The sequence below is a fragment of the Candidatus Zixiibacteriota bacterium genome (genome assembly GCA_035574315.1).
Lineage (GTDB): Bacteria > Desulfobacterota > Binatia > UBA9968 > UBA9968 > DATLYW01.
In genome coordinates this window covers 1-57,671 of record DATLYW010000028.1, presented here as the reverse complement: position 1 = coordinate 57,671, position 57,671 = coordinate 1, and the positions used below count along the sequence as shown (strand labels likewise).

Below are 57,671 nucleotides of genomic sequence, written 5' to 3'. Positions count from 1 at the left end.
GCATTCGCGCCAGCCTGCTGCGCACGCCGAAGGGCTCGATGCTGGTCGTACCGAACGGCAAGCTGATCTCCGAGCGGGTGATCAACTGGTCGCTGGCCAACCCGCGCCACGGCATCGAGCTGCCGGTGGCGGTCGCGTGCGGGACGGATCCGAAGCGGGTGATCTCGCTGCTCGAAGAGACCGCCGCGGCGCACCCCGCGATCGCCGCCGACCCGCCGCCCCAGGCGCTGGTGGTGAAGCTCGGGCCGGACGCCATCGGCATGGAGCTGCGCGCGTGGACCGACCGTCTCGACGACTGGATGCGCGTGCGCAGCGAGCTGGCGATCCGCGTGAGCGAGGCCCTGGCGGCGGCAGGGATCGCGCTGCGCTGAGGATCCCGGCCGGGCGGTTTCGGTTTTTAAAAATCCCGCGGATGTAGTAAGTGTAGCGGTACAGGCCGCGTTCGGGGGAAGCCGATGTTTAGCGTCGACAAGCTCTTGCAGCTGGGGCTCTTCAACCAGGTGATTCCGATGTGGCAGGTCTTCTTCTACATCGGGGTGCTGGTTCCCTTTCTGCTCTGCCGTCGCATCAAGACCTGTCTCTTCCTGACCTATCTTTTTACCTTCTATCTCGGCTTCCTGGTTCAGTGGGGCGATTATCTCGCTCAAGCCGGCGCCCTGCTGCCCTTCGCTCTGTATGCCCTGAGCGGCATCTTCGTCTCACTCGTCTTCATCATTCTGGTCTTCAAGGAAGAAGGGTTCTCCGTCAGCTTCGGCTGGCGCCGCCGGCCGTCGCCGGGGCTCGAGAGGTTCGATCTCGACCAGAAGCCCTGAGCCAGCCCCACGAGCCCACGCCGACGGCTCTTGCCAATCCCGTGCTCCTAAAATAATATCCGGTTCTTGCCCCGCCGGGGAACCGTTCGGGAGGAGCGCGAAATGGCCGACAAAGCGATCGAGGTTCTGCTTCAGGAGAGGAGGAGCTTTTCGCCGCCCAAGCAGCTGAAGCGCAGCGCCAACGTGAAGTCCGCGGCCGTCTATACCGCGGCGGCCCGGAACCCGCAGGCGTTCTGGGCGCGCGCCGCCAGGGAGCTCGAGTGGTTCAAGCCGTGGAAAAAGGTGCTCGAGTGGAAGCTGCCGTGGGCCAAGTGGTTCGTCGGGGGAAAGCTCAACGCCTCGTACAACTGCCTGGACCGCCACGTCAAGACCGCGCGACGCAACAAGGCGGCGATCCTCTGGGAAGGGGAGCCCGGGGATGAGCGGGTCCTCACGTACCGCGACGTCTGGCGCGAGGTCAACAAGTTCGCGAACGTGCTCAAGCGCCTCGGGGTGCGGCGCGGCGACCGGGTGGCCATCTACATGGGCATGATCCCGGAGCTGGTCATTGCGATGCACGCCTGCAATCGCATCGGGGCGACGCACAGCGTGGTGTTCGGCGGCTTCAGCGCCGAATCGCTGCGCGACCGCATCAACGACGCCCGGGCCAAGGTCCTCGTCACCGCCGACGGCGGGTACCGCCGGGGCTCGGTGGTGCCGCTGAAGAAAAACGCGGACGAGGCGCTCGAGGACGCGCCTTCGGTCGAGAACGTCGTGGTGGTCGAGCGCGTCGGCAGGGAGTCCGGCGCCGCCATGAAGGGCGGGCGGGATCACCGGTGGGACGAGCTGATGGCGGATGCCCCGCTTTGGTGTGAGCCGGAAGCGATGGACAGCGAGGACATGCTCTTCATCCTCTACACCAGCGGCACCACCGGCAAGCCCAAGGGGATCGTCCACACCACGGGCGGCTATCTCACCGGCGTCTATCTCGCCAACAAATGGATCTTCGATCTGAAGGAGGACGACATTTTCTGGTGCGCGGCCGACATCGGCTGGGTCACCGGCCACACGCACATCGTCTACGGCCCGATGGCGAACGGCGCGACCCAGGTCCTGTACGAGGGCACGCCGGACTGGCCGGAGCGGGACCGCTTCTGGCGCATCGTCGAGAAGTACGGCGTCACCGTCTTCCACACCGCGCCGACGGCGATCCGCACCTTCATGCGCTGGGGCACCGAGTTTCCGGCCAGGCACGATCTCAGCTCGTTGCGGCTCCTCGGAACCGTCGGCGAGCCGATCAACCCCGAGGCGTGGGTCTGGTACCACAAATACATCGGCGGCGGGCGCTGTCCGGTCCTGGACACCTGGTGGCAGACCGAGACGGGGCACCCGTTGATCACGCCGCTGCCCGCGCTGACGACGCTCAAGCCCGGTTCCGCGACGCGGCCCTTTCCCGGGATCGAGGCGGATATCGTCGACGAGAACGGAAAATCGGTGCCCAGGGGGGCCGGCGGCTACCTCGTGCTCACGCGGCCCTGGCCGGCGATGATGCGGACGATTTACGGCGACCCGGACCGGTACGTGCAGAACTACTGGAGCCGTTTCCCGGGCAAATATTTCGCGGGCGACGGCGCGAAGCGGGACAAGGACGGATACTTCTGGCTGCTCGGGCGCGTCGACGACGTGATGAACGTCGCGGGCCACCGGATCAGCACGATGGAAGTCGAAAGCGCGCTCGTCGATCACAAGTCGGTCGCCGAGGCCGCGGTGATCGGCAAGGAGCACGAGATCAAGGGGCAGGCGATCTGCGCCTTCGTCTCGCTCAAGGCGGGGGTCGACGGAAACTCCTCGCTGGTCGATGAGCTCAAGAACCACGTCGTGAAGAAGATCGGCCCGATCGCCCGGCCGGACGAGATTCTTTTTGCAGCCGAGCTGCCGAAGACCCGCAGCGGCAAGATCATGCGCCGGCTGTTGCGCGACATCGCGGACGGCCGGACGCTGGGAGATACCACGACCCTGGCCGACCCGACCGTGGTCGCCAAGCTGAAGGAGCAGTACGGTGAGGAGTGAAGCGAACGGGAGAAGAGACATCGTGGGGAGGGCGGCGAAAACCGCGGTTGTGCTGGCGCTTGCGTGGCTTGTCGGAACGGGCGCGGCCGCCGCGCAGGGAGCGCGGGAGAAGATCCGGGTCGCGCTCGGGTCGATCTCGGTGAACTCCAGCGTGATTCCGATCGGCCATCAGGCGGGTATTTTCGCCAAGCACGGCGTCGACCTCGAGCCTATCTACATGGGAGGGGGGATGAATTCGCTGGCGGCGGTGACCTCGAACTCGGTGCAGTTTCTCGCCGCCGGTTCGACCGCGACCATCAGCGCGCGGCTCGGCGGAGTCGACATCACGATGCTTTCGGTGCAGTCGAACAAGCTCGACTACACCGTCTTTGCCGCGCCGGAGATCAGGTCTGTTCAGGATCTTCGGGGAAAGATCGTCACCGGGACCCGGCCGGGCGCGTCGGCGGACAGCGCGCTGCGACTCTGGCTGCGCCGCTCCGGCCTCACGCCCGACAAGGACGTGGTCTTCATCTCGGTCGCGGACAGCCAGCAGGGGCGCCTCAACGCGCTTCACCGGGGGTCGGTGGTGGCGACGGTGCTGGCGCCGCCTTTCAGCGGCATGGCGAAGCGGCTCGGCCTGCGGGAGCTGGCGGACCTCAGAAAGACCGACATCGAGTACTCCGGGACCTCGATCGCCGGCATGGCGAGCTACATCAGGAACCACCCGCAGCTCGTGGAGAATTTTCTGAAGGGATACATCGAGTCGCTCCATTACTTCCGGACCCAGCGGGAAAGAACGATCGCCGGGATCATGAGGTATCTCAAGATCACCGACCGGGCGCGCGCCGAGGAGGGATACGACTACTACGTCGACCTGATGCCGGAGATGCCGTACGCGAGCCCCAAGGCGGTGCGCGCGGTGCTGCAATTCCTGGCGGCCAACCAGCCCAAGGCTGCGACGGCCAACCCGGAAGATTTCTACGACATGAGCTTTCTCAAGAAGATCGAAGGCAGCGGATTCGCCAAATCGCTCGCCTCCGTTCGGTATTGAGCCGGCTAAAAACCGAATCGGGAGATCCGTCGATGACCAGGCGAAGCGCGGGAGTCTTGTTTCTGGCGGCGCTGCTGGCGTGGCCGGCGGCGCAGGCGGCGGGACAGGAAAAGGGGCTCAAGAAAATCCGCTGGGGGGTGACGTCGATCTCGGCGTCGAACTGGATCCCGTGGCTCGCCAAGGAAGCCGGGATCTACGAGAAGAACGGCCTCGAAGTCGAGCTCATTCTGCTCAAGGGCTCCGGGCAGACCTCGGCGGCGATCCTGGGCGGCAGCATCTTTGCGGCGCCGGTGACGCTCACGCAGGTGATGCTCGCCAATCTGAGCGGGGCGGACCTGGTCACGGTCGCGCATACGGTTCCCGGGGTCCAGAGCAAGCTCGTGGTCAAGCCGGAGATCCAGCGGCCGGAGCAGCTCAAGGGCAAGAAGATCGCGACCTCGAGCCTGGGGTCCCTCGGGGACTTCCTGAACCGCTATATCATGCGCAAGCACGGGCTCGATCCCAACCGCGACGTGACCTGGCTCATGGTGGGAACGCCTCCGGAGCGGCTCCAGGCGCTGGTTTCGGGTAACATCGACGCCGCCGATCTCTCGTATCCCACCGACGCGCAGGCGGAGCGCATGGGTTATCGGATCTTGTGGGACGCGAGGAAAGAGGTCGTTTATCCTTCGATGTCGGTGGTGACGCGGCGCAAGCACGTCCAGGAGGACCGCGACACGGTGATGCGCATGGTGCGCTCGCACGTCGAGGGCATCGCCTATCTCAAGAAGAACAAGGAGTTCAGCATCAAGGTGCTGAGCAAATATCTCAGGAACAACGACCGCAACCTGCTCGAGGGCTCCTACGAGATCTACCGCCAGGATTTCATTGCCGTGCCCTACCCGATCATGCACGGCCTGCAGGCGACCTACGACTACGTGGCGGAGCGCCGCCCGGAGATCCGCAACCGCAGGCCCGAAGAGTTCATGGATCCGAGCTTTATCTCGGAGCTGGACAAGAGCGGCTTCATCGCGCGCCTCTACGAGCGGAAATAGCCGCCGCCTCAAAAATAGGGAACCTTCGCGCGGGCATCGACGATCAGCCGCTCCGCGTCCTCGGGAAGGAGGTAGCGTTCCTCGACGAGCCGGCGGGCGGCCCGGGCGAACTCCCGGAGGTAGCGCTCGCGGCTGCCGTAGCGCTCCCGGAGGGAGGCGCGGGGATCGCCCGCCTGGAGCCTTTCTCTTCGAGTTCTTGCGAAGGGTATGAAAGAGCCGAGCAGCCCCGCCAGCTCGTCTTCCGCGAGGCGGCGGCTCTGGAGATTCCAGCCCGTATAAGTGCCGACGGGGACGCTCACCGCGGGCAGGCGAATGCCGGCGATGTCGTTCCCGTCGGCGTCGACCTTGGGCACCAGGATTCTGTAGGCGCCGTTGCCGATCGGCCGCGGCGGATGAAAGTCGATCCTCCCGCGGCGGAGATTCGGCCCGTAATCCAGGAAGAGCTGGCGGTTGTGGAGCCCGTGGTAGCGAACACCGGGAATCTCGGGGAAGCCGGTGCTTTTCCTGTCGGGCGGCACGAGCGTCCCGGCGCGGACGGTCGGATAGCGGCTCGGGGGCGGGGGAATGCCGCGGCTCACCCATGAGTCCATGGCGTCGATCAGCGCGCGCAGGACCTCGCCCGCCGGCAGCGGGTTGGTGCGCTGTCGGGTGTTCTCTCTCCCGGGCGCCGCACCCGCCGGGCTGTTGTGCTGCGCGCTGGCGATCAGGTAGATCCGCGCCTTTTCGGGAACCGCCGCGTCGCGTCCCCTCCCGTCCGTGTGGACGAGACAGCCGCGCTTTTGCCAGTACTCGGTCGAAGTCTGCGTGTGGATGACGTAGGGGTCGGTCGCCTGCCGCTTGAGGATACCGTCCTTCCGTCCGCTCTGCGGATCGCGCCCGATGCCGTAGGCGAAGGGAAACAGCTCGGGGTCGAGCTGGTCGGTGTGTTGCTGCGAGGAGGTGACGGGTCGCGCGAACTCGTAGTTGAGGAACAACCGGCCCCCGCCGGCCGCGTGCGGCGCGACCGCGTCGAACACCTTGCGGCCGGACTCGTCTCGATTGAAGCCATGGTAGACGAAGTCGCGGAGATAGCGTCCGCTCTGCGAACGCCCCCAGCCGTAGGCGTAGCGGACCGCTCCCGCGAGCGGATTGGCCCTCCCCGTCCGGTCGCGGACGCCGTAGCGCAGAAACGAAACGAAATCGCGCACGGCGGCAAATCCCAGCCCGAGAACCAGAGGGTTCTTCGCCGGATAAACGAGCTCGTAGATGAATCCGGGCCTGAAGCCGGAGCGGAGATAAAGATCGGCGGCGCTCGGTTGCACGGGCAGGCGGCGGCCGGCGTGCGCGGCGGCGAACTCCCATTGGGCGGGAGGCACGGCGACGCGCTCGCCGTAGGACTTTTTCCGGACCGTAAGCCGGCAGCGGCTCTTGTCGAAGGTCGCCGTCTCGTAGCTCCTCACGCGCTCGTCGCCGCTCAGGGGCCGGGAGAGAATCCCCGGCTCGGTGACCACGATCTCGGCGCGCACGGGGCGGACGATCGCCGAGCCGCCGTCGGTCGCGACTGGGACCTGGAGCGCGAGCACTCCCTTGCCGGGAACGAGGTCGCCCTGCCACCCGCACCAGACGATCGTGTAGCCGCGGCGCATCAAAAAGCCGTTGCCCGCGTCCGCGAGCTCCCGCGGATCGTCGGCCGCGCGGGCGTCGTTCAGGAACGTGAGCGCGCGCTTGGCGCCGCGGTTCGGCGCGTCGAAGAAAATCCGGCCGTTGCCGCGGGCCATGTCGAGCGGCTTCAGGATGCAGAAGTCGCTGGCGTACTCCACCCGACCGCGGCGGTTTCTCGGCGCCTTATCGAGGTTGACGATCACCCGGTCGAGCGGGCTTTCGGGGTCGACCTCTCCGTACGCCTTGCCCGCGAGCTTTTCGTAGGCTCCGGTAACACCGAACTCGTGGCCGCGGGCGAAGATCTCGCGGCGGGTAACGACAAAGCGGGTGATCATGGGAGCGACTCCTCGACGTGGCTCTAGCCGCCTCCGACCGAACAGTCAAGGACTCTCGTGCGAAGCCGCTTGCGGTTGATTCAGCGGCCGATCCTCTGTTATGAGTGCGAAGCTAAGCCAGGAACCCCGGGAGGACCCCCATGCGACGTCGAGTGTTGCAGCTCTGGGCTCTGATCGGCCTTTCTCTCGCCGGCCATGCGTTTGCGCAGGAACCGTTTTACAAGGGGAAGACCGTACGCATCATCGTCGGTTTCTCGGCCGGCGGCGGCTACGACACCTACTCGCGGGTGCTCGCACGCCACATGGGAAGGCACATTCCGGGAAACCCCGCGATCGCCGTCGAGAATATGCCGGGAGCCGCGAGCCTCATCGCCGCCAACCACGCTTACAAGGTCGCCCGTCCCGACGGGCTGACGATCGGTCATTTCATCGGCGGGCTGTTTCTCCAGGCGCTGCTCGGCAAGCCCGGAATCGAGTTCGACGCCCGCAAGTTCGAGTACCTCGGCGCCCCGGCCCAGGACAACCAGATGCTGGCCGTCTCGAAGAGAAGCGGCGTTACCGGGGTCGAGCAATGGATGGAGTCCAAGCAGGTAGTGAAGTTCGGCGGGGTGGGCGCCGGCTCCGCGACCGACGACATCACCAAGATCGCCAAGGCCACGCTCAACCTCCCGATTCAGCTCGTCTCGGGATACAAGGGCACCGCCGACATCCGCCTTGCCTTCAACGCCGGCGAGGTGGACGGGCTCACCAACTCGTGGGAGTCGTTCAAGGCGACGTGGCGGCGGGAGGTCGAGTCCGGCGAGGTGCGCATGATCCTCCAGGCGGTGGCAAGACCGAACCCCGAGGTGGGAAAGGTGCGGCGGGTCGTCGACTACGCGAAGAGCGAGCTCGACCGCAAGGTGATCCAGGTCGGAATCCATGACTACAACCCGACCGCGCGGCCTTACGTGCTGCCTCCGGGCACGCCCAAGGAGCGGGTGCAGCTCTTGCGGCGGGCTTTCATGGAGACTATGAAGGATCCCGAGTTTCTCGCCGACGCGCAGAAATCGAAGCTCGATCTCAGCCCGCTCAGCGGGGAAGAGCTCGAAAAAAGCGTACTCGGTATCGTCAACGCCGAGCCTGCCGTCGTGGCGCGCTTGAAGGAAATCCTCCTCAAGTAACGAAAACGGCCGGCCTCGAATACTAAGGGGAAGAAGCGATGAGAGGAAATCTTGGACCCGACAGGGGACCCGGTATTATCGCCGGCGCGGTTTTCGCGACGGCGCTTTTCGCCGCCGGCCTTGCCGCGGCCGCCGCGGCCACCGTGGAGAGCGTGGCTTTGCTCAAGGGACCGGAGCGCCAGAAGATTCTGGTGGAGGGAGCGAAAAAAGAAGGCAAGCTCACCTGGTACAGCACGCTGATCGTCGATCAGGTGGTGCGGCCGCTCAAGGCTGCTTTCGAGAAGGAGTACCCGTTCGTCCAGATCGAGTTTTTCCGCGGCAACACCGAGCGGGTCGTGCAAAAGGCGGTGTCCGAGTACCGCGCGCGGCGCTACGACGTCGACATCATCGACGGAACGACCTCCGCCGCCATGGCGAACAAGGCCGGCATCATGCAGCGTTTCTTCTCGCCGTATCTCGACGAGTATCCGCCCGAGCTCAGGGATCCCCGGGGCATCTGGGGCGCGACCAACCTCTATTTCCTCACACCCGGATACAACACCCGGATGGTGAAGCCGGGCGAGCTCCCGAAGACGTGGGAAGACCTGTTGCAGCCGCGGTGGAAGGGCAACATGATCTGGTCGACGAGCCGGGGCTCCGGCGCGCCGATGATGATCGGCAACATCCTACTCACGCTCGGGCCGGAGGCGGGCAAGGCCTTGCTGCTCAAGCTTGCGAAGCAGGAGATCGCTAAGAGCACGGCGAGCAACCGCCAGATCCTCGACCTCGTGATCGCCGGGGAGCACCCGCTGGCGCTCCACATCTTCAACCACCACGCATTGATCAGCCGGAAGGCGGGCGCGCCGGTCGACTGGCACCCCATCGAGCCCGTCACCGCCACGTTCAACAGCAGCGGCCTGGCGAAGAACGCCCCGCACCCGCACGCGGCGATGTTGTTTCTCGATTTCATCTTCTCCAGGCGCGGGCAGAGAGTGTTCCAGGACGCCGACTATCTGCCGGCGCATCCGGAGATACCGGCCAAGCAGGCGGACCTCAAGCCTGGCGGAGGACGCTTCAAGCGCGCCACCTACATCGGCCCCGAAACGCAGCTGGAAAAAGGCAACGAGTGGATCGACTTTTTCCAGGCGCACTTCCTCAAGTAGCGCGAAGGCGGTCTTGAGGCGCGGCCGGGTTCCATGGCTTCGTCGCGACCGGCGGCACCCCGCCTCTCGTTTCGGACCGCTCTCGCGCGCGCAGCGGGCGGAACGGACGCCGAGCGAAGGGTCCTCGTCTGCGTTTCGCTCGTGACCGCCTATCTGGTGCTGCCGCCGCTGTATTCGGTGGTGCAGACCAGCCTCTTCACCACCACCTTCAGCGGCGAGCCGGACGCCTTCACGTTCCAGTACTACCGCGACCTGCTGGCGGAGCCCCGGCTTCTCAAGCCGCTCGCCAATACGCTCGCGTTTTCCGCCGGAAGCGCGCTCGGTGCCACCCTCCTCGGCGGCGCGGTGGCGTGGCTCGCGACGCGCACGGACGCGCCGCTGCGCGGCCTCGGTTACTTCACCGCCTTCGCCTCCTTCGGAACCCCGTTCATTCTCTACACGATCGGCTGGCTGTTGCTCCTGGGGAAAGCGGGGCCGGTGAATTCCTGGCTCAAGGCGATGCTCGGCCAGACGGGGCCGGTGGTGAACGTCTACTCCCTCGGCGGCATGATCCTCGTCGAGTCGCTGCTCTGGTCGCCGCTCGTGTTCCTGATGCTGGCCGCGTCGTTCCGCTCGATGGACCCCTCGCTCGAGGAAGCCTCCGCGGTGTGTGGCGCCGGGCTCTGGGTCACTCTCAAGCGCGTGTCGCTGCGCCTGATGCTGCCCGCGTTCGCGGCCGTATTGCTGCTCGTGTTCATCCGCGCCTTCGAGGCGTTCGAGATCCCGGCGCTGATCGGGCTTCCCGGCGACATCCGGGTCCTGACGACCTCGATCTTCCTCGATGCGCAGCGAATGCCGCCCAGCTACGGCAGCGCGGGAGCCTTTTCGGTGCTGCTCATGCTGCTGGTCGGCCTCGCGCTCTATTTCTATTTTCGCCTGACGCGCGAGGCGTCGCGCTTCCACACGATCACCGGCAAGGCCTACCGCCCGCGCCCGATCGCCCTCGGCCGCTGGCGCTACTGCGCCGCGGGCGCGCTGCTCCTCTACGCGGCCCTTCTCCTCGCCGCCCCGTTCCTCGTCATCCTCTGGGCCTCGCTGCTGCCGTTCTACATGCAGCCGTCGCTCGAGGCGCTCTCCCACCTGACGCTGCGCAACTACCGGGCCGCGCTTCACTTCGACAAGATCGCGCTGGCGGTCAAGAACAGCCTCCTTCTCGGCGTCGGCAGCGCTACGGTGGTGATGCTGCTGACCTCGTTCGCCTCGTGGTTCCTGGCGCGCAGCCGCGCGCGGGGCAGGTGGCTGCTCGACCTGCTGACGACCCTGCCGCTGCTTTTCCCCGGAATCGTCATGGGGCTGGCGATCCTGCGCTTCTACCTCGTGTTTCCGGTTCCCGTCTACGGCACCCTGTGGATCCTGCTGATCGCCTTTGTCACCCGCTACATCCCCTACGGCGTCCGCTACACCCACGCCGGGTTGCTGCAGCTGCACAGGGAGCTGGAGGAAGCGGCCTACGCCGCGGGCGCCTCCTGGGTGCACTGCATGCGGCGGATCACGCTGCCGCTGCTCACCCCGGCGTTCGTGGGAGGATGGACCTTCGTCTTTCTGATCTCCGCCAAGGAGCTTTCCATGTCGATCCTGCTCGTGAGCCCGCAGACGCCCGTGGTATCGGTGACGATCTACGAGCTGTGGGAGAACGCCCAGGTGGGCGAGCTGGCCGCGTTCGGCGTCATGTGGACCACCGTGCTGGTCTCCGTGGCGCTCGCTTACTACGCCTTTGCGCGGCGCACCGGCATCCAGCTGCATTGAAGGAGGAAGGGAATCGTGTCGGAATTCAGGGACCTCACGCCGCTGCTTGAGCCCCGTTCGGTCGCCATCGTCGGCGCTTCACCGAAGGCCGGCTGGCCGGCCCGCATCTGGGGAATGCTGAAGCACTTCGAGTATCCGGGCGAGATTTACCTCGTCAATCCCCGCTACGAAGAGCTCTGGGGCCGCCCGTGTTATCCGAGCCTCGACGCGCTGCCGTGCAGCGTCGACAACGCGGTTTTCATCGTGCCCGCGGCGACCGTCGTCGAGATGCTGGAGAAGAGCCGCGAGGGGGCGTTTCGGTCGGCCACGATCCTGAGCGGAGGTTTCGGCGAGGGAGGCGACGCGGAGGGGCTGAAGCGCAAGGCGTTTCTGCAAGGCTACGCGCGCGAGCGGGGGATCGCGGTTTGCGGGCCGAACTGCATGGGGCATGCGGCGCTGCGCTCGCGCGCGATGCTCTTTCCCGAGCAGCGGCTGAACGAGATCCGCTACGGCGGGCTGGCGATGGTGTCGCAGAGCGGCGGGCTGCTCGGCGCCCTGGTTCGGGCGGGCGCGAGCCGCGGAATCGGCGTGAGCTACTTCGTCACCAGCGGCAACGAGGCCGTGGCGGAGCTGTCGGATTACATCCACCACTTCATCCGCGATCCCGACACCCGCGTGATCGCCGCCTTCATCGAGGGGGTGAAGGACGGAGAAAAGTTCCTCCGGGTCGCGGGCGAAGCGCTGGACGCGGGCAAGCCGATCATCGCGCTGAAGATCGGGCGCTCGGAAAAGGCGGCCGCCGCGGCCCTCGCCCATACCGGCTCGCTCGCGGGAAACGACCGGGTCTTCGACGCGGTGTGTGCGCGCGCGGGTATCCTGCGGGTAAACGACCTCGACGAGTTCCTCAACGCCGCCGAGCTTTTCCTAAGGGTCAAATGCCTGCCGAGCGGGCGCCGCGCGGCGTTCGTGACCTTCTCCGGCGGACTCCGGGGATTGCTGTCCGATCTCGCTGAGGAACACGGTGTCGAGCTGCCGACGCTGCGCGACCTCACCGAAAAGAAGCTTTCCGGCCTGCTCGGCGTCGGCGCGTCGGTCGGCAACCCGCTCGACGCCGGCTGGGGCGGCCTTTCGAGCCAGGAGACCCACCTCAAGTGTATCGACACGCTGCTCTCGGACCGCGACGTGGACATGCTGTTCCTGCAGGAGGAGGTGCCGCTCAGCGGGGCGCGGCCCGACAAGGAAAGCAATCTGGCGGCGGTGGCGAAGGTAGCCGAAGCGAGCGACAAGCCGATCTGCATGTTCTCGATGATCACGCAGAGCCTCAACGACTACGCGCGCGAGTTCAAGCAGCGCTGCGCCCTGCCGTTTCTCCAGGGAGCCGACAACGCGATCAAGATGCAAAAGCACCTCGCGCGCTTCGGCGAGGCGGTCCAGCGCCGCGCCGAGGAGCGCTACGCGAAGGCAGCCGCGCCGCAGCCGCTCACCGATCGCGCGGTCGGGCTGCTCGCCTCCCGGCGGGTCTTGAACGAGTGGGAAGCCTACTCGATCCTCGCCGAATACGGCGTGCCGCTGGCTCGCTGCCGGCTCGCCGCTTCGCCGTCGGAAGCGGTCGCGGCCGCGGCGGAGATGGCGGTCCCGGTCGCGCTCAAGCTCGCGGCGCCGGGGGTGGCGCACAAGACCGAGCTGGACGGCATCCGCTTGAATCTCTCCGCGCCCGCCGAGATCGAAAGGGCGTGGCGAGAGATGGAGGAGGTCTTCAGGAAGCGCAGGCCGCATGAGAGCCCGGCCGGCTTCCTGGTCCAGGAGATGGTGCGGGGCGTCGAAACCATCGTCGGCACCGACAACGACCCGCAATTCGGGCCCGTCGTGATGTTCGGCATCGGCGGGCAGGCCGTGGAGGTCTACCGCGACGTGGTGTTCCGCCTGGCGCCGGTCGGGCCCGACGAGGCCGCCGAGATGGTGCGCTCGATCCGCGGGTTCCGCCTGCTCGGCGGTTTTCGCGGCCGGCCGGCGGTCGATCTGAACGGTCTCGTGCGCGCGCTCGTCGCGCTTTCGCAGCTCGCCTGCGCAGGGCGAGAGCTGATCCAGTCGATCGACGTCAATCCGCTCGTCTGCTTCGAGGGGGGCGTCAAGGCCGTCGACGCGGTGATCGTGACGCGGCAAGCCGGGTCGGGGAACTCGGCCTGATGGTCGCACGCAGTTCTTGGCAGCGCCGTCGCGAACCGCTAAATTGGAAATGTGCGAGTCCTCGAACGGCCGCCGAGCCGTACCGTCCTCGATAGAAAATCAGGTCCCGCCGGAGCGTCTGGCGTCTCATGAGCCGTGCCGCGATTCTGGCGTCTTTGGCCCAGGTGGGGATCGCGCTGCTCCGCCGCACCCTGAGCGTCGAGCGGCTCCACTTCGACCGCTATCTGGCCTTGCGCGCGCGGCGCGTGCCGATCGTCTTTTCGCTCTGGCACGGCCGCATGTTTCTCCCGATCCAGGCGCATCGCCATCAGGGGATCGTGACGCTGGCGTCGCGCTCGGGAGACGGAGAGATCATCACGCGCTGGCTGGAAAAGAACGGCTACGTCGTGGTGCGGGGCTCGACGCGCCGCGGCGGCGGGGCGGCGTTGCGCCGCCTGATCCGCCATGTGCGCTCGCGGCGGGAGGTCGCGTTGACCGTCGACGGGCCCAAAGGGCCGGCGCGTGTCGTAAAACCCGGGGTCGTGAGGCTTGCCCGTCTCACCGGCGCGTGGATCGTGCCGGTCGCCTACTCCAGCTCCCGGCCCCGCTTCCTCGATTCCTGGGACCGCTATCTTCTTCCCGAACCGTTCTCCCGGAATTTCATCGCCTACGGCGAGCCTTTTCCCATCGACGGGGACCTCTCCGAAGAAGAGGCGCTGGGGAAAATCGCGTGCGCGCTCGATGCGACCACGCGAGAGGCCGACCGCGCGGCGGGTATTTCACCGCCCGAACCCTGGAGCTGAGAGATCCGCGTCGGCGCGCGGATGAGCTTCAGCCGGCGATCGATCCGCGGGCATCAGCCGCGGTTCCGAGCCGGCCCCTTTCCGCAACGGCATAGACGACGGCTCCGGAAGCGATCGCCGCCAGGCCGGCAAGCTGCGTCAAAGCGCCCGCCAGAGCGATGCTGGCGAGACAGAGGAGAACCGGTGGCGCGCTGAACGCCACGGCGCCGGCCAGCCCGACGGGGACACGGTAAGGGCGCGGCATATCGGGCCGGATGCGCCGCAGCCGCACGAACGCCGCGAACTCGAGGACCAAGGCCAGGGCGTAGAGGAACATGTCGACCTGAATCAGCTCCTGGAACGAGAAAGGAACGAGGCAGGCGACCGCCAGAGCGTTGCCGACGATCGCGGCGTGCGGCGTCCCGTAGCGCGGGTGCAGCGACGCGAGGCGCGACGGCAACATCCCGCGCAGGGCCATCGCGTAGCAAACGCGGGAGGAGGTGCAGAGCAGGGCGCTGAGCAGCCCTGCGGCGCTCGCCAGTCCCGCGAGCGTCAGCCAGACGCCGAGCCAGCTTCCGCCGATTCGCGCGGCGACGTTCGGAAAGTGGCCCTCGCGCCATTCGTCCAAGCGCCCGTCCACCCCCGCGCCCACCGCGATCGGGAGCACGTACGCGAGCGTCACCAGCAGGACGGCGGCGGCCATCGCGCGCGGGTAGTTGCGGCCGGGGTCGGCCACCTCGCCGGCGCAGCAGCCGGCGTTGTCCCAGCCGGAGGTGTTCCACAGCACCACGCTCAGGAGCAACGCCCAGTCCAGACCGGCCGGCCGGGCAAGCCAGAGCCCGGGATCCAACCGCGGCACGCCCAGAACCACCATCGCGGCGAAAGGGGCGAGGACAGCGACGGTGAGCGCGATGGAGGTCCAGCCCACCGGGCGGCTGCCGCGCACGTTGAGGTACGCTATCGCGCCGGTGACCGCAGCGCCGATCAGCCATCGCTCGGCGGGAGAAAGGTCGCCGCCGAGATAGGCGAGGTAATCGACGAACATGACTGGATAGAGCGCATTGTCGACGATGCCGCAGAGCAAGCTCAGCCAGCCCTCCTGAAAGCCCCAGAAGCGACCAAAGGCTTTTTCCACCCAGGCCACGTAGCCGCCGTTCTCGGGCATCGCCGACGAGAGCTCGGCGGTCATCAGCGCGGTGGGATAGCTCCAGACCCATGGGAGGAGGAGAAGCGCCAGCAGCAGCACCATCGGTCCGCCCGCGCCCACGCCGTCTTCGAGCCCGAAGGCCCCGCCGGCGACGCAGAAGAAGGTGAGGGCCACCAGGCTGCCGGGGCCGAGTTCCCGGCGCGGCTGCGCCTGGGGAAAGTCGTCTGCCGCGTTCACTGTCGCGGGAAGGTGCCGAAGGTTTTTCAGCCAGCGCAGGATATCGATTCTCATCCCACGTTGCAATCGCGCGTCCGAGGTTTCATGTCCCGCGTCTCACGCCCGGCGCTCGGCGGCCTTTCGGGTTTCGGACCCGCTCTCCATCCGGTCTCACTAGGCGAATTGCCAAACCCGGGGGAACAGCCGAAACCGGCTTGTCGAGCGGCAGGGTCTTGTGCGAGAAATAGGAAAAGTCCGCTGCCTTTTTCTGGTTCGAACAGGAAGGCATGTTGTATGCCGGGGCAGCGGCGAAGGAGGACGTCATGTTCGCCTGGCGAGCGCGGATCGGCCTGATCAAGCCTACCCATCGAGGAAAGACCTTCGCCTTCTGGTTCAAGCACGCTCCGGAGGGCGTGGAGATCGTTCCCACGTTCATCGGTTTTCGCAGCGGCCAAAAGGAGAGCTTTCTCAAAGGTTTCGATCGCGCCGAAGAGATCGCGGTGCAGCTCAAAGAAGTGGGTTGCGATCTCATTTCGGTCAGCGGGACTCCGCCCTTCCTTCTCAAAGGCTTGGACTTCGAGCGGCAGTGGGCGGCGAACCTGTCCGGGAAAATCGGGCTGCCGGTTCTGACCCCCGTGGAGCCTCACGCGATCACGCTCAAAAGCATGAACGTAAAGAAGGTAGCGCTCGCCACCTATTTCGGCGACGAGCTGAACCGGTGCATCGTCGATCACTTCGGTCGTTTCGGGCTCGACTCGGTCGTAATGCCGGGGCTCGACTTCAGCGGCCAGAGAGAGGATCTGTATACCACGCCGCTGCTGAAGCTGGATGAGGTTTCCTACATGGACGTGTACCGGCACTGCAAGCGCGGTCTGGAAAAGCTGGGGGTCTCCGTCGACGCGATCTACATCAACGGGGGAGGGTGGGATGCGGCACCCGCCGTGGAGCTGCTGGAGCGGGATTTGAAAGTCAAGGTCGTGTGGGCGATCGCGGCCGAGATGTGGCTCGCCTATCACACCCTGAAAATCGAGCTCACGCTACCCGGGAACGGCAGCTTGTTCAGCGGCAAATACACGCCGGTCGCGACCTGAGTCGCCACGGCGGGAGCGGGGCGGCCCGCCACGAGCGGACGAAAGTCCAGGACCGTCGGTCGCCGCGGACCGTCTATTCCGGGAAAAATCCGTGGCGGGGCGGTGCCGGGGCGGAAGCCGCGGGTTGGCGCGAGCCCACGGGCAGCGGCTGCTCGCGCAGCATGTGTGCGACCAATACCTCGCGGACCGCTTCCAGCTCGAGCCCGGCGGCAGCCGCCTGGTCGGCGACCTCGGCCAGAACCCGATCGACGTCCTGCATCATCTTCCACTGCTTGAAGAGGTCTTGTCTCTCCACGCCCATCGCCTCGCCGACCAGCTCCAGGAAATTGACGATCTTGAACGGCGACGCCGCTTCATGGGCGCAGAGCTCTCGGTGGCAGGCGTGATAGATGCCGACCAGGCAGTCGACTCCTGCGGCCGCGGCGGCGTCCAGCTCTCGCGCGTGGAGCTCGCGCTTGTAGGCCGGGACAGGCGCGAGCGAGTTGCACATGTACCCGACGCGCGGCAGCCCGAGATCGACCAGCTCCAGGCCGGGAATCGCCTGGAGGATCTTCATCGCGCCTTCGGTTACCCCCGCGACGCCCGGATGCTCGTGCAACGCCGCGCGCTTGCGCACGGGGTGAACGAAGTGCGGGCGGAGCAGCTCGATCCGGGAAGCGATGAAAGGAACGACGTGCTGCAGGGCGAAGGCGGGCTCCATGGCCGGCATGACGATCTCGCTCAGCTGGATGTTGCAGGTAGGGCACCAGGTGAGCACGCGGGAAGCGCCGGTAGCGGCGAATCCGGCCAGCGTGTTGCCGCCGATTTGGCCCGCGACCCGGGCGTCGCCCGCGCGGTACTGAATGACGCCGCAGCAGTTCGCCGGGCCGCCGAAGACTTCGTAACGCGCGCCGATTCGATCCAGGACTTCCAGGCAAAGAAGCGCGATGTGCGGGGTCTTGAGCACGTTGCAACCGAGGTACATCACGATTTCCGGCGCCGTCCCGGAGCCGGCGCGGGCGGGCCGGGTGAGCCGCGCGAGCAGCTCCGCGGGGAGCTGAAGCCGTGAGAGCACCTTTACCGCCGCGGACATCGTCCGGAAGCCGGTTTGACCGGTGGCGCGGCGCTCCTCGGCCGCCCGCCGCTGGTTCAGCTCGAGCCGGGTTGCCGCCAGCATGAAGCGAGGATTGACACCGTCGCCGCACACGGACAGGCACTGCCCCGAGCCGGTGCACGATTGAGCCCAGCGCGCCCCTCGGCTCGTCGCGTCGCCGGCGCCCCGCAGGATATCGAGCACGTCGCCCACGATCGTCGCCGGCTCCCGCGTATCGATTCCCGCGGGAGCGGCGGTGGGGCAGACCTCGACGCAGCGCCCGCAGCGGCTGCAGCGGTCGAGGACCTCGCTCACCCTGCGGTCGAGCGAGGCGATGAACGCGTCCCCGTAGTCGCTCATGGCGGTCCTTTATCACGTCGCCAGGCTCCGGGCCAGGCGCCCTGATTTCGGCTTCCCGGTCCCGCCTTTTCGTCCGTGCCGGTCATCGGTCTTCGGTCCTTCAGCAGCGAGCCGCCGGCAGCGAGCCGCGAGCAGCCCTCCGCGCCTCCCGGCACGGCTTGAACGGAGCGAAGCGATGGAACGGCTTGAACGATCTTTTTCATTGACCTTCGAACGGCGGCGCCGCGCTCACTTCGCCTCGAGCACCTGTTTCACCCGGTTCACAACAGCCGGCTCCATTTCGTACAACCCGTTCACCATCTTTTCGATACCGGGACCGTCGATCGGGTCGATCTCGAGCCTGGCCTTGGCGGCCTCGGCGAGAAGCTGGGGATCTTTCAGGGCGCTGATGAACGCCTTCTGCAGTGTTCTTACGCGCTCTTCGGGCACCTGCGGCGGCAGCGAATAAAGTCTCTGCTTTCCGTAGAGGTCGCCGGCTATGCGGAGCAGCTTTTTACCTTCCTCGCCCTTTGCGTAGTCGACCGCAAGGGGAACCCCTTTCAGCTCCGGATGGGACTCGAGCGTCGTCTGGAGCACGACATGCACCTGGCGCGCGCGCAGCGCGTTGGCCCAGGTGACCTTCGCCGATTGCCATCCAAAGGCGCAGGTTCCATCCACCTCGCCGGTTTCCGCCGCGACCCTGATATCGGCGGTGCCCTTGTAGCCCTCGATCAGTTGCAGAGGAAAGCCGGTAGCGGCAGCGAGGAGCTTGGTATCGTCGGTGCCGCTGGTGCCCGGCCCGATCGCTCCCAGCTTGATACGCGTTTTGGACCTGCGCCAGTCCTCGGCGGTTCTGATGCCGCTGCGCTCGGTCGTGATGCAGACGAGCGAATCGGCGGTCGGCATCCCGAGCCAGCCGAACTTGCGCCCCTCGAACTGCACGGCCGGGTTGCCCATCATGTGCTGCAGGATGAGAGGACCGGACCAATGGCCGACGTACGTGCCGTCGCGGGGGGCGCTGTTGTAGATGTAGTTCGCCGCGATCAGCATGCCTGCACCGGGCATGTTCTGAACGACAACCGAGGGTTTGCCGGGGACGTATTGCGCGAAGTAGCGGCCGATAAGCCGGGTGTAGGTGTCGTAGCCCCCGCCCGCGGAACCGCCGACGACGAAGTGGATGGCCTTCCCCTTGTAGAACTCCTCTACCGAGGCGGCGAGCGCCGACCCGGCCGGCGACAGCGCAAGAAGGAAAGGAAGCCAAAATACGCCGAATGCCCTGGCCATGAAGCACCTCCTTGTTTTGAACACAACGGTTCCAGGTTCGTAGCTCGAAGCTCGTCAGGCGACCTTTCGCGCCGCAGGATGGGCGCCGCCGTCGCGGTCCTTTCTTGGCGGTCTTTGCGTCTTTGCAAGAGGAATCGTCTTTCCCGGTCTTCGTTCTCCAGTCCTTCAAAGCGAGCCGCGAGCGGCCCTCCACGCCTCCCGGCACGGCTTGAACGGAGCGAAGCGATGGAACGGCTTGAACGGTTTGAACGATCTTTTCAATTCCCCAGATATCCCTTCTCTTCGTAGAACCGCTTCGCTCCCGGATGGAGCGGCACATCGTACGGCGCCTCCTCGTCGTTGGCGCAGAGCTACGCCATGTCCAGCGGCTTGAAGTTGTCCGTGGGCATGAGCGCCTTGCGCGCCTCGATCGCTTCGCAAAGCGCGTAGGCGACCTCGTCGGGCATCGACGCGTTGACTATCATCGGCCAGCCGCTGAAGTCCACGGTCGGCACGTCCGCGGGCAACGAGGGGAACCGCGACCTGGGTACGGCGGATGCGCGATACCCGATCGCCGTCAGTTTTTTCAAAATGCTTCCCTCCACCGGCAGGTAACGAAAGCCGGCGTCGAGGGCGCTCTGCCCCCAGCTCTTGATTCCCTCGTCGAACACGGCATCGATCGTACCCTTCACGAGAGCCTCGCGGCGGGCGGGATGACTCGGCCGCGTGACCGACTGGATCTTTCCGCCCCAGCGACGCAAGTCCGCGAAGGTGAATCCCGCGGCCTTCATGACCGCGCTCACCGTGAACATCGTCGGGCTGTGCTCGAGCCAGGCTTTCGAGATCGTCCCGGTCGAGAGCCTGAGCGGGATGCGCTCCCTGGCGATCTGGGCGAGCGACGTGATGCCGGTGGACTCGTGGACGGCGAAAGCCATGACATCGTAAGACGGGAAGACCGCGATCGTCCTGATCGGCTGGCGCCTGGAGAACAGTCCCTTGCCTCTATAGGCCATGGTGGCGGCGACCGAGGGATTGATCCAGGCGAGCGTGAGATCTCCCCGGGCCACCGCCTGAAGCTCCCTGAAGCCGTCCGCCGCAAACGAGAAGGAAATCCCTTCCTCCCGAGTCGCCTCGAGCGCCAGCGTGAGCGAATAGCCGACGCGTGACTCCGTCTGGATCGCCTGCTCGGCCGCGCGCTCGGTTTTGTAAGAAAGGGACGTGTCGTAAAGAGCGGCTGCCAGCTCCAGGAGCCCCTTGGCGCGCTGGATCTCCGCGCTGTAGCGGTGCCTCACGGCGCTCATCGTGACCTCCTGTGCCGGAAAGGCGCCTTGGGCGCATGGCGATGCCCGCCGCAGCCCGCCTCCGGAACGAGCCCGTCGATCCGCGGCGCTCGCGGTCTCACGGCTCGTAGATCAGAACGTCGACGGGCTTTCCCCCGACCGGCATGTCGGGGCAGGCGCTCAGGGCCACGAGCAGGTCCATCTCCGCGCGCAGGTCCACGTAGCTTCCCGGTTTCGGCCGCACGGTCGTATGATCCATGCGCCCCGTTACTCCGTCGATCTTCATGTGCTGATTCAGGTTGAAAGGGTTGGGGATGTCCTCGGGAGCGATCCCGTACGGCGCCAGAGCCCGCGAAAGATTCTCGTAGCAGCCGTGATCCGGAATCTCCTCGTCCTTGTAGTCCCGGTGGTAGTACGCCCGGAGCTTCCCCTCGCTCTTGGCGAGCTGGAAGCGCTTGCCGCTGCACATGCCCTTTTGCAGGTCGTGGGTTCCCTCGCGGTTGGCGTCCTCGACGATCGTCATCATGTGCTGGTTGTCGCGACCCATCAGCTTGTCGCCGGTCGTGATGAAGATTTTCATGTTGTAGACCTTGGTGCGCGCCTGGTCGAAGCGCTCCTTGAGGTTGTCGAGCTTCATGCAGACGAAGTCGACCGTGGTCGTCGCCAGGATCCGGATCACCTGACCTTTTTTCAGCTCCCCGGCCCAGCCGGTGTTATAAGGCACGTGCACCTCTTGCAGTTTCTTCATTGTGCGATCTCTCCTCCCTGCTATGAGCGATGGTCTCTTTCTCGCTGCCGCCCTGGCCGCATGGGCCGGCTCGCAAGCCGCCGGGCCGCCGCCCCCGGCAGTGCCGCTCGACCGGGTCGAACTGAGCACGGCAATCCTCGAGCGGCGCCGTCGCGACCGCCTCTCGCCCGGGGGATTCCGGCACGGGGCGCTTCTAACACAGGACCGTTGCTCATATCAACCGACACGGTCATTGGCCCGTCGCCCTTTACAGCGTAGGGGGAGGCAGTGAGCCGCGGGCAGGCTTCCGCCGCTTCGCGGCGGACGGTTTGAACGGAGCGAAGCGACTAAGCGAAGCGACCTTTTCTTGCGCTCCTTGAACTTCGGTCCGCTCCCGGATTAAATCGAGCCATGGCTGACATCGTAGTCTGTGGAGACCTGGAGCACGAGATCGAAAAGAGCGGTGAGCTCCGCCGGCTGGAAGCGCTGGGATCGGTGGAGCTATTCAACGAGCTGGATCCGCCCCGGGAGATCCTCGTTCCAAAGCTGCGGGGTGCCCGGGCGATCCTGGACTTTCGGGGGCGAGTCGCCCTCGACGGCGAGACTTTGGGTCGACTGCCGGGTCTCGAGCTGGTCGCTTCGACCGGACCTCATCGAATCGACGTGCAGGCGGCGACGAAACTGGGGATCGTCGTTGCAAACACCCCCGGGATCTCGACCGCCGCGGTGGCGGACTACGTTTGCGGGCTGGTACTCGCGCTGGCGCGGCACATCGTCAGCGGCGACAATGCCATGCGCCGGCATAGCTGGGAGCCGGTCACGGGGATCGATCTCTCGGGTAAAACCTTCGGGATCCTGGGGCTGGGCCGGATCGGCAGCGCCGTGGCGAGGCGGATGGCGGCTTTCGAGATGAATTTGATCGCATGGGGGCCCACTCTCGACGCCGACCGCGCCGCCGCGTCGGGTGCCCGGTTCGTCAGCGAAAAAGAGCTCTTCCAGAATGCCGATATTCTGTCGGTCCACCTGCGCTACAGCGCGCTATCGGATAATTTCGTCAACGCATCGCGCCTGGCCCTGATGAAGCCGACGGCGCTGCTGGTGGATATCTCGCGCCAGGGGGTCGTCAATCGCCGGGATCTTGCGGACGCGCTCGCGGCCGGGCGCCTGGCCGGAGCCGCGATGGACCTGTGCGATCCCTTACCCGTCTCGATGGCCGATCCGATGCTCGAAGCGCCGCGAACCGTGCTGACTCCGCACATGGCATGGCAGACGAAGGAGACCTTCAGGCGCGCGGCCGCGATGTCGGTCGACAACATCTTGAGTTATTTTCGCGGCGAGCCCAGGAACGTCGCCAACCCGGATGCGCTCGCGGTGCGGCGCGCGCGGGCGCGACCCGAGCCGTGACCGGCCGGCCCGGCGCTTCAGGCTTCCGTGTACCACTTCGTGTGACGATCCACCGGAAGGCGCTTGGCCATCGTCTTTTGCTCGGAGTACCCCAGAAAGATGCAGGCAACGGGCCGCTCTTTCTCCGTTAGCCCGAGAATCGGGCCGACGAAGTTCTGATCGATCCAGGTGCCGGTGCTGGGATAGCTGCCCAGGCCTCTGGCGGTTGCGGCGATCAGCAGGTTCTCGATCGCGCACCAGCAGGCCGCGTAGTTCTCCTGATCGACGATCTTGTTCTCATCCCCCACCATGGAAACGATGATCACGACCGGGGACGAAAAGCACTTCTCCCGCGCGAACCGGAGGTCCTCTTCGGTCGGCTGCGTGCCCTTTTGCTCCGCCGCCCATCGCACCGCCGCCTGTCGGGCGGCGACCAGCCGCTCGCGCCCCTCTCCGGTGAACACGTGGAAACGCCAGGGATGAGTCAGTTTGTGGTTCGGCGCCCAGTGGGCGGCGTCGAGCAGCTCCTCGATCCACTCCCTGGGAATCTCCGTGGGAAGGTACTCCTTCACCGAGCGACGGGTCCTGATCGCGGTGAGCGCATCGGCGAGAGGCCTCTCCGTTGTGGTTGCCATCGATTCCTACCTCCTGGTCCGGTGGAGATTTTATCGCCTGAATTTACATTTTTTTTCGATCGGCGCAAACCCGCCGGGCTCCGCGGCGCTGCGCGCACCTCATTGCTCTGAAGAGGACCGGGGACCGAGGACCGGAGACCGGGAAGAGGACGAAGATGATTGCGAACGGCGAAAGAGGTCTCGGGTTTCCGGTTCCCGGGTTTCGTTCGTGCCGGTCTTCGGTCGTCGGTCTTGAACGGCCGCTTTGCGGCCGAACCGCCGAGCCGCCGGTCGGCGCTAGTCGAAAATGATTCGATAAGTATTGTTCTGGTTGTCCGCGCACATCCCTTCTCCGCGTCCGGTGGAGCGTGCGACCGCGTACGCGCACTCCATCTCGATTCCGGCGCCATCGGAGAAGAACGCGAAGCCTTTTGCGTCGGCGCCCGCGGGAAGGCCAACGGCGTCCGGATTTATCAGACGGGCCTTGTACTTCTCGGAAATCGATTGTCGAAGCCCGAACAGCTCGAAATCCCCCATGAGCCGCCGAGACCCGAAAAGCACCACAGAGGCCTTTCCGGTTTCGCGAAACTCGGCATTGAACCGCTGGGGTGGGTTGCTGACGATCGGTCCCTCGACAAGAAGCAACTGGGCGAGCATGGATTTAGGGCCAACGCCAGCCTTCTCGGGTTGGGGCGCGGGCGCCGTCACTCGATCTCCGGTCGTCTCGCCCGCGCCGGCCTTCGCGGACGGTAAGGCCCCGGCTTTGGCCGGGGCCGCGGGAGCAGTCCGCCGGTCAGCCTGCGCGACTTCCAGCGTTTGGCCGGACAGCGTTTGTGGAAGGAGGGGCTCGCCGCGGCTTGCCTTGCTACGGATCTCTTCGACGATCTGCTGCATCGCGGCCGCCCGCTCGGGCGTGCTGGGATGGGTCGAAAAATAGTTGATGACTTGTCTTCCCGGGCTCTGCATGCCCATGCGCCGGAAAAGGCCCGGGCCGGCCGAGACGTCGAAGCCCGCGCGGGCGAGCATGTAGAGTCCCAGGTAGTCCGCTTCGGATTCGAACTCCCGGGAGTATGCCTTGGCTCCCGCTTCTGCGCCCGTGCGCATGCCCAGTCCTTGGGTGTTGACCCCCAGAGCGGCCAGTCCGAGGTCTAGCACCGCACCGGCAATCATGCCGGCCGCGGCGTTCACGCCACGCTTTTCGATGTGCTTCAAAACGTTATGCGCGAGCTCGTGGCCGATGATGACCGCAAGCTCACGCTCGTCTGGAACGTGATTGAAAAGCCCGCTGAAGACGACGATCCGGTTGCCGTCGGAAAGCGCATTGAAACGATCGTCCCATTGCAGCTCGATCGGATAGCTGCAACCGAGCCGAGGCGACACGTTCAAGGGAAAGACCGCTCCAAATCGGCGAACCAGCAGGGTCATGGATCCGCTGGCGGAGGCCTGGATTACTTTGACCAGGTCTGGAATGGTCAGGCCGCTACGGGTCCATCCGCTCGGCATCACGCCGCCCTTCGCCGCCCCGGCGATAACATCGCCGGGCAAGAGGCCCGCTTCGGCGGCCGGGGATCGAGGCGCTACGTCGATGATCGTGATGCCGTCGTCCAATCCGTAGAGTCGCTCCGCGACCGGTCGTAGATCCGCCGCCAACGATTGTCGGTCGATGCCGGTGATCCCGGTCACAGGTGATACGTCGGCGCCGCAGAGATCCGCGTTGGCGATCCTGAGCGGCGTGTACAGCCGCTGGAGCTGCACTTTGCGCTCGATCAACGTCTTGAAAAGCAGCTCGCGCTGCAGCGCCGATTCGCGCTCCAACAGCTGGGGGGAAACCTTGGGAGGCTGCAGCGCGGGGCCGCAGGCCGCCGGTACGATTGCTCCGAAAAGCAGCGTGCCGACCAACCGTACGTTTCTGACCCGAAACATGCGGGCGGGCCTGGAGCCGGAAGAGTTCGATCCTTTCTTGCCGGAGCCGGCCGGAGAAAAAACGATTGATCGCATTTCTCCGGCGCACCGCGCGATAGAAGTTGAACGCTCGCTGTTTACCACTCTCGATGCCTCCGTTTCGACAACTACAACATCGTTCGACAAGTTGGAATCGGCCAGGTGACGGAAGAGTTCTCGAATCGTTCCAATTTCCATGAAAAATCTACGAGCTTCATGCCCGGTCAACTCTCCAGCCAGCGAATGGCGCCGTCGGCCGTAAAGAGCAAACCGCAGCGGAGCCCGCGGCCCACGAGCAGGCCGGCGATGCCCAGCAACTTGCCGTACGCTCGGACCTGAGCGGCATAGTGGGGGTAGGACTCCTCGATCGGTCCGGACGGCGGGAGGTCCGTCTTGAAATCGATAACGGTGAGCCGGCGGTCATCGACGGCGATCAGGTCGATGAAACCGGTGGCGAGCCGCCCCTCTTCCCACTGTCCGGCAATGGGATATTCGAGGCAAAGGCAGCCCTCGGGCAGACCGTGCAGGCCGGCGGCGGCCAGGGCCTCGAGCGCTCGCGTTACGTCGGCAACCGCTTCCTCGAGGTGCTCCGTCAGGCCGTAAAGGCTGGCCGCCCGTTCCACCGCTTCCCGCGCGTCGAGCTTTTTTTGCCGGAGCAGGAGACCGATCGCGTGATGCACTACGCTTCCGAAAAGGCCGCCGAAGCGGCCCGCGCGCTCTTTCCGCGCGGAGGTTCCGAGAGCGTCCTCGGCGTCGGGACCGGACGGGGCCCGCGCCAACGCCGAAACGCTCGTCGGGAGGAAGCGAGGGCGAGCTGCGTCCTTCGCGAACGCGCCCCACTGCTCCTCCACCCTGCGCTCCAGCGCTGCTCCGTCGCCTGGAGAGACGCGCGTTGCCGGCTTGAGTTGTCGCGCCCAGTCCGGCGCCGGCGCGCCGTCGACATAGGCGTCGGCGATCCGGACGAGTCGTTCGGGAGCGTCGGCCAGCAAGTCGGCGCAGATGTGTCTTCCGCGGGAGACTTCGCCCGCTCGCGGCACGATCAGGAGGTCCCGCGCCCGCGTGGCCGCAACGTAAACGACGCGCTTTCGCTCGGCATCGAGGTAGCTCTGCTCGGTGTCTCGAATCCCGAGCCCGGCCGGCTCCTCCCAGGCCAGCCCGTCTAGGTTGATCATCCAGCCGCGGCCGTCGCGCTCCATGCGCCACGGGCTGGAATGCAGGAGCGTCCTCCACTGGCCCTTCCCGTCCCAGATCGCAACGACGGGGAACTCGAGCCCCTTCGCCTGATGGACCGTCAGCACCTGCACGGCCTCGGTTCCGACCGCGCGCGGGGGGTCCAGAGAAACCGGGTTGTCGATCCACTCGCGCGCCCGCGCCGTCGCGGCGTCGTAGTCCAGCCCTTCGTCCGCCGCGATCTTTTCGATCAAGTGACACAGCTCCCGCAGGCGCGCCAGGCGCTGAGCCCCGTTGGGGCCCCGAGCTATCGTCCGGGCAAAAGCCGTCCGGTCGAGAAGGTCGCAGGCGGTAGCGCCGGGCGGCCTGTCGAAACGTCGCTGCCGCAGATCCCGCACCAGCTCACGGGCGGCCGAGGCGCGGCCGGCGCGCGCCTGGCCCGGCCCGCCGGCGCCGTCCTCCAGGATTCTTTCCTGCAATAGCTCCGCCAGATCGACCGCGAAAAATGGCGGCCGGAGCAACGCAGCCTCGGCGACGCCGTCGTCCCGATCGGCCAGGGCTCTCAGCCCCAGCAGGAACTGGCGGTGGATCGGATCTTCCAGGAACAGGGTGCCGCCGCGCGACGTGTAAGGGATTCCCTCGTCGTCCAGCCTGGGAAAGAGCAGGGGAAGACGCCACGTGGAGACTGCGAGGATCGCAATGTCGCCGTAACGAATCCGCCGGGGCCGCGTGTCGATCGAGTCCACGATCGCGAGATCGCTGCACTCGACCAGCCAGCGGAGATAGCGCGCCAGGGCTCGTGCCTCGAGCGCGCGGTAGTCATCGGCGCCGCGATGGGTCCGGTCGCGGAATTCGAAACGCAGAACGTGAACCGGCCGCTCGGCCTCACTTCGGCGCCCGTGGGCCAACTGCCGGTGAAAGACTGCACCGGATGCCGGATCGAAGGGGCTGCCGTCGGGGGATGTTCCCAGAATCCGCGTAAAGCGGTCGTTGAGCCAGTCGACGAGCGTCGGCACGCTCCGGAAACTGGCCGATAGCGTGACCCCCAGATGGTCCCGTCCGGCCACGACCTTCCGGACCCGCTCGTACACGGCGATGTCGGCGCGACGAAACCGGTAGATCGACTGCTTCGGATCGCCGACCAGGGTCAGCTTGCCGTCCGCCAGGACAACGTCCTCCCATCGCCCGGCGCGCGGCTCGCGCTCGCAGAGGTAAAGGACGATTTCGGCCTGCAGCGGGTCCGTGTCCTGGAACTCGTCGATGAAAACGTGATCGAAGAGCCGCTGGTATTCGCCGCGGATCGAAAGGTCGCGGGCCAACAGGTTTCGGAGCTTCAGCAGCAGATCGATCTGATCGAGCCGGCGGCGGCGGGCCTTCACTTTCTCGTAGAGAGCGACGACCACCGGGAAGAGGCACGCCAGCCGCGTGGCCAACCAGCGGTAGAACGGCGCGCAAAGCTCATCCCGCAGAGGCCGCGGGCGCCGGTTGTCCCGGCCGATATAAGTCTTCCATACCTCCCAAGCGCCGTTGTCGCCGCCGAAAGTGTCCCTTTTGGTCACCGGGTTTCGCGGCCCGCGTTCGAGCTGATAGCGGACCTCGCGGAAGATTTGCGCCGGGTCTTCGGCGTCGCGAAGCCGTGCCAATGTTCTCCGCGTCTGCGCGATCCAGTCGGCGCCAGGCGAACCGCCGCCGACGGATTTCGCCAGCGAGACGAATTCACCGGCTGCTTTTCGAAACGAGCGAAAATCGAATGGCGGCGGAGCCGTCTTTGGCGGCGGGACGTCGCGGAAGCGAATGAAACCGGCGATGAGCTGGTCGAGCCCGCAGCGGACCTGCCATTCCGATTCGAGTGATTCAGCTCTGATGCCGGCGTCGAGCGCCTCGAGCACGGTTTGAGCGGCCTCCGCGGCGCGGTCGGCGGCGTCGGTCCCGGCGAGCTCGGCCGCCAGCGTCCCGCTCTCGACCGCCTGCATCAGGACGTCGAAGGTTTCTTGGATCAGGGGCTGCTCGTCTTCGACGATCTCGTACGAAGGGCTGAGCTCCGCCTCGACCGGTCTGAGCCGTAGCAGCCGGTCGGCAAAACTGTGGATGGTGCCGACGTAAGCCGTGTCGAGGTCGGCGATGGCATCGCGGAGGCGTACTTCGCGCCCGGTGCCGGGCTCAGCCTTCGACAGCTCTTCGAGCAGCCGTTCCCGAATCCGCAAGCGCAGCTCGCCAGCGGCCTTTCGGGTGAACGTGATGGCGGCGATGCGGGAGATGGGCAGCGGCCGCGGTCCGCAGCGGGGAGCCACCATCTCGACCAGACGATCGACCAGGATCGTGGTCTTGCCGGTCCCCGCGCCCGCGTCGATGATCACGTTGCGATCGCGCTCGGCGATCGCTCGTTCGCGCTGATCCTGATCGGGCGGCGGCGTCGCTTTCGGCGGAGTCATTTCGTGTCCCCGTTTCCGGAGTCGACGCCCTTGAGAGCGGCGAAACCCCTGCAGGTTCCGGTTGCGCCGCCGAGCAGGAGACGGGCACGCTCCTGGGCTTGGTCGCCGCAAACCGGCCGGAACGAACAGACTTCGCAGTCCGCGCGATTGGGCGTGCGCGGAAACAGCCGTCCCCGCAGGAGCGCGGCCGCCAGCTCGAGCCATCTGGCCGCGGCGGGCTTGAGGACCGCCGGGAAGTCCTCGAAGAGCCGCTCACCGCCTGGCCGGCCGAAGTAGGCATATCCGGCCTCGATTTGCTTCGGTAGATTCCATTTGCCGGCGAGGATCTCGGCGACGGCGGCGTAGACGGCGATCTGGAGGTCCAGACCGGGGTCCGGTTCCGCTTCCTTTCCGGTTCTCGGTCGGGCGCGAGCCGTCTTGAGGTCGCGGATGCGGGCTTTGCGCCCGCGGATTTCGATGCGGTCGATGCGGCCGTGAAACCAGAGGGTTTCGCTGCCCGCGGGAAGCGAGACGGCGTCCGGGTAGCCGAAGCTCTTCTCGACGATGACGCGAGCGTTTTTCAGCTGCTCCCAGTCCCGTTGGAGCAGATCGCGTACGTCGCGGCCCAATCTCGCCCGCTGCTGCGTCCTGACTCCCTCACCGGCCAGCGGGTACCGTCCGAGAAACGTCTCGAAGACCCTGTCGACCAGACGCTCCGCCACCCGCTGCCAATGGCTCAGAGTCTTTTTCCGGGCGCAGAAGTCGGCGCCATTCTCCGCATAGAAGCTCGCGGCCACCTCGTGGAAGATCGAGCCGTAGTAAGGCTGGCCGATCTCTCGCTGGGGCGGGGGATTGAAAGGTTCCTGGAAGCAGAGCAGGCGCTCGAGGAGAAAGGCGTGCGGGCAGCGCAGGAGTTGCGCGACGGCCGAGGCCGAGAGAGGAAGGTCCGGCGAAAGCCCGGGCATGGGAAGCCCAGCCGCAAGATCACCCACGATCCCGTCCATCGGCCCCGCCGCAGAGTCGTTCATGAGCCGCTCGATCCGCTCGAGGTCGAGCACCGGGCGGTCGCGCCAGCGCGTGGGAATCCCGGTGACGCTACGCGCGACGGCGTCCTGCCAGGCGCTTTCCGTGAGCGGCAGCCGCACGCGAAAACGTTCCGTTTCCTCGCGCGCGGGAACGAACGCGTCCCGCGTGAGCGCCGTCCGGTCCGGGATCACGGATTCCCTCTCCCCGGTCATCCGGTTGGGGCGGGCGAGCGCTGCCGCGGCCTCGAGCATGACCGACGACGGCTCGTGCTCGGAGCGCTCGAGATCGAGGCGCGGCGCCGAGAGGGCGACGAACCGTCCGGCGTTGCGGACGGCCCAGTCGAGCGCGTGGAGGTCGGCGAGCGCTCGGTCCCGCGCGAGCGGCAGCAGGGCGGACCCGCCGTCCCTTCGTCTCAGGCTCTGGCGGGCCGCGTCGGGAAGCACCGGATCTTCCCGGGGAAGCGACGGCAGGTGTCCTTCGTGAAGTCCGATCACGCGCACCGCGGTGAAGGCGAGGCCGATTGTGCCCTTCACCGTTCCGACGAAGACCGCCGGCTCGCCGAAGCGCCCCACGGAAACGCGCTCGCCGAGAATCGCGTCCTCAATGACCTTCAGCGCGTCGTCGCTGGCAACGGAGCGGCACGCCTCGTCACGCGCGAGGGCATCGAGCCGGTCCCCGAGCGCGGCGTGACTCGCCGCCCCCGGCTGCAGCAGCCAGCGTTCGAAGAACTCGCGCAACATCGGCCAGAGCGAAGAAAGCGGGGCGCCTCGGATGGCGCTGCGGGAGATCTCGATCAACGCGTCGAGCGCCGGGCGGAGCGCGCGCAGGTCGGCGAGCAAGCGCTTGTTGCGCGGCAGGGCAAATTCGACTTCTTCGTCGCCCCGCTTCGCGCGGAATTCGGCTTCGGCGATCTCTTTCTCGAGCTCGGTCTCGCGTTTCGCGGCGCGGCCGGACCATTCGAGGGCGCCTTCGGGGCGCGCCGGGTTGCCGCCGACGGTCCCGAGCGACCAGAGCAGATCCATCGCGGCGCCGCGGGCGAGATGGCGCCCCGAGCCGTCGGCCAACCGGAGAGCAGGGACCAGATCCGCTAGAAGGCCGGCGGCGAGGTGGCCGCGCAAAGCGCGCAACAGGGCGAGCAACCGAGCCCCGGCTGCAAAGTGCGTCAGGGGCAACCCGTCGGCGACGTACACGGGAAATGCGCCGTCGGGCCAAGGCAGCCTGCCGAGGCGATCGGCGACGAGGGCGACGAAGGGATCGCTCCCCGGGACGAGAACGGCGATCTCCTCCAGAGGCACTCCGTCGGCAACGCGGCGGGCGACCCAATCGGCTGTGGCTTCGAGCTCCGCGTCGATCCCCGCGTGCTCTTCGAGGTCGACGGTCCCGTCGGGCCCCGGGCTCTTCGGGCGGGCCGGATCACCGAGGACGGCCGGCGGCTCGAACAGATACGAGGCCAGAAGGTCGCGCTCGCTGCGGTCGGCGCGCGGCGCGTTCGCCGATGCGACGGCCGCGGCGGCCTGCGCGCCGAGAAGCCGTTCGATTCTTTCTATATGGCGGGCGCGCGCCGGTCGCCCGGCCAAAAGGATAATCGTCGGCCGCGGAAGGGTGCGAAGGAAACGGGCTGCAGCAGCGCCGAGGTCGCCAGCGGCGCAGGCGAGCACCGGTTCCGGAAACGGCCAGCCATCCGGACGGCCCTCGAGCACGAGTGCCGCTTCGAGATAGATGCGATCAGCGGTCCAGGAAGCGCCCGCCGATCGGTCCAGGGCCCGCCAGATTGTCAGGAGATCCCGCAGCGGCGGCAGGGCGTCGGCCGGCTCCAGCTCCTCGGGCCGGAGGCCGGCCCCCTCCAGATCCGAGATCGTTCGTGCGAAAGCGTGATCCCAGCCCGGTGCCGAGCGGAGCAGCTCGATGGGAAAGTGCTCGAGGGGGAGATCCGAACGAAACAGAGCGGAAAGCCGGACCGAGCGAAGCGTTTCCTCGCCCGCAACGAACTCGACTCCCGCCGCCTGAAGGACCGCCGCTGCGGCGATCCGGAAAGGGACGAACGAGGTGCCTGCGAGGGCTTCCGGGAGCCCACCGCGCACCAGCTCCCGCCGCAAGACGTGGGCGACGGGGACCTGCGGCACCAACACGACGCGACGCGGCAGCGGCCCCCCTGCGGGCAGCTCCGCCAGCACCCGCGCCACCTCGCCTGCGTTCCAGACGACTCTCACTTCCATGTTCGGCTCGACATGTTAACGCCGTCCGGTCCGAAGATAAAAACGCTTCGGTGGCCGAGCATCCGGTCAGGCCGCGCTCTGCGGCGCGCCTTTCGTGCGGAACGCGCTCAGGTGAACCACCCGACCGCGCGCCAGCAAGCCCGCGCCCGCGAGATCGGGACCCTCGAGCCGGACGTCGAGACCCTCGCCCACGGCCGGGAAGCTTTTCGCGTCGGCCAGGGCGGCCGCAGAAAGCAGCTCCTCCACCGCCTGGCAGGGGGTGGTTTCGCCGTTTTTCTCGGACGCTTCGATCGCGTCCAGGGCATAGCTGCGGATCAGCTTCGGCATCAACTTCCGCCAGGTGGCGGCGCAGTCGAACAGATCGAGGCCGACGACCGCACCGCTTATGGCGAACGCCGCCCCCGCCTGCCGATCGGCGGGAACGAACGCGGCGACGTAGTCGTCGACGGTTTTCGCGTACCGGCGGTAGATATCGAACATGGCGGCGGTCGTCGATTGCGCTTCGAGGCGCGAAGCTTTGGCGGCGACGTCCTCCCACACACGGTGCTGGTCGGATAGTGCCCGTCCCGTGCGCCCAAGGGAACGGGAGACCTGGGCCGTTTTCGTCGCTCTTGCGCGCGCGAAATAGGCGTACCCCGAGGTCGTGAACGCCGCCGATCGGCGTGACCATCGAGCCGCCTCGACACAGGAGACGGGAATGGTCAGCGCCCGGTTCGCCGGAGCGAGAATCGTGAGGTTCAGGACTCGGTTCTGTTTCGCGCCGATCAGCTCTTCGCCGTCCACGAGCAGCACCGGATCGTCGCTCCGGTTGTCGAGCGCGAGCTCCGGCACGCTGCCCGCTGAGGAAACCTCCGTGATGCGGACTTCGCCCCGCGCCAGCGCCTCGTCGAGCGTGAGGTAGTCGGGGACTTCGATGCTTTCACCGAGCAGCGGAAAGAGCGTCATTCCGCCGTAGCTCGTCTCCTCCCCCAACTGGATTCGCGAGAGCGTGTCACTGATTATCCGGCTCTCGTCCATTCGTTCGGCTCTGAAAATCTTCATGGGCGATCCTCCTTGAAACGTTCCCTGTCCCCTCGGGTTTCGCCTGCCGCCCGGCTGTTACTGCCATCGCTGAACGGGCGGACGGATTCCACCCGTCGGCTCGAAGCCGTGCGACATGGGCCGCTCGCGCGCGGGCACAAGTCTTTGGATGGCGTGTCTCGCAACGAGAGCGCGCCAGCACCTGTCGCAGAGATCGTGACCCGGCCGGTAAATCCAGCCGGGGCGAGCGCGGCGGGCGCGGGATCTCAGCACGATACGGCGGCGGCATTCGCAGTAGTGGGCCATAAGTACGCTCCTTTCTTTTCTTTCTTGGCGGTTCTTCCTCCGGGACGGCCCGCCCGCCTCGCCGCGCCACCGTTGCTGAACGAGATCCCTACGGCTCCGCGGGCAACCGAGCCCTTGCGAACACCCTAAATTAGCACACGAGCGTGACAGAATAGGTCACACCGCCAAGTTGGCGACAAGTCAGCGGATTTTGGGAGAGTACTGGGCGAGGGCGGAAGCGAGCTTGCGGCGAACGGCTTCGACCAGGGCGGGAGGCTCGAGGGCGACCGCTTTCTCGCCCCAGGAGAGGATCCAGGAGGCGATCTCGTCCACGCCTCCGGCGCGCATGGCGACGATCACGTCACCGTTGCCCGCCTCCTCGATCGTCTGCGTGGGGTGGTACTGGCGTTCCCGCACGAAGTGGGCGGCCTCGCGCGCGATCCTGATGCGGATCCGCTGCGGCTCCTCTTCCGTCACGCCGAAGCTCTCGTCGAGCTTCTCGGGAGAGAAGTCGTCGCGGACGGCGAAAGTGTCTCCGGTCAGCTCGGCGTGCCGGATGCGCTCCACGGCGAACGACCGATGCTGCGCCGCAGTGTGGGAGTAGGCGACCAGGTAGAGCCCGTTTTGATACAGCCGCAGCGCGTAGGAGTCGACCCTGTGCTCGGCCTCCCTGCCGCGGTCCGGCCTCTGGTGCCGGATCACAGCGGTTTTCTGCAGCAGAAGAGCTTTTTGTAAAATCTTGAGCACCTCGGGCTGCTGGTCGTATCGGCGAAGGGGCCGCAAGAGCGGGAGAAAACAGCGGCCGATGCGCTCGAGATGATTGATCGTGCGCTGCGGGAGGCCGGACGTGATCTTGGCGAAGACGCCGTCCAGATCGGCCACGAACGGCGTTCCTGCGAGATAGGCGAGGTGGCTCCGGGCGAGATAGAGCGACATCAGCTCGAGAGGCGTCAGCGTGATCGGCCGCAGGCCTTTATAGCCGAGGGGCAGCCGCCAGGTTCGCTCGTCGGCGCCTTCGTCGTGGATCAGCGGGTGGCCTTCCTTCTCGATGTGACCGAGGTCGCGGTAAACCTGGCGGCGTGTGACGCCGAGTTCCTGCGCGAGGTCGTTGATCGTCCACGAGCGCGCCGCGAGAGCGCGCATCATGATCCCCAGGCGTTCGGCCTGGCTGAATTGCTTCGCTCTTCGTCCCATACGATTAGCGTCTGCGCCGGGAAACCGCATCTCTTCGATCGACCAAAGCCGAGGGCCGTAAGAGCGGTTCTCAGGGAGACCGGACGCGACGATTTCGTCGCCGTTTCGGTGCTTTCATCGGCGGCAGGCAGTCGCGCCAGTGCTCGACGACCTCGTCGAGCGCCATCCAGTCGCCTTCGATATCGGCGTCGAGGCAGTCTTCGCCCCATTCTTCATACCTGGCGGCGTAGATCTCATGGAGGCGCTTGCCGGGCATGCGATAGCGCCGGACTGTTCCGTTTCGTATCAGCTTGCTGGCCGCCTCATCGACTGCCGGAGCGACCCAGCCCAGCACGAAAACGAGACGCGGAAAGAGCCTCGAGACCGCGGTCAGGAGCAGATCCGGCTCGTACGCGGCCAGCTGGAACCGGTAGATCTTTTCCGCGTTACCGGTCTTTCCGACGACCAGGCGCTCGCAGACGAGATCGGCTGGCTCGTCTTCCACCGGCGGTACGCGCCTCTTCGCCCTTGACGGGAGCAGCTCGTAGAGCGTGCCGAGGGAGAGTCCGACCTTTACCGGCTTATCGGACGGACTGTCGAAGTCCGGAGGCTCGAAGCCGACCGCAGCTTTCGCAAATGCGCGCACGTCCGCAGCGGGTCCGGACACGACGAGACGGTTTATCCACGCGTCGGACACTGCAGCTGACCTCCGGTTCGGCCCGAATCTTATAGATAATTGGCTTTAGCAGCAAGGAATTTTCCACGGGTTCTCGCCGGCAATTTTTGTTTCTCCGGGTCTCGAAGCGGAACGACTTCGCATGGACGTCCGGGATAAATTCCTGTTCTTTTGTGGGTAGTAGCCGGTTCCGCCGGGCCGCGAGCGCTGACACGCGGGTGTGACAGAATACGTCACGGTCCAGTTATCACATTTCAGCGGATTCTGTGGTCTTAGCGGAAACGAACGATTTCGTGTCCTTGGCGACGGGGGCCGAGAACGTCATCAAACGCAGAATCGTGGAGGCGACCGTCTTCGGAACCTCGTGCAGAGGGGGGCTCGCGCTACCCGGACCGGCGCTGCTCTCGTCTCAATCGAAAATTTGCTACGCTTCGGCGAAAAGGCTTGGGGCTGGATACATGGATATCAGGGATCGTTTTCGTGGCTGTCTGTTGGGGCTCGCCGTCGGAGATGCGGTCGGTACGGCTCTGGAGTTCAAGGAGCCGGGGTCGTTCAAACCGATCCGCGACATGGTCGGCGGAGGACCGTTTCGACTCAGACCCGGCGAGTGGACCGACGACACCTCAATGGCTCTGTGTTTGGCGACCAGTCTGGTGGAGAAAAACGGCTTCGACCCGAAGGATCAGATGGATCGCTATTGCCGATGGTGGAAGGAAGGATATCTGAGCAGCAACGGACGTTGCTTTGACATCGGCAATACGGTGGCGGCTGCGCTCCGGCGTTACATGCAAACCGGCGATCCCCTTGCCGGTCTCACAAGCCCATATTCTGCGGGCAATGGGTCGATCATGCGGCTTGCTCCCGTGCCGCTGTTCTACTATCCCGACGTGGGTGCGGCGACTCACTACGCTGCAGAAAGCTCGCGGACCACGCACGCCGCTCCAGAGTGCATCGACGCGTGCCGTCTGCTGGCTGGTGTGATATGCTGCGCGCTTGCCGGGACACGGAAAGAAGACGTTCTTTTCGGTGGAGAAGGGTCCTGGATCGGCGAGCCGACGATCGCGATCATCGCGAGGGGCACGTATCGGGATAAATCGATCGCCGAGATTCGTGGCACGGGTTATGTGATCGAAAGTCTGGAGGCCGCCCTCTGGTGTTTCCTGCGAACGGACACGTTCGAGGCCGCGATTTTAAAGGCGGCCAATCTCGGAGACGACGCCGACACGACCGCGGCAGTTTGCGGCCAGGTGGCTGGCGCCTACTACGGCGAATCCGGAATACCGAAAAAATGGCTGAAGAAGCTCGTTATGCGGGAGGCGATCTCGATCCTGGCGGAGAGACTCCTGGTGGCGGTTGGAGGCGGGAAGGGTGAGATCAACGAATAGGGAATGGAAGGCTTCCGAACGGCGAAGCGCACCAGTCAGCAGTAGAAAAGCCGAGCAAATCCTTGACAATTCAAACCGCGCAAATGCGGGTAAATGGTTGACACTCTAAAGCAAACCGCTTTGTATCCCCGCGGCTTCGGCGGCGCGGTTTGAGCTAGTCGAACGGTTTGAACGCCGTCGAAGGCGGTCTTTCCCGGTTTTCGGGCCCCGGTCCTCGGTCTGCCCGTCCTCGGCCTTCTTCATCGAGCATCGAACGAGAACGAGGACCGAAGCCGCGTCTGGCTCGCTTTCAGGTCCTCGATGGTCCGTTCGCGCGGTTTTTCGAGAACCTTCGGATGCGTCTGGCGGAAAATCCAAAAGGAGCCGGCCGTTATGAACGCGATAACGCCGAAACAGATCCAGAACCCCCAGAACCAGACCGGATGCCAGCGGAGCCGTGATTGCGCGCCTGCGAGCCGGTTCTCCAGATCGCTCTGCCTGCTTTCGAGGTCCGCGATTCGCGAGGCCTTTTCGTCGAGGTCCCGTTCGAGCCCGGCGCTTTCCGGGTAGGAACGAAGCGGCAGCTTGAGCCTTTGGCCGATTTGGAGACCGGTCTCGGAGATCCCGGGATTGTGGCGCCTGATTTCTTCCTGCGGGATCTGCAGAGTCATCGAGACGATCTCGAGGTTGTCGCCGGGGCGAACGGTCCATGTCTGGTTTGCGGCGGCGACGGATGAAGCCACGAACAGAGAACAGAGAACTGAAAGGAAAAACATAGGGGTCCTCCTTCTCACGGCCGAAGGCTGCAGGTTCGATCGGCCTTCCTTTGGAGCCTAGCAGGCGGGTCCGGGCCAGTTCCAGACGGCCTCCCGGCGTGGCCTGGTTCCTGACTCCCGGTTTCTGGTTCCGGGTTTTTCCTCGAACTTGAACGGCCGCGGAGCGGCCCAACGGGACCGGAGCGACCCTCTGCTCGCGACTTCGTCCTTTCCGCCTTTCGAGAATTCTCGAAACGTGGAGGTTCCCCGAACGAGGCGCAACGGCCGAGTCCGGGGGTTTCTCCAGTGACTCAGCAGTGAAGAGAAAGCAGTGAGCAGTGCGTAAACTTCGGATTGCGGATTACGAGAAACTCGATTCTTCGTTTCTCCTTGAACCGCCATGCGGGGACCGCGCTCGTACGGCTTGAACCGCTCGAACCGTTCGAACGGTTTGAACGGTCGCCCCAGGGCGGTTTCCAGTTCCCGGTTTTAGTTCGTGCGGACCTTCGGCCTCCGGTCCGTCGCTCTCGGGCCCGGTCTTTTCTTTGCGGCCTTCGCGTCTTTGCGGGAGGAATCGTTCTCTTCCCGTGGCTTCTGCATTTTTCCCGCGATTCGTTCTTTCGCTGCGGGGGTTTGAACGGCGCCGAAGGCGGTCCCACCCGCCTGCCGCAGAGCCGGATCTGCTGGTTCAAAGCCGCAGGATCGCGTTGACTCGAACCTCCGGCGGCGATATAGGGCGGCTAGCGCGAATCCCTACCCGTCCAGGAGGGCTTGAAAATGAGAGTCGTCGCACTGATCCTTTTCGCCCTTTTCCTTTCTCCGTCGCTGGCCTGGGTGCAGACGCGCAAGCCGGCGAGCCTGACCGAGCTGGTGAGCTACATGGGCGCGGACCGAGAGCAGATGCTCTACGCCGGCGCCAAGGCCGAAGGAAAGTTGATGTGGTACACCTCGCTCGCCGGCGGTTCGTACAAAGCGCTCATCACGGCCTTTGAAGCCAAATACCCCGGCGTTAAGGTCGAGGTCTACCGCGCCGGCGGCGCCGACCTGTTCGTCCGCATGACCGAAGAGTACAAAGCCGGGCGTTATCTCGTGGACACGATCGAGACCACCGAGGGCAACCTGATGTTCATGCGCGACTCCCGGCTGCTCCAGCCTTACAATTCACCGATGCTCAAAGCCTATCCCGACGACGCCAAGGAGCCGGCGGGAAACGGGCTCTACTACTGGGCGCTCGCCCGCGAATCCTACATCGGCTTTACCTACAACAAGAACCTCCTGCCGGCCGCCGCGGTGCCCAAGAATTTCGACGGCCTTCTCCACCCGGACCTCAAAGGCAAGATGGGCATGCCGCTGGGAGGAGCGTCCGGAACCCGGGCCATCGGCGCGATGATCAAGTCCAGGGGGGAAGAGTTCTTAAGGAAGCTGAAGGAGCAGCAAATCAAGCTCTACAGCCTCGACGCTCCGGCGCTCGTCAACGTGATCGCCTCCGGCGAGGTCGCCGCCTCGCCGGCGATCTTCCAGAGCCACACATGGCTCGCGGCGTCGAAAGGCGCGCCAGTCGAATGGGTCCCGATGGATCTCGTGCCCAACAACGTCGGGAGCGCGGCGATCGCGCTCAGACCCCCGCATCCCCACGGTGCGGTTCTCATGGCCGACTTTCTCCTGAGTCCGGACGGACAGAAGGTCCTGGAAAAGTTCCGCTACGGCAGCGCGACCAGGCAGCAACCGTTCAAGCGCTGGCGGCCGGAGCACGGGCTCACAACGGAGAGATACGAAAAGGACATCGAACACTGGGAGAAGCTACTGAAGCAGATCGGGCAGAAATAGGAACAGGAAGCCGCTTCGCGGCCACGCACCGCAAAGCGGCGGCTCAAGCCGTTCAACTGCTGCGCTACGTTCAAGCCGTGGCCGCGCGGAGCGCGGCGGTGAAGCCACTTCAGGGCGGTTCGAAAGTTCGAGGTAAGGACCAGGAACCCGAAGACAAATTTTTTCGCGATCCACGAATCGCGATCCGCAACTTCCGTTCGTGCCGTCTTCGGTCGCCGGTCCTCGGTCAGCCACGCCGTGCGGTGAGCTTTGAACGACGCCGAAGGCGGTTTTCCGTTCCCGCCGTGCCGGGCCGTTCAGTACAGCTCGGTTTTCAGGCGCTCGGCGTATTTCTCGTTGTATTCCCTGGCGTAGGCAGCGTCTTTGCCGTCACGGGCAGCGGCGAAGTCGCCGTGCGTCGGCGCCCCGCTCGGCCGCGCCGCCGCATCCCACAGCTTCGCCCGGATCAACGCCTTGGGGCAGTGGTTGAAGGCTTCCTCGACGGTGACCACGATGACCACGCGCGGCAGCTTGCCGCAAACCTCGAATCGCTTCAGCAACTCCGGGTCCGTGCTGATCCTCGCGGTTCCATTCACGCGGTAGGTTTCGTTCGATCCCGGGACCATGGAAATGATACCGACCTTCGGGTTGACGATCAGGTTCTTCATCCCGTCGATGCGGTTGTTGCCGGGCCGGTCGGGGATGAGCAGGGTGCGCTCGTCGAGCAGCTGCACGAAGCCCGGCGCATCGCCCTTGGGCGAACAGTCGAGGCTGGTTCCGTTCGAGGTGGCGAGCACCAGGAACGGCGATGCCGCGATGAAGGCGCGCCCGACCTCGGTGATGTAGTCGGTCTCCTTGGTGGCGATGCGGGGCGACGGCCTGGCGTAAATCTTCGCGAGATCGTCCAGCGAGGTCACATCATAGGCAGCGGTCCGGTCTGTCGCATCCATGGCATGCTCCCCTTTGGCCGGTAACGGGCGGCGAGCCTCCGTTCGGCTCGCCCAATATCCATTACCTGACCGAATCTTGTCAAGAATGGAATTGACGAGGTGCTGCTCGGATTCTGCGAGCTAACACCTCCAGCCGCTGCAAGAAATAGAATCAAAATAAGCCCGACAAGAGGTCGGGGGGCAATCAAAGGAACAGGTTAACTCTATGGACAGCCCCGGCGGCCCGGTTTTGGCCCCTTGAGTGCAAGGCGCGCTACGCGTCTTCCACTGAATAAAGTGAAGCCAGACGCCGAAACCGCGCTGGTAGTTCGAAGGCTCCACAACGCTTTTCTCACGCCTCGTGCCTCGCGGTTCTCGGGCAATAGAGGGAAGCGCTTGCACGATTCAATGGGCGCGAAGCGACTGCGGTTAGCGCCAAACGCCGTCCAGAAATCCGGATTGCTTGAGCTCCGATACGAACGAATTGTCGAAGTACGCGGTTATCGGCATCGATCGCGCCGATTTTGCGTCAATCATATTGACCTGCACCATGCGCTGCACCATCGATCGAACGGTGCTTTCCGGCACGAACGGTTCGCGAACGAACGTTTCCATGACGTATAGATAACTTTGGCGCAGGAGGCCGGCATCGTTCATTCCGAGGTTTTTGGATATTAAGTTCTTCGTGAAATCTTCGTTCGCCAGCGCGTACTTCGTCGCTTCGACGGTCGCTTTGATCAGGCGCAAGACTACATCGCGATGGACGACGCCGAACGACTTTCGCGCGACGATTCCCTGGGTGAGAAAACCGCTGCCGAAACCGCGCAGATCCTTCGGCGACACCAATTCGCGAAATCCCTCTTTGGCCAGACGAAAGTTGTGTGGCGGAGAAAACAGCGCCGCGTCGATGGTCCCGCGCGCCAACCCGGCCGCGGCCTCGGGGAAGCCGCCCATCTGAAGTACATGGACGTCTCGGAGGTTGTAATGCTCGATGATCGTCTTCAACGCGAAATCCGTTACCGAACCGAAGCGGGTGATGCCGATTTTCTTTCCTTCGAGGCTTCGAAGACCGTGAAGATCGGGACGGGCGATCAGGGACTGCGTATAGTAGGGCGCCATGGCGGCGACCTGAATGATGTCGCCGCCGCGAAGCACGTTGTTGATGACCGCCGGACCGCCGAACCCCGCGATCGCGGCTGAGCCGGAGAGCATCGATTGGACGATCACGGCGGAGGCGCCGACGTAGATCATGTCCACGTCGAGCCCGTGTTTTTCAAACAAGCGAGCTTCTTTCGCGACCATCCAGGGAAGACTGTTGAGCCCGAGCGGCCCGTATGGGAACGTAACCTTCGTCAAACCCGGCGTGCCAGATGCGGCAGGCCCCGCTCCCGCCATCAGGAGAAGGACGGCACCAAGGACTCGAATTTTGGCGCTGATCGTTTTCATTGAATCACCCCGCATAGATGCCTGCCATATCACCACACGCCGTCGCCTGCAACGACAGCCGCGAGGTCGAGGCGCCCGGACTTCGGGCCTCGAGGCTGGCCTGCTTGCGGGCTCGGAGCGCTTCCACTATATATCGATTGACACAAACCCGCAGCGAGGAGAAACGGAGATGCCGACGGTAAAGGTAAACGACGCCGAAATCTATTACGAGGAATATGGCCGGGGCCGGCCCATGGTGTTTCTCAGCGAAACGGCCTGCGACGGCGAGGTTTGGAAGATTCACCAGGTGTCGGAATTCTCCCGGGATCATCGCGTGATCATCCATGATTACCGCGGCACCGGCCGGTCGAGCAAACCGTCGATCGACTATACGACGAAGATGTTTTGCGAGGATCTGGCGGGTCTGATGAATCACTTGCGCGCCGAAGACGCCATTGTCGTCGGCCATTCGATGGGCGGTAGAGTCGCGCAGCTACTGGCGCTCGATCACCCCGAAAAGGTCCGCAAGCTCGTCTTGGCGTCCACCGGTTCGCATTATCCGAAAACCAAAGGCCTGCCCCTGAAGATCTGCAAGGAAATGATCGAGTGGGGCTACGAGAAGTATGAGCGGGACCATACGATCCTGGTCGGGTGGACCGAAGAGTATGTGAAACGACATCCCGACCAGATCGAACGTTATCTCCAGGTCCGAATGCGCAATCTATGTCCGGTGGAGTTTTACCTGCGGCATTTGATTGCGCGCCAGAGCCACGATACGAGCGCGCGCCTGAAAGACATCAAGCAGCCCACGTTGATTCTGGTCGGAGAGGACGATCGAAACGTAACCAGCGAAATCAACCACCGGCAATCTTCCGAGATCTTGGCGAATGGAATTCCCGATTCGAAGCTTGTCGTGCTGCCCAACGAGCGGCATAGCTACTTCTTCACGAATCCGGCGGAAGCCCATCGCGTCATACGCGAGTTCATCAGCGATTAGCGGTGGGATCGGTCTTATCTGCGCGCACCCCGAGCAACCAAATTCAGGTATTCAAGCCTGATCCCAGACGGGTTCACCGCAGATTGGCTGAGCGGCTGAAGACCGGCTCCGGTTCAGTAAATCCCCAGCTGCTGCTCCAGCGAACGTAGTTCTTGCTTGCGGCGGTGAAGCTCGAGAATCTGTCCGTCGGAGCAGAGCCGCACGCTTGCTGCGAAGGCGGCGGGCTGGGAAGAGACGATGTCCAAGATCGGCCGATGGACGTCGCTGGGGGCGACGATGCAGGGTCGGCTGTTCCAATTGTCGTAAGCGAACTTGAGACGCAGCACGGCCTGTTCGACAGCCCCCGAGAACTCCACCTGGAAGGCGAAAGCGGGCACTCCGCTCATCTCGCGCTTCCATACGACGTCGAGGGTTTTGCGGGAGCCTTCGGGTGCGATCGGGTACTCGAGCTGGGAATGGTAATGCTGTAGCCGTCCGACTTCGGCGAGAATTTCCTGCAAGCGACGGTGAGGTGGCTCGGAACCGCGGGGCGCCTCCGCCACCATCGCCGGCGATTCGATGGTCGGACCGTTCTCGATATCCCGGAAATTATTCCACCGGTAACGCCTTAGGAACCGTTCCGCCAGCTCGCGATTCTGCTCCGCCGAAAGCTTTTGGAATCCCTTTTGCCAGAACAGCCTGAAGTCGTTGACAGCGATTGCGGCCGACTCCCATTCCGTTTCGGGAATGAGCTTTGTTACCTCCAAGCGAAACCGAAGCGGCCAGATCACCCTCCGTTTCTGTATTTCCTCGGGCCATAGAGGGGTGCTTTCGTCGATGTACTTCTCCCGAATTACCGCAAGACCGATCACCCCTTTGACAGGGCTGGTAGCGTAGAGCCAGGCGACGCCGCTGGTCGGGAGGCGCGCGAAGTCCTTACCGTAGCTTTCCCTCAGGCCCCACAAAGGAATGGGCTGATTGAGAGCCGCCCGCCAATTTTCGACAGCACCGATAATGATCCACGCCTCGCTCATCGTGCCCCTCGTCTATGCAAGGTTGGAGTTTCGACCCCTACGGCAAGACTGGGTTCCCGCTGCTTCATCGTGTCCTTACCCTCGGATCTGCTTACCGTCCGTTAAACGGACGAAGGTCGTCCAAAAACATCCGGATAAAGGGCGATCTGCGCCTGCAAGGTTCGATCATACCTGACAATGATCACTCGGTGCCCCCGCTGTAGTAATTCAGCTCAAATCCGCCGGTCTAGCGTGGCTTGTGGCGAAGTGTCATGACGGAATCTCGGTAATCGGCGACGCCTTCTCTGTCCCATGCGTATTTTGCCAGGATCTCCATCCAGGAAGGCGAAATTCACCGCGACGGAACCACAGGCCAGGAGATTTACCCATCAGCTTATCCCGGCTCAAAAACTGTCCAAACGATGGGGGGAGCTAAGGCGCCGTTCCGTGGCGGCCGCGGCCTGTGGGGTCCTCCCAAAGCCCACTGGAGGAAGCTTGCTCGCGGAGCGCACGACGGCTTCCAGAGCTCTGAGAAGCCTGCCCGTCTCGCGTTTGTGCTTGAGCCAGTAGCGAACCTGCTTCCCATCGGTGTTGTACCTGACCAGATCGGCGGCCCGGAGCTTTGCGAGATGACCGCTCACGGTTTGAACCGACCGCCCGGCATGCTTGGCGAGCTGGCTCGGGGTGAGCGGACCACCGTTGTCCAGAAACAGCACCAACTGGTAGACCACCGGATTGCCCAGCAGACGGCACACTCTGGATTCGCGATATTTGGCCTCGTCCATCGTTGCAATCGTCTACGGCAAATTCCGTTCTTCTGTCAAGTTCCACGTTTCGAGAATTCTCGAAACGTGGAAACGAACGGGGTGGCTTCTATTGGTCGCTTCGCTCCCGTTCAAACAGTTCAAGCGGTTCCACCCCGTTCAAACCGTTCAAGCCGAAAGGCATCGGGGGGTGTTCGGGTCGATGCCCGGACTTCGGTTTCTGGTCTTTCTTCGAACCTGGAGCCGTCTTTGCCCGCGAGATCCGAAAGACGAGCGCCGGGGACGCGAGGCTTCTGCGGGGTCATTGTCGTCCCTCGGTCTCCGGTCTTCACTTTCAACTTCGAGCTTCGAACCGCTTTTGGACGGGGTGCGCGCGGCGTGGCGCGCGAAGTCCGACCTGTTCTTACCCGGCCAAACCTGATACAGTGGGCCGGCTTGAAGCGCGGGTAGGCGGCATGAGCGCGAGCTCGACAAAAAGGGGACGCTCGATCCGGGAGCTCAAGAGCCGCGTGCTCGACCGGGTCTGGGAGGCGGAACCGGAACAGGGAGAGGGCCCGTGGCGCTGGCTCACTCCGGCCGCCCGGATCGCCCTGATGGTCGGCCGGGACTTCGTCGAGAACCTAGTCAAGCTTCAGGCGATGGCGCTCGCCTTCAAGACGCTGCTCTCGCTCGCGCCGCTGCTCGCCGTCGTCTTCTCCCTCCTCAAGGCCTTCGGTGTCCACAACCGCATGGAGCCGGCGCTCGCCGAAGCGCTGGCGCCGCTCGGCGAAAAGGGCCGGGAGATTACCGACCACCTGATCGCGTTCGTCGACCGCATGAGCGCCGGCGCCCTGGGGAGCGTCGGGCTCGTAACCTTGCTCCTCACGGTCGTCTCGTTGATGACCACGATCGAGCAGGCGTTCAATCATATCTGGCGCGTGAAGACGCCGCGGAAGATCGCGCGCCGCTTCAGCGACTACCTCAGCGTCGCGCTCGTAGGCCCGGTGCTGGTCTTTGCCGCGGTCACGGTGATGGCGACGCTCCAGAGCAGCACCTTCGTGCGGACGCTGATGGCGCTCGAGCCCCTCGGCACGGTGATCCTCACGCTGCTGGGGATCGTCCCCTACCTCACGGTGTGGGGCGCCTTCAGCTTCATGTACCTCTTCGTCCCGAACACGCGCGTGCAGCTGAAGTCGGCCCTGATCGGCGGCGCGGTCGGCGCCCTGCTATGGGCCACGGTGGGGTGGGGCTTCGCGGTCTTCGTCGCCTCTTCGACGCGCTACTACGCGATCTACTCGAGCTTCGCCATCCTGCTCCTCTTCCTCCTCTGGCTCCACGTCGGATGGGTGATCGTGCTGCTCGGCTGTCAGGTCGCCTACGCCCACCAGCACTTCTACTATTATTACCGGGGCGACCGTGGAACGCTGGCCCAGACGGCGGCGGGGCGGGAAAAGCTCGCGCTCCTGCTGATGGTGCGGGTGGGGCAGGCCTTCTGTCGCGGGCTCCCGCCGCTCACCGCGACTGCGCTCGCCGCCGACCTGCAGGTGCCGGCCTGGCTGGTGCGCGAGTTCATGGAGACGTTGAGCAAGACCAACCTGGTGGCGCCGCTCGCCGACGAGGAGAGCTTCGTCCTCGCGCGCGATCCCGCGACGATCGGGGTGAAGGAGATCCTCGACTGCGTGCGTTACGGCGGGGACCACAAGGCGGCTCCCAAGGGGCCGCCGGAGGACCGGGGGGTGGACTCGCTGCTCGGCGATGTGGAGCGGAGCGTCGCAAAAGCGCTGGAAGGAAAGAATCTGCGCAGTCTGATCGACCAGGGCTGAGCCAGCGGTTCAGCGCCCCGCGAACAGCTCCCGGAAAAGCGAGCCGAGCTTCTCGCCGGCCTGGCGGCTTACGCCGCGGGCCGCCATCTTGTCGCCGTCGAGGTCGACCGACGGGTTCTCGATCCGCCCCGTTACCCTGAGCGGCACGACCACCCGTCCCTGGCGGTCCCGGAGCAACGCGACGGTCCGGCCCCCGCCCGCGCGCCGCGAGACGCGCGGCGAAAGCTTCGCTTCGACCGCCATGTTGAGCTGCGGGCTGCTCAGGCTCATCGTGCCTGCGCCGGCGACCTCCATCTGCGAATTGATCATCGCGATCCGCTTGAAGTCGGCCGCGCCGCCGCTGAGGGCGAACTCGGCCTCAAGCGTCTTGAAACGGACCGCCTGGCGCCGCTCGCGGCGCGAAAGGCCGATCAGGCCCGCGGCGCGCTGGATCTTCTGGATCAGGTCAGGATGGGTGATCTCGCCGTCGCGCGCCGCGAGCGCGCCCTGGCCCCGCACGCGACGGACGGCGGTTCCCGGCGCAAGCGGCGCCTCGAGCGCGACCTCGCCGGTCACCGCTCCTTTGAGCGCGTGCCCGATGTCGGTCTTGACGCCGTCGAGCCGGGCGCGGAGGGAGGCCGTCGGGTTGTGCGCGGGGCCGTTCACGGTGACCCGGAGCGCGGCCGGCCCCGAAACCCGGCAGTCGGCCGGCGCCCAGCCGAGCGCCGCGAGGATGGCGACGATCGGCCCGGCGTCGATCCGCTCGGCGGCGGCGCTGAGCGCGAGGCGCGGTGCGGTCGAGAGATGGGTGAGGCTCCCTTCGACCGGGAGCGCCACGCCGCCGGCCGTCAGGTGATTTCTCTCGAGCGTAAGGGTGCCGTCGCGCTCGGCGCGGTAGCGGAGCCAGCCTTCGAGCGCCACGGTCTTGAGGCCCGGATGATCGAAGGCGAGGCGGTAGGCGAAGGGCCGGTCGGCGGAAAAGTCGGGGAGAAGGAGCTCGATGCCGTCGAGCGTGGTCGGCGGCTGATCGCGCGCGAAGAGGTTCACCTTGCCGTTGCGGATGCGCAGGCGGGCGGGAAAGAGGGGTGCGAAGGCGCCGCTTTCCTCCTCTTTCTCCGGAGCGGGCGGCCGGCGCGCTTCGGCCACGCGGGACGGCACAGCCGGGCCGGCGGGAGCGCGGCCGGTCGGCGCCGCCGCGGTCTCGAGGTTGACCACCGGGCTTTCGAGGACGAACTCGGTGATCTCGAAGCGGCCGCGAAAGAGCGGCCAGAGCTCGAGCCGGGCCTGGAGCTCGGCCGCGGTGAAAAGCGGTCGCTTCGCGCCCGCTGGCGGGTCGAAGACCTTGAGACCGAGAACTCGGATCGACGGTACCGGGAGCAGGCGCAGATGGACCTCGCCCACATCGACGCGCCGCTCGAGGCTCGCCTCGAGCAAAGGGAGGTAGGTCCGCTTGAAGATCGCCAGGTCGACGAAAGCGGGAAGGGCGAGCAGGGCCGCGGCGAAAAGAAGCAGGCCGGCCGCGGCCGCCAGCGCGGTTTTCCTCCAGCCGGTCGGGCGGCCGAGGCGCGCGCCGGGCCGCGCCTGGCTGTGTCCGCCCCCGGCGTTTTCCTCCGCCATCGTTCGGGCTGCCACGGCCGCAGGGTATACGGGAGAGGAGAAGCTTGCAACCAGCCGCCAGGGCCGCTTTGCTCATCAGTCGCTTCGCTCCCGTTCAAGGCGTTCAAGGGGTTCAACCGCTTCGCTCCGTTCAAGCCGTGCGCCGCTTCGAAGCGCGAAGCGGGAAAGCGGAAACATATCGCTGGTAGCGCTGGCCACTCAGAAGGGGATTTGTTAGCATAGCGCTCTTCGAAAGGGCCTTCGTTCTGGAACTCGCGCTGGAAATACTCCCCCAGGTGCTTGTTGACGGGATCGTCCTGGGCTTCATGTATGCCCTGATCGCGCTGGGCTACACGATGGTCTACGGCGTGCTCGAGTTCATCAACTTCGCCCACAGCGAGATCTTCGTCCTCGGCGCCTTCGTCGGCGTGGAGATCCTGCTCCTGCTCGAAAGCGCCGGAGCGCTCGCGGCCTACCACCCCGCGCCGATCCTGCTGCTGGCGATGGCGGGCGGGATGCTGGCGGGCGGGCTGGGGGCGGCGGCGCTCGAGCGGGTCGCGTATCGGCCGCTCCGGGCCGCGCCCCGGCTGGTCGCGCTGATCTCGGCCATCGGAGCGTCGTTTTTCCTGCAGGACGCGCTCCGCCTTTTCGAAAGCCTCTGGCGCAACACCTTCTACCTCAACTATCCCACCATCGACGTTCTCGACCGCGCCGTGGCGCTCGGCGGAAACATCGCGGTCCCGGTGAAGTCGATCCTGGTGATCGCCACTGCGATCGCCACGCTGGCCGCACTCTACCTCTTCGTCAACCATACAAGGCTGGGCACGGCGATCCGCGCGGTCGCGCAGGACCCGGAGACCGCCTCTCTGATGGGCATCCCGGTGAACCGGGTCGTGGCGCTCACCTTTTTCGTCGGCGGCGCGATGGGCGGGCTCGCGGGCGTGCTCTTCGGCCTGCATTACAGCCTCATCAACCCGTACAGCGGTTTCATCCCGGGGTTGAAGGCGTTCACCGCCGCGGTGCTCGGGGGCATCGGCAATATCCCCGGCGCGATGGTCGGCGGCATGGTGCTCGGCATCCTGGAATCGTTCGCGGCCTCGTACCTTTCGATCCTGACCGGCGGGGCGTTCGGGGCGGAATACAAGGACGTCTTCGCCTTCGCCGCGCTCATCTTCATCCTCATCTTCCGCCCCAAGGGGCTGCTCGGAGAAAGGGTGAGGGAGGAAGGAGCGTGAGGCGCGCCGGGGTCGCCGCCGGCCTGCTGGCCTACATCGGCGCGGGAGCCTGGCTCGCCCACAGCCTGCCCCAGTCAACGCTCGCCTTCCTGTTCTTCGAGTCCTCCCTGCTCGCGATCTTCTACGCCCGCGCGCCGCACGCGGTGAAGCTCGGCTGCGGCGCCCTGGTGCTCGTCGTGTTGATGCCGCTCCTCGGCGCGGCCAACGCCTACTACCTCGAGGTCGCGATCCAGGTCGGAATCTTCGTCGCGCTCGCGCTCGGCCTGAACATCGTCGTCGGCTTCGTCGGGCTTCTCAACCTCGGCTTCGTCGCCTTCTACGCGATCGGCGCCTATCTCTGGGCGATCTTCGGCTCGCCCCAGGCGAACGAGTTCCTGCCCGGCGGCGCCTTCCCGCTCTCCGCCGGCTGGTTCTTCCCGTTCCTGCTGTTCGCGCTGGCCGCGGGCGCGCTTACCGGGACGCTGCTCGGCCTGCCGGTGCTCCGGCTCAGGGGCGACTACCTCGCGATCGTCACGCTCGGGTTCGCCGAGGTGGTGCGTCTGCTCGTCAACAACCTCGACAAGCCGGTCAACCTCACCAACGGGCCGCGGGGAATCACGCCGATCGAAAAGCCACCGCTCTTCTTCCAGCCGTGGCTGGAGGCGCTGGGCTGGCGGGCCGAGCCGTCGGCGCTCTACCCGCTCTACTTTTATTTTCTCGTGCTGATCTTCGCCGTCGTCGTAGCGGTGGTGAGCCGGCGGCTCGAAGATTCCCACGTCGGCCGCGCCTGGAAAGCGATCCGCGAGGACGAGATCGCGGCCGGAGCGATGGGCATCCCGGTGGTGCGGATGAAGCTCCTCGCCTTCGCCGTCGGCGCTTCGTTCGCCTCCGCGGCTGGCGTGATCTTCGCCGCCAAGCAGGTTTTCATCAATCCGGAGAGCTTCACCTTCATGGAGTCGATCGGCGTGCTGGCGATGGTGATTCTCGGCGGCATGGGGTCGATTCCGGGGGCGATCCTGGGCGCGACGGCGATCACGGTCATCAACCTCCAGCTTCTCAAGGGGCTTTCGCTCTGGTTCAACGCGCTGCGCCAGGGCGGGGCGGTGCTCGCGATCCCGCTGCTCGGGAGCTTCCCCCTGAGCGAGCTGCCGGCGCAGTTCGAGCCCGCGAAGTACGAGCGGATGGTCTTCGGCCTGATCCTGATGCTGATGATGGCGTTTCGGCCGCAGGGGATCCTGCCGCCGCGCCGGCGCCGGGAGCGGTGACGTGGCGTTGCTCGAGGTGCGCGGGGTGAGCAAGCGGTTCGGCGGCCTGCAGGCGCTGCAGAACGTCGACCTCGAGGTCGAGGAGGGGACCATCGCCTCGCTGATCGGTCCCAACGGTGCGGGCAAGACCACGCTGTTCCACACGCTCACCGGCATCTACCGGCCCGACCGGGGTGAGATCCGCTTTGGCGGCCAGTCGCTGATCGGCCTCAAGCCCGAGCGGATCGCGCGTGCGGGCATCAGCCGCACTTTTCAGAACATCCGCCTCTTCCCGCACATGACGGTGACGGAGAACGTGCTCGTCGGGATGCACACGCGGCTGCGCGTGGGGCTGGGGGGCGCGCTGCTGCGAAGCGCCGGCTTCCGCGAGCAGGAAAGCGCGGCGCGCGAGCGGGCGCTGCGGCTGCTCGAGCTGGTGGGCCTGGGCGGCAAGGAGGAGGAATGGGCGCGGCGGCTGAGCTACGGCGAGCAGCGGCGGCTGGAGATCGCGCGGGCGCTCGCGGCGGAGCCGCGGCTGCTGCTCCTCGACGAGCCGACCGCGGGGATGAATACCACCGAGGCGCAGGCGCTCACCGCGCTGCTCAGGTCGCTCGTGGGCGAATACGTCCGGGCGATCCTCCTGATCGAGCACAACATGCGCGTCGTGATGGGCATCTCGCATCGGGTCCACGTACTGGATTACGGCGAGAAGATCGCCGAAGGCACGCCGGACGAGGTGCGGCGCGACCCGCGGGTGATCGAGGCCTATCTCGGGCGCGGCGAATGGACGGCCGATGCTGGAAGGTAGAAACCTGCACGTCTACTACGGTGCCGTGCGCGCCCTGAAGGGGGTTTCGTTCAAGGTCGGCAAGGGGGAGCTGGTGACCCTGCTCGGCGCGAACGGCGCCGGCAAGACGACCACGCTCAAAACCATCTCGGGGCTGCTGCGCCCGCGGCGCGGCGAGGTCCAGCTGGAAGGGGAGGTGCTGAGCAACGCTCCTCCCGACGAGATCGTGCGCCGCGGGGTCGCGCACGTGCCCGAGGGGCGGAAGATCTTCCCGCGCTTCACCGTGCTGGAGAATCTCGAGATCGGCGGCTACACCCGGTCGCGGGCCGCCCTGGCGCCGGACCTCGAATTCGTCTTCGAGCTCTTTCCCAGGCTGCGGGAGCGGCGCCGGCAGATCGCCGGGACGCTCTCGGGCGGCGAGCAGCAGATGCTGGCGATCGGCCGGGCGCTCATGGCCCGGCCGAAGCTGCTGCTGCTCGACGAGCCGTCGATGGGGCTCGCCCCGAAGATCGTCGAGCAGATCCTGGAGACCATCCGGTCGATCAACAAGTCGGGCGTGACAGTGCTGCTCGTCGAGCAGAATGCGGCGATGGCGCTGGCGATCTCGCACCGCGGCTACGTGCTGGAGACCGGAAGCGTGATCCTGGAGGGAAGCTCCCGCGACCTGGCCGGCAACGACCAGGTCCGCCAGGCCTACCTCGGCGGGTAGAAGGCGGCGGGCCTTCCAATTGCCGCGACCAAAAGCTAAGCTCAACCCGAGTGCGGTATCCAAGCACACCGTTCATGTTCGGCGCGGGGGAAGTGACTCCCGCGGTGAAGTTCCTGCTGATCGCGAACACGGGGCTCTTCGTCGTGCAGCTCGTCGGCGGCTACACGCTCAACCGGCTCTTCGGGCTCGTGCCGCAGCTGGTGTGGGACAATTTCTACCTCTGGCAGATCTTCACCTACCAGTTTCTCCACGGCGGCCTGTTCCACCTGCTCTTCAACATGCTCGCGCTCTGGATGTTCGGGTGCGAGCTGGAGCGGCGCTGGGGGAGCACGTTCTTCCTCAAGTACTATTTCGTCTCCGCGGTGGGCGGCGGCATCCTGAACACGCTGCTCGTGCCCGACCAGACGGTTCCGAGCATTGGCGCCTCGGGCGGCATCTACGGCCTTCTGCTCGCTTTCGCGCTGATCTACCCGAGCCAGGTCGTCTATTTTTACTTTCTCTTCCCGATCAAGATGAAGCACTTCGTCTGGATCGTCGGCGCGATCTCGCTCTACTCGTCGGTGACTGCGGGCCAGAGCGGCATCGCCCACCTTGCCCACCTGGGGGGTATGGCGTTCGGGTACGCCTACCTGCGCTGGCGCAACCCGTGGGACCGCATCCGGCTGTTCCGCGACCGCCGCCGGCTGGCGCGTCTGAGGCGGCGCTTTCAGGTCATTCCGGGAGGCAAGGAGGCGGAGGAGGAGAGAAAGCGCACGCTGCACTGAGCCGTTCAAGCCGTGCGGCGCCGAAAGGCGCCGGCGAGCGCTCGCACCGGTCTCCGGTCCTCGGCCTCCAGTCTCCACGTCGAACCTCGTGGTCCCCCGAGGGCGTTTTTTAGTCGCTCGCTTTGGTTTATAGTTTCCCGGCAGTGCAAAGCCTCGGGGAGCCGCCTCTCTCAAGGGGATAGCCCAGGGGCGACGGTGAAGGGTCGATGGACGAACAATTCGACAGGGCAAAGCTGTTGAAACGGCTTGCCGCCATTGTCTCCCCGGCTGCCGTCCGAACGGACCCCGCGGAGATCGACGAGGTTTCCTGGGACGCGATCAGCGAGGGGCGGTTTCACCCGCGCCAGCGCCCGCAGGTCGTTCCGCCGCTGTGTGTCGTCCGTCCGGCCGCCACCGCGGAGGTCCGAGCGATCGTTCTCCTCGCCAACGAAACCGGCGTTCCGATCGTGCCGTACGGCGGCGGGTCTGGGCTCATGGGCGGCGCGCTGTCGGTGCAGCCGGCGATCACGCTCGACCTTCGCTCGATGGGGGCGATCCTGGAGGTGGATGTGGAGGGCCGGCTCGTGCGCGCGCAGGCGGGCGCAGTGCTGGAGGCGCTGGAGCAAAGGCTCAACCAGGAGGGGCTGATCCTCGGCCACGATCCGTGGACGCTGCCGGTGGCGACTCTCGGGGGCGCGATCTCGACCAACAGCGTCGGATATCGCGCCGGGATCTACGGCGCGATGGGGGAGCAGGTGCTCGGGCTCGAGGCGGTTCTGCCGGACGGCGAGATCCTGCGCACGCGCGCCGTGCCCAAATCCTCCGCCGGTATCGACCTCAACTGGCTCCTGATCGGCGGCGAGGGCTGCTTCGGAATCATCACTGAAGCGACGCTGCGGGTCTTTCCGGCCCCGGCCGCCCGCCTTCTCAGCGCTTTCGGCTTTGACTCCTTCGAGCAGGGCTACCGCGCGATCCAGCGCCTGTTCCATGAGGGCTTGCAGCCGGCGCTGCTCGACTTCGGCGACGCGGACGGGGAGGCCCGGCTCTATCTCGGCTTCGAGGGCATCCCGCAGGTCGTCCGCGAGCAGCAGCAGCTCGCCGCCGCGTTGTGTCGAGACGGAGGGGGAAGAAAACTCCCCGAGCGCGAGGCCCAGTCGTTCTGGGACGAGCGCCACGAGGTCGCGCGGCGCTTCATGCAGCGGCGGCGCGACCGGAGGAACCGCTCGCGCGACGGAGTACTGCGCGACTGGATCCACGTCGCGCTCCCCGCGTCCAGGGTCCTCGCCTTCCGCGAAGCGGCCCGGGATCTGATCGAGCGCCGCGGGGTGACGCTGCAGGAAAGCGGGCTCTGGGTCCGGCCGGAGCTTTTCTCGATGCGGCTCGGGGTGAATGACTCGGGCGAGGACGCGCAGCTAGCGCTCGAGGAGACGCTTTTCGAGCTGTTGCGGCTGGTCCAGGAAATGGGCGGCTCGATGGAATACACGCACGGTGTCGGAGTCAAGCTCGCGCCCCTGATGGAGAAGGAGCACGGCTACGGCCTCGAGATCATGCGGCGGATCAAGAAAAGCCTTGACCCGAAGGGGATCATGAACCCGGGGAAGATGGGGCTGTAGAAATCGTTCAAGCGGTTCAAACCGTTCAAACCGTTCAAGCCGCGCAGCGGGAGGGCGGCGGAAAGCGAACCACACAGAGGTAGAGGACACGGGAGCAGAACGACAAACCCTCCCTGCTATCCGCGGCTCCGCGAGGCTTCGATCCTCCGGCGCAAGACGCGATGGCCGTAAATCAGAGGCTGCGTTGCCGCTCGCGCGTAGCGACCCGAAAAGGTTACCCTTAGCCTTGCTGTCGGGCTTGGCGCGGAGGGCTCTTTGACAATCGTGGAAAATCGAGTTAAACGTAATAGATCAGGGTCAATCGGGGAGTGAAAACCGTAGCGATCAAACCTTGTCCGTTTGAAGGTACAGACGCGGGCAAAAAAATGCACCCACAGGGTGCATTTTTTTTGGCCGCGCGGGAGATGGGAAGTTGCGCGCTCAGATAGAGATACTGGCCACTTTACAGAAAGTCGATCGTGAAATAAAAGAAAAAACCGGCATCAAACAGGGGCTTCTCGGAGAAATCCAGGCGAAAGAAAAGGAGATCCTGGCAAAAAAGCAAGAGATCGCCGAAGCCAAGGCCGCGTACGCCGAAAAAGACAAGGTACGGCAGGAAAAGGACCGCCTCTTTCAGGAGGAGAGCAAGAAGGCGGTCGAGCGGCGCATGCGCATGGGGCGGATCAAGAACGCCAAGGAGCTGCAGGCGCTGCAGCGCGAGATCGACCAGATCAAACAGGCCAACAGCGAGCTGGAAGAAGAGCTGATCAAGCTCATGGAGGAGCTGGAAACGGTCAAGGCCGGAATCAAGGCCAAGGAGGAAGAGCTGGCTAAGCTGCAGGAGGAGTGGACACGCAAGCGCGATGAGCTGCAGGCCCAGATCTCCGGGATCGACCAGGCGGTCTCGGAAGCGGCGACGCGCCGGCAGACCATTGCGTCACAGCTCGCCGGCGACCTGATCTCGCGCTACGAGCTGATCTTTTCGCGGCGCAACGGGACGGCGGTGGTCGAGGTTGCGGGCGGAATCTGTCAGGGCTGCTACATGAATATCCCCCCGCAGCTCTGGAACGAGATCATCAAGAGCGAAAAGGTCAACCTCTGCCCGAGCTGCCAGAGGATCCTCTACTACAAATCCAACGTCACCCAGGAAAAGCCAGCCTGAACCGCAGCGTTTCGTGACCCTCTCACCTTCGGGCTCCAGCGCGCGGACGGGAAGAAAGAAGGCGAGGTTGGCCGCGCGCGCTGGCGGCTCGGCCGTTGCGGTCGCGCCCCGGCGATGTCAGAATCCACCGAAGAATGGCTGTTGATGGTCGACGGCGCGGCGCGCGGAAACCCGGGCGAGGCGGGTTGTGGGGCCGTGATCGTCGATGAGCGCGGCCGGACCGTGCGAGAGCTCAGCCGCTATCTCGGCCGGACCACCAATAACGTTGCCGAGTACCACGGCCTGCTGATGGGTCTCGACGCGCTCCTGAAGATGGGCCGGAGAAACGTTCGGATCCAGAGCGACTCCGAGCTGCTGGTCCGGCAGCTCACCGGCCGCTACCGCGTGCGAGACGAGAAGCTCAAGCCGCTTTTCGCGCGCGCCATCGAGCTGCTGGGCCAGCTCGACAGCTACCGCATCGTGCACGTTCCCAGGGAAATGAACAAGCCGGCCGACCGGCTGGCGAACCGGGGCGTCGACAAAGGGCGCAAGCACCGCTAGCGGGCTAAAGCAGATCAAGCGATCGCTGTTTGCTCGAGACTTCTCGGGCGAAGGGAGGAAAGTCCGGACTCCGCAGGACAGGGTGGCCGCTAACGGCGGCGCCGAGCGATCGGCGGAAAGTACCACAGAAAAAATACCGCCCGCCGGAACTCCGGCAGGTAAGGGTGAAAAGGTGAGGTAAGAGCTCACCGGTCCGCCAGTGATGGCGGGCGCATGGCAAACCCCACCCGGAGCAAGACCAAATAGGAGGGTTGGGTGGTCCGCCCATAGCCCTCGGGTAAGGTCGCTCGATCCCCCGAGCAATCGGGGGACAAGATGAATGATCGCTGTGGACTCTTGTTAGGGGTCCATTACAGAATCCGGCTTACCGATCTGCTTTAGCCCGCAACTCTCAGGGTGTTTCCGGTTCCCGGTTTTCAGTTCCACCACGCTCCAGGCGGCACGGCTCGAACGGAGCGAAGCGGTTGAACGGCTTGAACCGTTTGAGCCGCTTAGCGGTCCTATATATAGTAGCAGCTTCCCCTCGGCCTCCGATATCTGGCCCAGCCAATCTCCTCCCACCAAAAATCCGCTGAAACGTAAGAATTTTATTGACAGTTAAAATTCAAGAAGTTATAAGGTGGCGCGTGGGTGGGAGAAAGTGGGATAAATTCCCATAAAATTATTATCTAGGCGACAAACCGAATGTTTCGAGGCACCTTCGAACACACCCTCGACGCCAAGGGGCGTTTGAGCATCCCCGTGAAGTTTCGCGACGTGCTCACGGGCAAGGGCGACGACCGCATCATCATCACGAATTTCGTGGTCGGGGGAAACCGTTGCCTGGATATCTATCCGCTCGATGAGTGGCTTCGGCTCGAGGAAGAGATCCGAAAGCGGCCGAAGTTCGATCCGAAGATGGTCATGTTCCAGAACTACTACCTCGGCGGAGCGTGCGAGTGCGTGGTCGACAAGCAAGGCCGCATTCTGATTCCGCCGCTGCTCAGGCAATACGCCAATCTCAGGCGCAACGTCGTTCTGGTGTCCGCGCTGGAGAAGTTTCGCGTGTGGGATCAGGAGACGTGGAAGAAGGTCTTCGCGGACGCCGAAGAGAAGCTGTTGCAGGATCCCGATTTCCTCGGGGATCTGGCGATCTGAAAGTCGGGGCGGCCCGGCTTCCGGGATGGGCAAGGAAAGGAGTCGAAGAATGCTGGCGCAAAAACGAATCCAGGACATCTCCGTGATCGACCTGGCGGGAGACATCGACTTTCGCGAGATGATCCGCATCAAGGACATGATCTCCGGCTTGATCGAGAAGGACCGGACAAAGGTGGTCCTCAATTTGCGCGCGGTCGACCACATCAACTACCTGAGCATCGGCGTTCTGCTGGAGCGGCTGAAGCTGCTCCGCAACCTCAACGGGGACCTGAAACTCGCCGGCATGAGCCCGTTCTTGCGCGACATCTTCAAGGTCGTGGGTATGGATCGCTTTTTCGAGGAATACACCTCTCTCGAGGACGCCATCGAGAGCTTCGACGACGATTGGGAGGGAGACGGGACCAGTCATTGATGTCATCGGCGCACGTTCCGGTGATGGTCCGGGAAGCGCTGGGCTTCCTGAACCCCGAGCCGGCGAAGCGGTACCTCGACGGAACGGTGGGCGGCGGCGGACACGCCGAGCGGATTCTTTCGGCCAGCGCTCCGAGCGGCCGCCTGCTGGGGCTGGACCGGGACGCTGCGGCGCTGGAGGAGGCGCGCAACCGCCTGCGCGTCTTCGGCGCGCGCGTGATTTTGCGGCAGGCCAATTTCGCCGAAGCGCGGCGCATCCTGGCGGAGATCGAGTGGGGGCGGGTGCACGGCGCGCTTCTCGACCTCGGAGTATCCTCGCTTCAGCTCGACACGGCGGAGCGCGGCTTCAGCTTTCAGGTTCCCGCGCGGCTCGACATGCGCATGGACCAGAGCCAGCCGCTTGACGCTTATGAGATCGTCAACACCTATCCGGCGGCGGAAATCGAGAGGATCTTGAGGGAGTACGGAGAGGAGCCTCAGGCCCGGCGGATCGCCCGCGCGATCGTCGAGCGCCGCCGGGAGGCGGCGATCACGACGACGGCGGACCTGGCGGAGCTGGTGCGGCGCGCGAAGCGCCACTCCGGCCGGCGGGCCGATCCGGCGACGCAGACCTTCCAGGCCCTGCGCATCGCCGTCAACCGGGAGCTGGAAAGCCTGGAGCGGTTTCTCGGCGACGGCTTCGAGCTGCTGGAGCCCCGGGGACGCATGGTGATCATCTCGTTTCATTCGCTCGAGGACCGGATGGTGAAGGATGCCTT

General features: G+C 65.3%; 46 protein-coding genes and 1 other RNA gene (1 of these 47 running past the window's edge). 28 read left to right on the top strand and 19 right to left on the bottom strand.

All coding sequences use genetic code 11. The annotated features are described in order from the left end of the window. The 5 genes from VNN77_08990 to VNN77_08970 all read left to right on the top strand — a co-directional run. Positions 1-371: the end of a mechanosensitive ion channel domain-containing protein gene (locus VNN77_08990; protein ID HXG51523.1), read on the top strand. The gene continues 1,981 nt to the left of window position 1, outside the view; only the last 371 of its 2,352 coding nucleotides appear in the window; the start codon falls outside the window, past its left edge; it ends in the stop codon at positions 369-371. A gap of 84 nt (positions 372-455) precedes the next feature. Further along, positions 456-812 carry a hypothetical protein gene (locus VNN77_08985; GenBank protein HXG51522.1) on the top strand — a complete coding sequence of 119 codons (357 nt, stop codon included), beginning with the start codon at positions 456-458 and terminating at the stop codon, positions 810-812. A 102-nt stretch (positions 813-914) separates the two neighbouring features. Further along, positions 915-2,861, top strand: a complete 1,947-nt coding sequence (acs, locus tag VNN77_08980; protein HXG51521.1) for an acetate--CoA ligase — start codon at positions 915-917, stop codon at positions 2,859-2,861. Continuing rightward, complete coding sequence (locus tag VNN77_08975; GenBank protein HXG51520.1) at positions 2,851-3,891, top strand: ABC transporter substrate-binding protein; 1,041 nt, start codon at positions 2,851-2,853, stop codon at positions 3,889-3,891. Before acs ends, VNN77_08975 begins: the two co-directional genes overlap by 11 nt. 32 nt (positions 3,892-3,923) lie before the next feature. Continuing rightward, a complete protein-coding gene (locus tag VNN77_08970) occupies positions 3,924-4,925 on the top strand; it encodes an ABC transporter substrate-binding protein (GenBank protein HXG51519.1) in 1,002 nt (333 codons plus the stop codon). An 8-nt stretch (positions 4,926-4,933) separates the two neighbouring features. Here the strand turns inward: VNN77_08970 and VNN77_08965 are convergent, their stop codons facing one another. Beyond that, the gene (locus VNN77_08965) at positions 4,934-6,901 is read right to left on the bottom strand and encodes an alpha/beta hydrolase domain-containing protein (protein ID HXG51518.1); all 1,968 of its coding nucleotides are present in this window, start codon (positions 6,899-6,901) and stop codon (positions 4,934-4,936) included. Positions 6,902-7,041: 140 nt separating this feature from the next. On the opposite strand from VNN77_08965, the gene VNN77_08960 reads away from it, so the two are divergent. From VNN77_08960 to VNN77_08940, 5 genes are all read left to right on the top strand, one after another. Then, positions 7,042-8,061, top strand: coding sequence for a tripartite tricarboxylate transporter substrate-binding protein (locus VNN77_08960; protein ID HXG51517.1), 1,020 nt, complete (start codon positions 7,042-7,044; stop codon positions 8,059-8,061). 38 nt (positions 8,062-8,099) lie between these two features. Then, entirely contained in the window at positions 8,100-9,203 is a 1,104-nt protein-coding gene (locus VNN77_08955) for an ABC transporter substrate-binding protein (protein HXG51516.1), read from the top strand. A gap of 33 nt (positions 9,204-9,236) precedes the next feature. Beyond that, positions 9,237-10,988, top strand: coding sequence for an iron ABC transporter permease (locus VNN77_08950; GenBank protein HXG51515.1), 1,752 nt, complete (start codon positions 9,237-9,239; stop codon positions 10,986-10,988). A 15-nt stretch (positions 10,989-11,003) separates the two neighbouring features. Beyond that, positions 11,004-13,154, top strand: a complete 2,151-nt coding sequence (locus tag VNN77_08945; GenBank protein HXG51514.1) for an acetate--CoA ligase family protein — start codon at positions 11,004-11,006, stop codon at positions 13,152-13,154. Positions 13,155-13,282: 128 nt separating this feature from the next. Then, positions 13,283-13,936, top strand: coding sequence for a lysophospholipid acyltransferase family protein (locus tag VNN77_08940; GenBank protein ID HXG51513.1), 654 nt, complete (start codon positions 13,283-13,285; stop codon positions 13,934-13,936). Positions 13,937-13,964: 28 nt separating this feature from the next. Here the strand turns inward: VNN77_08940 and VNN77_08935 are convergent, their stop codons facing one another. After that, entirely contained in the window at positions 13,965-15,353 is a 1,389-nt protein-coding gene (locus VNN77_08935) for an APC family permease (GenBank protein HXG51512.1), read from the bottom strand. A 248-nt stretch (positions 15,354-15,601) separates the two neighbouring features. Here VNN77_08935 and VNN77_08930 point away from each other — a divergent pair, with 248 nt between their 5' ends. Then, complete coding sequence (locus VNN77_08930) at positions 15,602-16,369, top strand: hypothetical protein (protein HXG51511.1); 768 nt, start codon at positions 15,602-15,604, stop codon at positions 16,367-16,369. Between the two features lie 73 nt (positions 16,370-16,442). Here the strand turns inward: VNN77_08930 and VNN77_08925 are convergent, their stop codons facing one another. The 4 genes from VNN77_08925 to VNN77_08910 form a co-directional block, all read right to left on the bottom strand. Then, positions 16,443-17,801, bottom strand: coding sequence for a (Fe-S)-binding protein (locus VNN77_08925; GenBank protein HXG51510.1), 1,359 nt, complete (start codon positions 17,799-17,801; stop codon positions 16,443-16,445). A gap of 228 nt (positions 17,802-18,029) precedes the next feature. Next, entirely contained in the window at positions 18,030-19,064 is a 1,035-nt protein-coding gene (locus VNN77_08920; protein HXG51509.1) for a hypothetical protein, read from the bottom strand. 350 nt (positions 19,065-19,414) lie between these two features. Then, positions 19,415-20,344, bottom strand: coding sequence for a TAXI family TRAP transporter solute-binding subunit (locus tag VNN77_08915; protein ID HXG51508.1), 930 nt, complete (start codon positions 20,342-20,344; stop codon positions 19,415-19,417). 97 nt (positions 20,345-20,441) lie between these two features. Continuing rightward, positions 20,442-21,071, bottom strand: a complete 630-nt coding sequence (locus VNN77_08910) for an urea carboxylase-associated family protein (GenBank protein HXG51507.1) — start codon at positions 21,069-21,071, stop codon at positions 20,442-20,444. A 390-nt stretch (positions 21,072-21,461) separates the two neighbouring features. On the opposite strand from VNN77_08910, the gene VNN77_08905 reads away from it, so the two are divergent. Further along, positions 21,462-22,454 carry a 2-hydroxyacid dehydrogenase gene (locus tag VNN77_08905; protein ID HXG51506.1) on the top strand — a complete coding sequence of 331 codons (993 nt, stop codon included), beginning with the start codon at positions 21,462-21,464 and terminating at the stop codon, positions 22,452-22,454. Positions 22,455-22,471: 17 nt separating this feature from the next. On the opposite strand, the gene VNN77_08900 is transcribed toward VNN77_08905, so the two are convergent. The 7 genes from VNN77_08900 to VNN77_08870 all read right to left on the bottom strand — a co-directional run bounded on the left by VNN77_08900 (position 22,472) and on the right by VNN77_08870 (position 34,986). Beyond that, a complete protein-coding gene (locus VNN77_08900) occupies positions 22,472-23,068 on the bottom strand; it encodes a nitroreductase (protein ID HXG51505.1) in 597 nt (198 codons plus the stop codon). Positions 23,069-23,344: 276 nt separating this feature from the next. After that, the gene (locus VNN77_08895; protein ID HXG51504.1) at positions 23,345-24,970 is read right to left on the bottom strand and encodes a M48 family metalloprotease; all 1,626 of its coding nucleotides are present in this window, start codon (positions 24,968-24,970) and stop codon (positions 23,345-23,347) included. A 242-nt stretch (positions 24,971-25,212) separates the two neighbouring features. Then, the gene (locus tag VNN77_08890) at positions 25,213-28,590 is read right to left on the bottom strand and encodes a UvrD-helicase domain-containing protein (GenBank protein ID HXG51503.1); all 3,378 of its coding nucleotides are present in this window, start codon (positions 28,588-28,590) and stop codon (positions 25,213-25,215) included. Continuing rightward, a complete protein-coding gene (locus VNN77_08885) occupies positions 28,587-31,811 on the bottom strand; it encodes a PD-(D/E)XK nuclease family protein (GenBank protein ID HXG51502.1) in 3,225 nt (1,074 codons plus the stop codon). The genes VNN77_08890 and VNN77_08885 overlap by 4 nt, the downstream gene beginning before the upstream one ends. Before the next feature lie 66 nt (positions 31,812-31,877). Next, positions 31,878-32,852 (bottom strand): DUF6569 family protein, encoded by a 975-nt coding sequence (locus VNN77_08880; GenBank protein HXG51501.1) that lies wholly within the window; start codon positions 32,850-32,852, stop codon positions 31,878-31,880. Positions 32,853-33,317: 465 nt separating this feature from the next. Then, positions 33,318-34,310, bottom strand: a complete 993-nt coding sequence (locus VNN77_08875) for a transcriptional regulator (GenBank protein HXG51500.1) — start codon at positions 34,308-34,310, stop codon at positions 33,318-33,320. A gap of 70 nt (positions 34,311-34,380) precedes the next feature. Beyond that, the gene (locus VNN77_08870) at positions 34,381-34,986 is read right to left on the bottom strand and encodes a hypothetical protein (protein HXG51499.1); all 606 of its coding nucleotides are present in this window, start codon (positions 34,984-34,986) and stop codon (positions 34,381-34,383) included. Positions 34,987-35,423: 437 nt separating this feature from the next. Here VNN77_08870 and VNN77_08865 point away from each other — a divergent pair, with 437 nt between their 5' ends. Beyond that, a complete protein-coding gene (locus VNN77_08865; protein HXG51498.1) occupies positions 35,424-36,350 on the top strand; it encodes an ADP-ribosylglycohydrolase family protein in 927 nt (308 codons plus the stop codon). A gap of 239 nt (positions 36,351-36,589) precedes the next feature. On the opposite strand, the gene VNN77_08860 is transcribed toward VNN77_08865, so the two are convergent. Beyond that, positions 36,590-37,105 carry a LysM domain-containing protein gene (locus tag VNN77_08860; protein ID HXG51497.1) on the bottom strand — a complete coding sequence of 172 codons (516 nt, stop codon included), beginning with the start codon at positions 37,103-37,105 and terminating at the stop codon, positions 36,590-36,592. A gap of 756 nt (positions 37,106-37,861) precedes the next feature. On the opposite strand from VNN77_08860, the gene VNN77_08855 reads away from it, so the two are divergent. Further along, on the top strand, positions 37,862-38,911 hold the full coding sequence (locus VNN77_08855; GenBank protein ID HXG51496.1) for an extracellular solute-binding protein: 1,050 nt from the start codon (positions 37,862-37,864) through the stop codon (positions 38,909-38,911). A 296-nt stretch (positions 38,912-39,207) separates the two neighbouring features. Here VNN77_08855 and VNN77_08850 read toward each other — a convergent pair whose 3' ends face one another. Both VNN77_08850 and VNN77_08845 read right to left on the bottom strand, forming a co-directional pair. After that, positions 39,208-39,840 carry an MSMEG_1061 family FMN-dependent PPOX-type flavoprotein gene (locus VNN77_08850; protein HXG51495.1) on the bottom strand — a complete coding sequence of 211 codons (633 nt, stop codon included), beginning with the start codon at positions 39,838-39,840 and terminating at the stop codon, positions 39,208-39,210. 408 nt (positions 39,841-40,248) lie between these two features. Continuing rightward, a complete protein-coding gene (locus tag VNN77_08845) occupies positions 40,249-41,301 on the bottom strand; it encodes an ABC transporter substrate-binding protein (GenBank protein HXG51494.1) in 1,053 nt (350 codons plus the stop codon). A 133-nt stretch (positions 41,302-41,434) separates the two neighbouring features. On the opposite strand from VNN77_08845, the gene VNN77_08840 reads away from it, so the two are divergent. Then, positions 41,435-42,241, top strand: coding sequence for an alpha/beta hydrolase (locus VNN77_08840; GenBank protein HXG51493.1), 807 nt, complete (start codon positions 41,435-41,437; stop codon positions 42,239-42,241). 113 nt (positions 42,242-42,354) lie between these two features. Here the strand turns inward: VNN77_08840 and VNN77_08835 are convergent, their stop codons facing one another. Beyond that, the gene (locus VNN77_08835; protein HXG51492.1) at positions 42,355-43,254 is read right to left on the bottom strand and encodes a hypothetical protein; all 900 of its coding nucleotides are present in this window, start codon (positions 43,252-43,254) and stop codon (positions 42,355-42,357) included. A 383-nt stretch (positions 43,255-43,637) separates the two neighbouring features. After that, entirely contained in the window at positions 43,638-44,018 is a 381-nt protein-coding gene (locus tag VNN77_08830) for a winged helix-turn-helix domain-containing protein (protein ID HXG51491.1), read from the bottom strand. Positions 44,019-44,452: 434 nt separating this feature from the next. On the opposite strand from VNN77_08830, the gene VNN77_08825 reads away from it, so the two are divergent. Next, on the top strand, positions 44,453-45,799 hold the full coding sequence (locus tag VNN77_08825; protein ID HXG51490.1) for a YhjD/YihY/BrkB family envelope integrity protein: 1,347 nt from the start codon (positions 44,453-44,455) through the stop codon (positions 45,797-45,799). A 9-nt stretch (positions 45,800-45,808) separates the two neighbouring features. Here VNN77_08825 and VNN77_08820 read toward each other — a convergent pair whose 3' ends face one another. After that, positions 45,809-47,395, bottom strand: a complete 1,587-nt coding sequence (locus tag VNN77_08820) for an AsmA-like C-terminal region-containing protein (protein HXG51489.1) — start codon at positions 47,393-47,395, stop codon at positions 45,809-45,811. Positions 47,396-47,670: 275 nt separating this feature from the next. Here VNN77_08820 and VNN77_08815 point away from each other — a divergent pair, with 275 nt between their 5' ends. The 12 genes from VNN77_08815 to rsmH all read left to right on the top strand — a co-directional run. After that, the gene (locus tag VNN77_08815) at positions 47,671-48,609 is read left to right on the top strand and encodes a branched-chain amino acid ABC transporter permease (protein HXG51488.1); all 939 of its coding nucleotides are present in this window, start codon (positions 47,671-47,673) and stop codon (positions 48,607-48,609) included. Continuing rightward, a complete protein-coding gene (locus VNN77_08810) occupies positions 48,606-49,853 on the top strand; it encodes a branched-chain amino acid ABC transporter permease (GenBank protein HXG51487.1) in 1,248 nt (415 codons plus the stop codon). Before VNN77_08815 ends, VNN77_08810 begins: the two co-directional genes overlap by 4 nt. 1 nt (position 49,854) lies before the next feature. Next, complete coding sequence (locus tag VNN77_08805) at positions 49,855-50,640, top strand: ABC transporter ATP-binding protein (GenBank protein ID HXG51486.1); 786 nt, start codon at positions 49,855-49,857, stop codon at positions 50,638-50,640. Beyond that, the gene (locus VNN77_08800; protein ID HXG51485.1) at positions 50,627-51,328 is read left to right on the top strand and encodes an ABC transporter ATP-binding protein; all 702 of its coding nucleotides are present in this window, start codon (positions 50,627-50,629) and stop codon (positions 51,326-51,328) included. Before VNN77_08805 ends, VNN77_08800 begins: the two co-directional genes overlap by 14 nt. A gap of 104 nt (positions 51,329-51,432) precedes the next feature. Beyond that, positions 51,433-52,092 carry a rhomboid family intramembrane serine protease gene (locus tag VNN77_08795; GenBank protein ID HXG51484.1) on the top strand — a complete coding sequence of 220 codons (660 nt, stop codon included), beginning with the start codon at positions 51,433-51,435 and terminating at the stop codon, positions 52,090-52,092. Between the two features lie 206 nt (positions 52,093-52,298). Continuing rightward, positions 52,299-53,684, top strand: a complete 1,386-nt coding sequence (locus tag VNN77_08790; protein HXG51483.1) for an FAD-binding oxidoreductase — start codon at positions 52,299-52,301, stop codon at positions 53,682-53,684. 412 nt (positions 53,685-54,096) lie between these two features. Continuing rightward, positions 54,097-54,825, top strand: a complete 729-nt coding sequence (locus VNN77_08785) for a C4-type zinc ribbon domain-containing protein (protein ID HXG51482.1) — start codon at positions 54,097-54,099, stop codon at positions 54,823-54,825. Positions 54,826-54,939: 114 nt separating this feature from the next. Continuing rightward, positions 54,940-55,365, top strand: a complete 426-nt coding sequence (locus tag VNN77_08780; GenBank protein ID HXG51481.1) for a ribonuclease HI family protein — start codon at positions 54,940-54,942, stop codon at positions 55,363-55,365. 6 nt (positions 55,366-55,371) lie between these two features. After that, positions 55,372-55,748, top strand: an RNA gene (rnpB, locus tag VNN77_08775) — RNase P RNA component class A. A gap of 301 nt (positions 55,749-56,049) precedes the next feature. Beyond that, positions 56,050-56,502: a division/cell wall cluster transcriptional repressor MraZ gene (mraZ, locus tag VNN77_08770; protein HXG51480.1), complete on the top strand. Its 453-nt coding sequence runs from the start codon at positions 56,050-56,052 to the stop codon at positions 56,500-56,502. Positions 56,503-56,551: 49 nt separating this feature from the next. Then, complete coding sequence (locus VNN77_08765; GenBank protein ID HXG51479.1) at positions 56,552-56,914, top strand: STAS domain-containing protein; 363 nt, start codon at positions 56,552-56,554, stop codon at positions 56,912-56,914. Next, on the top strand, positions 56,914-57,671 hold a 758-nt coding region (gene rsmH, locus VNN77_08760; GenBank protein ID HXG51478.1), incomplete at its 3' end, for a 16S rRNA (cytosine(1402)-N(4))-methyltransferase RsmH. The genes VNN77_08765 and rsmH, both read left to right, overlap by 1 nt.

Bases quoted from the DNA above. Each gene is read 5' to 3' on its own strand.
- VNN77_08930 (HXG51511.1), top strand. From the start codon at position 15,602: ATGTTCGCCTGGCGAGCGCGGATCGGCCTGATCAAGCCTACCCATCGA.
- VNN77_08940 (HXG51513.1), top strand. From the start codon at position 13,283: ATGAGCCGTGCCGCGATTCTGGCGTCTTTGGCCCAGGTGGGGATCGCG.
- VNN77_08865 (HXG51498.1), top strand. From the start codon at position 35,424: ATGGATATCAGGGATCGTTTTCGTGGCTGTCTGTTGGGGCTCGCCGTC.
- VNN77_08765 (HXG51479.1), top strand. From the start codon at position 56,552: ATGCTGGCGCAAAAACGAATCCAGGACATCTCCGTGATCGACCTGGCG.
- VNN77_08835 (HXG51492.1), bottom strand. From the start codon at position 43,254: ATGAGCGAGGCGTGGATCATTATCGGTGCTGTCGAAAATTGGCGGGCG.
- VNN77_08895 (HXG51504.1), bottom strand. From the start codon at position 24,970: ATGTTTCGGGTCAGAAACGTACGGTTGGTCGGCACGCTGCTTTTCGGA.
- VNN77_08960 (HXG51517.1), top strand. From the start codon at position 7,042: ATGCGACGTCGAGTGTTGCAGCTCTGGGCTCTGATCGGCCTTTCTCTC.
- VNN77_08950 (HXG51515.1), top strand. From the start codon at position 9,237: ATGGCTTCGTCGCGACCGGCGGCACCCCGCCTCTCGTTTCGGACCGCT.
- VNN77_08800 (HXG51485.1), top strand. From the start codon at position 50,627: ATGCTGGAAGGTAGAAACCTGCACGTCTACTACGGTGCCGTGCGCGCC.
- VNN77_08965 (HXG51518.1), bottom strand. From the start codon at position 6,901: ATGATCACCCGCTTTGTCGTTACCCGCCGCGAGATCTTCGCCCGCGGC.
- VNN77_08860 (HXG51497.1), bottom strand. From the start codon at position 37,105: ATGTTTTTCCTTTCAGTTCTCTGTTCTCTGTTCGTGGCTTCATCCGTC.
- VNN77_08880 (HXG51501.1), bottom strand. From the start codon at position 32,852: ATGAAGATTTTCAGAGCCGAACGAATGGACGAGAGCCGGATAATCAGT.
- VNN77_08905 (HXG51506.1), top strand. From the start codon at position 21,462: ATGGCTGACATCGTAGTCTGTGGAGACCTGGAGCACGAGATCGAAAAG.
- VNN77_08910 (HXG51507.1), bottom strand. From the start codon at position 21,071: ATGAAGAAACTGCAAGAGGTGCACGTGCCTTATAACACCGGCTGGGCC.
- VNN77_08825 (HXG51490.1), top strand. From the start codon at position 44,453: ATGAGCGCGAGCTCGACAAAAAGGGGACGCTCGATCCGGGAGCTCAAG.
- VNN77_08925 (HXG51510.1), bottom strand. From the start codon at position 17,801: ATGAGCGACTACGGGGACGCGTTCATCGCCTCGCTCGACCGCAGGGTG.
- VNN77_08890 (HXG51503.1), bottom strand. From the start codon at position 28,590: ATGACTCCGCCGAAAGCGACGCCGCCGCCCGATCAGGATCAGCGCGAA.
- VNN77_08855 (HXG51496.1), top strand. From the start codon at position 37,862: ATGAGAGTCGTCGCACTGATCCTTTTCGCCCTTTTCCTTTCTCCGTCG.
- VNN77_08830 (HXG51491.1), bottom strand. From the start codon at position 44,018: ATGGACGAGGCCAAATATCGCGAATCCAGAGTGTGCCGTCTGCTGGGC.
- VNN77_08790 (HXG51483.1), top strand. From the start codon at position 52,299: ATGGACGAACAATTCGACAGGGCAAAGCTGTTGAAACGGCTTGCCGCC.
- VNN77_08875 (HXG51500.1), bottom strand. From the start codon at position 34,310: ATGGGACGAAGAGCGAAGCAATTCAGCCAGGCCGAACGCCTGGGGATC.
- VNN77_08850 (HXG51495.1), bottom strand. From the start codon at position 39,840: ATGGATGCGACAGACCGGACCGCTGCCTATGATGTGACCTCGCTGGAC.
- VNN77_08920 (HXG51509.1), bottom strand. From the start codon at position 19,064: ATGGCCAGGGCATTCGGCGTATTTTGGCTTCCTTTCCTTCTTGCGCTG.
- VNN77_08900 (HXG51505.1), bottom strand. From the start codon at position 23,068: ATGGCAACCACAACGGAGAGGCCTCTCGCCGATGCGCTCACCGCGATC.
- VNN77_08970 (HXG51519.1), top strand. From the start codon at position 3,924: ATGACCAGGCGAAGCGCGGGAGTCTTGTTTCTGGCGGCGCTGCTGGCG.
- VNN77_08820 (HXG51489.1), bottom strand. From the start codon at position 47,395: ATGGCGGAGGAAAACGCCGGGGGCGGACACAGCCAGGCGCGGCCCGGC.
- VNN77_08885 (HXG51502.1), bottom strand. From the start codon at position 31,811: ATGGAAGTGAGAGTCGTCTGGAACGCAGGCGAGGTGGCGCGGGTGCTG.
- VNN77_08955 (HXG51516.1), top strand. From the start codon at position 8,100: ATGAGAGGAAATCTTGGACCCGACAGGGGACCCGGTATTATCGCCGGC.
- acs (HXG51521.1), top strand. From the start codon at position 915: ATGGCCGACAAAGCGATCGAGGTTCTGCTTCAGGAGAGGAGGAGCTTT.
- VNN77_08935 (HXG51512.1), bottom strand. From the start codon at position 15,353: ATGAGAATCGATATCCTGCGCTGGCTGAAAAACCTTCGGCACCTTCCC.
- mraZ (HXG51480.1), top strand. From the start codon at position 56,050: ATGTTTCGAGGCACCTTCGAACACACCCTCGACGCCAAGGGGCGTTTG.
- VNN77_08985 (HXG51522.1), top strand. From the start codon at position 456: ATGTTTAGCGTCGACAAGCTCTTGCAGCTGGGGCTCTTCAACCAGGTG.
- VNN77_08780 (HXG51481.1), top strand. From the start codon at position 54,940: ATGTCAGAATCCACCGAAGAATGGCTGTTGATGGTCGACGGCGCGGCG.
- VNN77_08840 (HXG51493.1), top strand. From the start codon at position 41,435: ATGCCGACGGTAAAGGTAAACGACGCCGAAATCTATTACGAGGAATAT.
- VNN77_08915 (HXG51508.1), bottom strand. From the start codon at position 20,344: ATGAGCGCCGTGAGGCACCGCTACAGCGCGGAGATCCAGCGCGCCAAG.